Origin of the sequence: Plantibacter sp. RU18 (genome assembly GCF_050613355.1) — a bacterium.
GTDB lineage: Bacteria > Actinomycetota > Actinomycetes > Actinomycetales > Microbacteriaceae > Plantibacter.
Genome location: NZ_CP159618.1, coordinates 230,212 through 287,882 on the forward strand (window position 1 = coordinate 230,212; position 57,671 = coordinate 287,882).

Below are 57,671 nucleotides of genomic sequence, written 5' to 3' on the forward strand. Positions count from 1 at the left end.
CGGGCGATGGTTGTCCCGGTGTAAGTGCGTAGGCTGAGAGATAGGCAAATCCGTCTCTCGTGAAGGCTGAGACACGATACGGACCCGTAAGGGATAGTAGGTGATCCTATGCTGCCAAGAAAAGCATCGACGCGAGGTTCTAGTGGCCCGTACCCCAAACCGACTCAGGTGGTCAGGTAGAGAATACTAAGGAGATCGAGAGAATCGTGGTTAAGGAACTCGGCAAAATGCCCCCGTAACTTCGGGAGAAGGGGGGCCTGAGGCGTATTAGGACTTGCTCCGAAAGCGTTTGAAGGCCGCAGAGACCAGTGGGAAGCGACTGTTTACTAAAAACACAGGTCCGTGCCAAGTCGCAAGACGATGTATACGGACTGACGCCTGCCCGGTGCTGGAAGGTTAAGAGGAACGGTTAGCCGCAAGGCGAAGCTGAGAATTTAAGCCCCAGTAAACGGCGGTGGTAACTATAACCATCCTAAGGTAGCGAAATTCCTTGTCGGGTAAGTTCCGACCTGCACGAATGGCGTAACGACTTCCCAGCTGTCTCAACCGCGAACTCGGCGAAATTGCATTACGAGTAAAGATGCTCGTTACGCGCAGCAGGACGGAAAGACCCCGTGACCTTTACTACAGCTTGGTATTGGTGTTCGGTGTGGCTTGTGTAGGATAGGTGGGAGACTTTGAAGCTTGGACGCTAGTTCAGGTGGAGTCATTGTTGAAATACCACTCTGGTCACTCTGGATATCTAACTTCGAACCGTAATCCGGTTCAGGGACAGTGCCTGGTGGGTAGTTTAACTGGGGCGGTTGCCTCCCAAAAAGTAACGGAGGCGCCCAAAGGTTCCCTCAACCTGGTTGGCAATCAGGTGTCGAGTGTAAGTGCACAAGGGAGCTTGACTGTGAGACTGACAAGTCGAGCAGGGACGAAAGTCGGGACTAGTGATCCGGCAGTGGCTTGTGGAAGCGCTGTCGCTCAACGGATAAAAGGTACCTCGGGGATAACAGGCTGATCTTGCCCAAGAGTCCATATCGACGGCATGGTTTGGCACCTCGATGTCGGCTCGTCGCATCCTGGGGCTGGAGTAGGTCCCAAGGGTTGGGCTGTTCGCCCATTAAAGCGGTACGCGAGCTGGGTTTAGAACGTCGTGAGACAGTTCGGTCCCTATCCGCTGCGCGCGCAGGAAATTTGAAAGGATCTGACCCTAGTACGAGAGGACCGGGTTGGACGAACCTCTGGTGTGTCAGTTGTTCCGCCAGGAGCACCGCTGATTAGCTACGTTCGGGATGGATAACCGCTGAAAGCATCTAAGCGGGAAGCCGGCCTTAAGATGAGATTTCCATGCCTTCGGGCGAGAGGCTCCCAGCCAGACTACTGGGTTGATAGGCCGGATGTGGAAGAGAGGACGAAAGACTCTCGGAGCTGACCGGTACTAATAAGCCGATAATTTGATAACATATTCTTTGTTTGAATACGAAGATGCTACGCGTCCACTGAGTGGTTCTCGATGTACGGTCGAGAACCTGCAAACAACACCTTCGTTGTCTTACGACACACGACGTTGTTAGTTTGCTCGTTCACTTTGATACATCAATAGTGTTTCGGCGGCCATAGCGAGAGGGAAACGCCCGGTTACATTCCGAACCCGGAAGCTAAGACTCTTTGCGCCGATGGTACTGCAGGGGGGACCCTGTGGGAGAGTAGGACACCGCCGGACTTCTTCGTTGAAATGGCCACCCAAGATTCTTGGGTGGCCATTTTGCGTTAAGTCGACACACCGCACTGAGGCCGCACGAGTGCGGTGATTTGCAAAACGCCTGGTCAACGCGTAAGCTTGACCGTTGGTGTGGACGCTCCATGTCCACATCGTGATCACCTTCCCCCACCGCTTCGGCCGACGGGGATCGTGACGCCGACAAGAGATCTTGGGCAGGACAGTCGTCCTGCGGTAATGAAGGAGAAACTACTATGGCAGCAGTGTGCCAGGTGACTGGAGCCGTTCCCGGCTTCGGACACAACATTTCGCACTCGCACCGTCGCACGAAGCGCCGCTTCGACCCGAACGTGCAGAAGAAGACGTACTACGTCCCCTCGCTGCGTCGTAACGTCACCCTCAAGGTGTCCGCCAAGGGCATCAAGGTGATCGACGCACGTGGCATCGAATCCGTGGTCAAGGACATTCTCGCTCGTGGGGTGAAGATCTAATGGCAAAGCAGCAGGACGTACGTCCAATCATCAAGCTCCGTTCGACGGCCGGTACCGGTTACACGTACGTGACCAAGAAGAACCGTCGCAACAACCCAGACCGTCTCGTGCTGAAGAAGTACGACCCCGTAGTGCGCAAGCACGTTGAATTCCGAGAGGAGCGCTAAACATGGCTAAGAAGAGCAAGATCGCCCGCAACGAGCAGCGCAAGGTTATCGTCGACCGCTACGCCACGAAGCGCGCCGAGCTGAAGAAGGCCCTCGTCGACCCCGCCGGGACCGACGAGTCGCGTGAAGCAGCTCGCCTCGGCCTGCAGAAGCTCCCCCGCAACGCATCGCCGGTTCGCCTCCGCAACCGCGACGCGATCGACGGACGCCCGCGAGGCCACCTCTCCAAGTTCGGCATCAGCCGTGTCCGCTTCCGCGACATGGCGCACAAGGGCGAGCTGCCCGGCGTGCGCAAGTCCAGCTGGTAGTCACACTCCGCTGGCAGGGCCTCACCGCCCGCTGACACAGCAGTGCAACATCGGAAGGGCCGTCCGCATCGCGGGCGGCCCTTTCGCGTTTGCGGGCAGAGCTGCGAGGATCGGATACGTCGCCCGGTCCACCGTGCGGAAGAACCATTCCGCCCGAGACAGGCCATGACGCCCGAGACGGGCCTTTCCGCCCGGTACGGGCACTTCCCGCCGCGACCGGGCCTTCACCCGAGACAGGAGACGCCCCTGGACGTCCGCACGCAACGCGCCATCGCCCTGCTCGTCGCCGGGTGCTTCTTCATGGAGAACCTCGACGGCACGATCCTCACGACGGCCGCTCCGAGCATCGCCCGCGATCTCGGCACCTCGTCCACAGCCGTGGGCCTCGCCGTGACAGCGTTCCTCCTCACCGTCGCCGTCTTGATCCCGGTCAGCGGCTGGCTCACCGACCGCTTCGGTGCCAAACGGATCTTCGCGACCGCCATCGCGATCTTCACGATCGCCTCCATCCTGTGTGCCCTGAGCTCGAGCCTCCCGATGCTCGTCGGCTTCCGTGTCCTGCAGGGCGTCGGCGGTGCGCTCATGGTCCCGGTGGGACGACTGGCCGTCCTCCGCGTTACTCCGAAGGAGCGACTGATCCAGGCCATCGCGCTCCTGACCTGGCCGGCGTTGGCGGCGCCCATCATCGCACCGTTCCTGGGCGGCGTCATCACCCAATACGCCTCCTGGCACTGGATCTTCCTCATCAACGTGCCCGTCGGGATCGTCGCCTTCATCGTCGCCGTGCGCATCGTCCCGGATTTCACGGCCGACGACGTCCCGCCCCTCGACTGGTTGGGACTCTCGCTCAGCGGCGTCGGCCTGGCCTCCCTGCTCGTCGCAGCGTCGCTCGTCTCCGGAATCGGTTTCGACGCGTTCTGGTTCACCACCTCGCTCATCGTCGGTGTGGCGCTCCTCGGCGCTGCAGTCAGGCACCTGTTGCGCGCGGAACACCCCTTCGTGGACCTCCGTGCGCTGCGTGTGGAGACGTTCCGGCTCGCGAACGCCGGAGGTTCGGTCTACCGCCTGACCATCAGCGCCGTTCCGTTCCTGCTGCCCCTCCTGTTCCAGGACGCCTTCGGGTGGACGCCCGTCCAGGCCGGTTCGATGGTGCTGTTCCTGTTCGCCGGCAACCTCGCGATCAAGCCGGCGACGACCTGGATGCTGCGTCGGTTCGGCTTCCGGCTCGTCCTCGTCGGCTCCAACGTCATCGGGGTCCTCTGCATGGTGGCGATGGCGTTCCTGACGTCTGACACCTCGATCGTCGTGATGGCAGCACTGCTGTTCCTGAGCGGCGTCGCCCGATCCATCGGATTCACCGCCTACAACACGATCACCTTCGCGGACATCGAACCGCCCGACATGAGCCGGGCGAACACACTGAACTCGACGCTGCAACAGGTCGCCAGCGGGTTCGGGGTCGCCATCGGAGCGATCCTCCTCTCGACGGGGTTCTCGCTCGAGGACGGCTTCGACGGCGGCCTCCTGCTGCCCTACCAGTTCGCCTTCCTCGCGATCGCCGTCCTGACGCTGTTCCCCACGATCGAGGCGTGGTTGCTCTCGCGGGCGGCCGGGCACAGCGTCATCGGTGCCCGCTGAGACGTCACCCGACCCGGTCCTAGCTGGGAAAGGGCCGACACGCTGGGCTGATTGTCCGCGAACAGCGGACAAATCCGCGAAATCTCGCGGATTGCTGCTACATTCGAGGCGGTCACACAGACCAGTTGGTGCCGTAACAGCGACACCTTCGATACCAACAGATCAGCTGTACGTTGCAGCAACGTCCGAGGAGGACCCTCACAATGGCAAATTTGAACAAGACCGAGCTCGTCGCCGCCATCGCCGCTTCGACCGGCCAGAGCCAGGCGACCGTCGGCAGCGTTGTCGACGCGCTGTTCTCGACCGTCGCTGAGACCGTCGCCACGGGCGGCAAGGTCTCGATCCCGGGTTGGATCGCGTTCGAGCAGACCGACACCGCAGCTCGCACGGGCCGCAACCCGCAGACCGGCGCCGAGATCCAGATCCCGGCCGGCAAGCGCGTCAAGGTCACCGCTGGCTCGAAGCTCAAGGCTTCCGTCAAGTAGTTCCTCACGGACCTCGGTCCGTACGGTTCCGGCCTCGCGGCTGGTCCGAACCCTGCAGGGCGTCGCGATCGCGACGCCCTGCAGTCGTTTCCGAGCATGTCGGCGGCTCCGCCTAGCATTGCTCTCATGCGGATCCTCCACACCTCTGACTGGCACCTCGGCCGGTCATTGCACGGCGTGGACCTGCTCCCGCATCAGCGGACGTTCATGGAACACCTCGAGCAGCTCGTGGACGAACACGATGTCGATGTCGTCGTGGTCGCGGGGGACGTCTACGATCGGGCGATCCCACCGGTCGAGGCCGTGACGCTGCTCTCAGAATCGCTCAGCCGTCTCGCCGCCCGCACACGCGTCATCCTCGCGCCTGGCAACCACGACTCAGCCATCCGACTCGGCTTCGGCGCCGCCATGCTGCGCGAGGGCATCGACATCCGTGCCGATGTCGGCGCTGTGGGCGAGCCCGTCATGATCGACGACGAACACGGACCCGTCGCGTTCTACCCGTTGCCCTACCTCGATCCCGACACGGCCAGGGGCCAGCTCGGTTCCGAAGACGCACCCCTCGCGCGTTCGCACGCAGCGGTGATGAGCGCTGCGCTTGGCCTGGTGCGCGCAGACCTCGCGCGGCGACGCGAACAGGGGCCGGTCCGTTCGATCGTCGCTGCGCACGCCTTCGTCGTCGGCGGGGCCGCGAGCGACAGCGAACGCGACATCCGCATCGGCGGGGTCGACGCCGTCCCGTCGCAGTTGTTCGACGGTTTCGACTACGTCGCGCTCGGGCACCTGCACGGAGCGCAGCGCATCGGCACGACGACCGGGCCGGATCGCATGCGCTACTCGGGTTCGCCACTCGCCTACTCGTTCTCCGAACGGAACCAGGTGAAGTCGAGTGTGCTGGTCGAGCTGGACGCGGACGGTTCGGTGCAGCTCGAGCTGCTGCCCGCACCCGTGCCGCGCCGCCTCGTCGACGTGTCCGGCACGCTCGAACAGCTGCTCGGTCCGGCTGGTGACGACGCGAGCTCCGCATGGGTGCGCGCGACAGTGACGGACGACGTCCGCCCACCCGAGCTCTACGCGACGCTGTCTCGCCGGTTCCCGCATCTGCTCGTGTGGTCGCACGCGCCGGCGAACCGCTCGGACGACTCCAGGGCCGCGGCGGTCACGGCGGTCTCCGACCCGGTCGAGGTGTCCTCCGAGTTCGTCGAATACGCGACGGGCGCGTCGGCCACGCCCCGCGAGCGTGAGCTCATCGCCGCCGCGAACGAGGCCGCCCTCTCCGCAGAGGTGAGCGCCTGATGCGACTGCACCGACTCACGCTCCAGGCGATCGGCCCGTACGCGGGCGAGCACACGATCGACTTCGTGGAGCTCGGCCGTGCGGGGCTCTTCCTGCTGGAAGGCCCCACGGGTGCCGGCAAGTCCACGATCATCGACGCCATCGTGTTCGGGCTGTACGGAGAACTCGCCGGGACCGGCGCGAGCAAGGATCGACTGCACTCGCACCACGCCGAGCCCGGTGTCGAGCCGTTCGTGGAGCTGGTGTTCGAAACCGGCTCCGGGGTCTACCGGGTCCGTCGGACACCCGCCTATCAGCGGCCGAAGCAGCGCGGTGACGGCTTCACCCCGCAGCAGGCGAGCGCGACGCTGGTCCGGTTGACGGATCCCGATGCGACCGCCGGCGAGACGATGTCGACCCGCGCCCAGGAGGTCGGTCCGGAGATCAGCCGCATCGTCGGTCTCACTCGCGAGCAGTTCGTCCAGACCATCGTGCTGCCGCAGGGCGAGTTCGCGAAGTTCCTCTCGTCCGACGGTGAGGAGCGCAGCAAGCTGCTGCGCTCGCTGTTCGGCACGGAGCACTACGAACGACTCGCGGCGCATCTCGTCGAGCAGCGACGACAGGCGCATCGCGACGTCGCGGACGCCCAAGAGGCGCTCGGTCGCGCGATCGCCAGGTTCTCGGGCGCGGCGGAACTCGGCGATGCGGCGGCGGATGCTCCATCGCAGATCGATCCGGCCGCCACCGACGGTCCACCCACGGAACCGACGACCGAGCGGGTCACGGGTGGCAGTAGCGACCGCGCCGCCCTGACGGTTCCACTCGAACCCGGATCCGAGACCCTGCTCGAGGACGCCTCTCAGATCGTCGCGGCCCTCGGGCGCATCGCCACCGCCGATGCCGCTGATGCCGACACGAGACGGACGGCCCTCGAACTGGCACGCCGAGAGCACGCCGCTGCGACGACGCTGCATGGACTGCTCCAGCGCCGTGCGGAACTCATCATCGAGCGCGAACTCCTGTCCGTCGACGACGAGCCGGTCGCGCAGCTGGCGAAACGCCTCGCCGCCGCCGTGCGCGCCGACACCGTCGCTTCGGCGCTCGCGGGATCGAACGCCGCCGCCGAAGCGCTGGAGGAAGCCGTCCGCGCCCTCGAACTCCTGAGCACGCACACCTCGGAGTCCGTCGTCGGCCTCGACGATCCTGCGCTGGCTGCGCGTCGGGAGGCGATCACCCTCGAGCGCGCGGGGATGGCGGGCATCCTGGCGCTGGAGGCGGCCGACACCGGACGCGAGACCGCGCTCGCGCTGCTCGTCGACGAGATCGCCGACGTGGAGACGGCGCTCGGCGCGCTCGCTGGCGCACAGGAGCGTCGGGAATCGAGACGCATCGAACTCGGTGACAGCCCCGAGGTCCTGGAGCGCGCGAACCTGGAGGTGGCGCGTGCCCAACGGCTCGTCGAGCAGGCGACGGAGCTGCGCACCGTGCTGGATCGCATCGAGCGCGCTGACGGACGCCTGGAGCGGACGACGACGGCCGTCGCCGCGGCCGTCGTGGCCGCCAAGACGGCCATCGAGGCCGAGACGACCCTCCGACTGCGCCGGATCGACGGCATGGCGGGCGAGCTCGCCGCCGAGCTGGTCGACGAGGAGCCCTGCAGCGTGTGCGGCTCGCTCACACACCCTGCTCCGGCCCCCCTTGCGCTCGACCACCCGGATGCCGACGCCGTGGAGGCGGCATCCTCCGCCCGGGTCGACGCAGAAGCCGCGCTGCAGGCCGCACAGGGAGCCCGCGACACGGCCCGCGCGGAGTACCGACAACTCGTCGAGCGGTTCGCTGAGGCTCGCGACACGGAACCGCGAGAGGACCCGGCAGACGGCTCGGATTCCGAGGAGACGCGTGCCATCACCGTCCGCGACTTCGACCTGGCCGAGGCGCGAGCGGAGATCACTGAGCTGACCGAGACCGCCGAAGCCCGGCGTCGAGACGCGGCAACCGCCGCCGAGGCTGCCGACGCCGCCGTCTCCGAGGCACGCCGCCTCGCCGACGACCACCTGGCAGCGGTGGTCGAACACTCCCGGCTCACCGTGCAGCGGGCGACGCTCGTCGAGCGCGCGGAGGCCGCCCGCTCGACCCATGAGCGTGCCCGTGCCGACGTCCGAAGAGCACTCGGAGACCGTGCAGCCTCGCTTGCAGAGCTCGACGCCCTCCTCTCGGCCGAACTCGCGGAACTGGTCGCGCTCGCCGGGGCCAGGGCAGCGCTCGTCGACAGCCGTCGCCAGGACAGCGCGCGGGCCGAGGAACTGCGCCAAGCGCTCGCTCGCGCGGAGTTCGCCGACCAGGCCGAGGCGGTCGCAGCGGCGATGCACGGCGCGGAGCGGGCGAACGCCGAGGCGCGCGTCGAAGACCACCGCCGGAAGACCACCGCGAACGCCCTCGCCCTGGCGACGGCACCGATCGCCGCGCTCACCGGCACCGAGACGCCAGACCTCGAAGCGACGTCCGCCCGGCTCGAGGCCGCTGAGAGCGCCGCATCGGTGGCGACCTCTGCAGCAGCGGTCTCGGGCAGACGCGCCCGCAACGCCGAGAACGCAGCCGATGCGCTCGCCGGAGCCATCGCCGCAGATGCCGACACCGTCCGTGAGGCCGCCGCCGTCATCCGGCTCGCCGACGTGGTGTCCGCGACCGGCGGCGAGAACACGACTCGTGTGACGCTCGGCACCTACGTGTTGTTGCGCCGGTTCGAGGACGTCGTCGCTGCGGCGAACGCCCGGCTCGAATCGATGTCCGGCGGCCGGTACGAACTCGTCCGCAGCGACACGAAAGAGGGTCCGTCCCGCAGTCAGCGTGTGGGGCTCTCCCTCACCGTGCACGACCATCGGACGGATCGCCGACGCGACCCGAAGTCTCTGTCCGGTGGCGAGACCTTCTATGCCTCGCTCTGTCTCGCGCTCGGCTTGGCCGACGTCGTCACCGGTGAGGCCGGAGGTGTCGAGCTCGGCACGCTGTTCGTGGACGAAGGGTTCGGGAGCCTCGATCCCGAGACGCTCGACACCGTGATGGCCGAGCTGGGTCGACTCTCGGCCGGCGGCCGCGTGGTGGGCGTCGTGAGCCACGTCGAAGAGATGAAGCAGCGGATCGGCGAACGCATCGAGGTGCGTCGGCTCGAGGATGGTTCCTCGACGATGCTCGTCCGAGCGTCAGCGTAGGTCGCTCGCCGGGTGTGTCCGAACGGCCCTTCGACAGGCTCTGGGACCGGGTCGGTCCGGGTTCACAGCAGCGGCGCGTAGGCTTGCAGGGTGAATCGTGTCGTCCGCCTTGCGGGTCCTGCCCTGCTGCTCCTCGTGGCGGTTGTGACCCTGCTCGCGGGCCTCGCCTTCGGTGGCGGAGCAGACGCCCAGCTCCTCGGAGATCCCGGTGCCGTCGTGCGCTACGGCCTCCCGATCGCTCAACTGCTCGTCAACCTCAGCGCAGCCGGCACGATCGGGGCGCTGCTCATCGCCTGCTGGGCGCTCGCTCCGGAGCACCGCGAATACGGCGCAGCACTCGACGTCGCCGCGGCCGCCGCGGCCGTCTTCACCGTCGCGGCGGGCGTCACCGGCTTCTTCACCTTCCTCAACGTCACCCAGGTGCCCCTGACCTTCGACGACGCCTTCGGCGCGAAGCTCAGCCTGTTCTTCACGAGTATCGAGGCCGGCCAGGCCTGGTTACAGACGACGCTCATCGCCGCTGCCGTCACCGTGTTGTGCTTCGCCGTCCGAAACCAGACGGTGCTCGTCTTCGTGTTCGGCCTGTCGCTCGTGTCCCTGCTCCCGATGGCGCAGCAGGGTCACTCAGCCGAGAACAGCGGGCACAACGCGGCGGTCACGGCCCTCGGCCTGCACCTCGTCTTCGCAGCGGTCTGGCTCGGCGGCCTCCTCACGATCGTCTTCGTCCGGAAGACCCTCGACGACGGCCGACTCACGCCGGTGCTGCTGCGGTACTCGACCGTCGCACTGATCTCCTTCATCGTGGTCGCGGTGTCGGGTTACGCGAGTGCGGAGCTCCGGCTCGGCTCGCTCGACCGCCTCGGAACCCCGTACGGGATCCTCGTGCTCGTGAAGGTCTTCGCGCTCCTCGCCCTCGGACTGTTCGGCGCCCTCCAGCGACGGGTGCTCATCCGCCGCATCGAGCGCTCGACGAAGCCCGGCTCCAGCACCTTCTGGTGGCTTGTGGCCCTGGAGCTCGGGTTCATGGGGATCGCCTCCGGAGCTGCCGCCGCGCTGGCGAAGACGGCGCCGCCCGTCGACCAGGCTGCGCCGACGACACCGACGCCGGCCCAACTCCTCACCGGTGAGGTGTTGCCGCCTGAACTGACGTTCGCGCGCTACTTCACCGAGTGGAACATCGACCTCCTCTGGTTGCTGGCGTGCGCCTTCGGCATCTTCTTCTACATCGCCGGGGTCGTGCGGTTGCGTCGCCGCGGCGACTCCTGGCCGATCCTCCGCGCGGTCAGCTGGGTGCTCGGAATGCTCGTGCTGTTCTACCTGACCAGCGGCGGCATCAACGCGTACCAGCCGTATCTGTTCAGCGTGCACATGCTCGGGCACATGGGGCTCACCATGCTCGTGCCGGTGCTGCTCGTCCCCGGCGCACCTGTCACCCTGATCGCCCGTGCAGTCAGGAAGCGGCCCGACGGCTCCCGCGGTGGCCGTGAATGGGTGTTGCTCGCCGTGCACTCGAAGTTCGCAGGCATCATCTCCAACCCCATCGTCGCGGCCGTGCTCTTCGCCGGTTCGCTGTGGGTGTTCTACTACACGCCGCTCTTCCGTTGGTCGATGGAGGACCACATCGGGCACGAGTGGATGGTGATCCACTTCGTCATCACCGGCTACCTCTTCGTGCAGTCGCTCATCGGCATCGACCCGGTGCCGTTCCGCCTGCCGTACGCGATGCGTCTGCTGCTGCTCCTCGCGACCATGGCTTTCCATGCGTTCTTCGGGCTCGCGATCATGTCATCGGCCGGACTGTTCCTCGCCGACTGGTTCGGGGCGATGGGGCGCACCTGGGGTCAGGCGCCGCTCCTCGACCAGCAGACGGGTGGTGGTATCGCCTGGAGCGTCGGCGAGATCCCGACTGTCGCCTTGGCGATCGCCGTCGCGATCCAATGGAGCAAGAGCGACGCCAAGGAGCAGAAGCGCGTCGACCGCAACGCCGATCGCACGAACGACGCCGAGCTGAACGAATACAACGAGCGGCTCGCTCGGATGGCTGCGCGCGACTCCGAGTAGCGGGCCTCAGCGCAGGTCGATGTAGAGCGAGCCGTCGTCCCGGATGGTGACGAACGCCGAGAGGGTGAACGGCACGTCCTGGTCGAGCGTCGAGATCGTCCCATCGAAGAGCGACTTCACGTCCACGAGGAGGTGGGCGGCCCCCGCGGTCGACGGCATCTGCCAGCCGTCCGCACCCGCTTGGACATCGACGACCGGGTAGCCGGCTATCGACCAGACCGGGGCGCCGTTTACCCGGTCGCGGATCAGCATGCCGAACGGGCAGCCCGTCGGCTGGAGCACCTGCTGGGTGGCGCAGCCGTCGAGGTACCCGTTGATCTGGGTCTGGACCTCGGCGATGAAGTCGGAGGTGGCTCCGGCGCTCACGGACGCATCGACGGTGCTCGCGATCTCGGTCGTGGTGGCGGTCTGCACCGACGCCGACAGGTAGGGGGTCTCGATGTCGAAGTCGACGCTGCCCGGAGTGAAGGTGAGCAGCGGGACGGTCGAGGAGAAGGCCGCTTCGGTGCCCTCGACGATGCGGCGTGTATCGAGCACGAAACCGTTCGCGCGGAAGCCCGTGGTGTGTTGGACGGTCAGCTGGACGACGCTCAGCGGGCTCGTCTCGAAGCGCCAGGACGGGAAGAGCCCGAAGGTGCGTTCGCCGCTGACGACGGTGAACATCGTCGTGTGCGGCTGCCCGGCGAGCGTGTAGGAGAACGTGACGTCGTGGGTGCCGACCGTCCTGGTGACGTCGGAGACGAGTTGCACATCGTCGAGTGCGCCGATGGCCTCGCTGCGGAGGAGCGCATCGGAGCTTCCCACCGGGAGCCCCGCCTCGATGAGCTCGGCGGAGCTGAGCGCGACCCCCGGAAGAGCGAGCGCTGCGGCGGCGTCGTGATCCTCGAGGGCCTCCAGGTACTTGTGCACGAACGTGCCCGCGCCGTACACATCGCGGGCGACCGCCGACCAGGCAGCGGTGATCGCCGCGACGAGCAGGGCAGCGACGCACAGCCAGAGCACGACGGCGCGCACGAGCCCGCCCCTCGGCGCCCCCGGGCGTCGCAGCTCCCCGCGTGTCGCGACATGGCTCATCCAGCCATCCTAGGCTGGCGCCTCGCGTAGGATTGAAGGGCGAAACGGGAGGGAACCGAAGCACCATGAGCATCGCCCTCTCCGCCGAGCAGCAAGCGGTCTTCGATCGTATCGAAAGCACCCGTGAACACATGTTCGTCACGGGCCGCGCCGGGACGGGCAAGTCCACCCTGCTCAACCATCTCGCGTGGAACACCTCGAAGCAGCTGGCGATCTGCGCCCCCACCGGAGTCGCGGCTCTGAACGTCGGCGGCCAGACCATCCACTCCCTGTTCCGGCTGCCGATCGGCCTCATCGCCGACCACACCATCGATCAGAACGACCAGACCCGCAAGCTGCTGAACTCCATCGACACCCTCGTCGTCGACGAAGTCTCGATGGTGAGCGCGGACCTCATGGACGCGATGGACCGCAGTCTCCGGCAGGCGAGGCAGCGCCCGCGGGAACCGTTCGGTGGCGTGCAGATCGTGCTCTTCGGCGACCCGTACCAGCTCGCCCCCGTTCCCGGCAGTCTCGAGGAACGCGCCTACATCGCCGACACCTACCGTTCGTTCTGGTTCTTCGACGCCAAGGTGTGGTCCGAGACGCCGCTCCAGCTCATCGAGCTCACCGAGATCCACCGACAGCACGAGGCCGAGTTCAAGTACCTGTTGAACGGCGTCCGGCACGGTCAGGTGACCGCCGAGATGGCCGGACGTCTGAACGGCATGGGGGCGCGCACGCTGCCCGAGGACGGCGTCATCACCCTTGCGAGCCGCAACGACACGGTCGACCGCATCAACAAGGCCGCACTGGCGAAGCTCGACGGGAAGCCGCTCACGGCGAACGCCGAGGTGTCCGGCGACTTCGGAGGACGCGCGTTCCCCGCCGACGAAGCGCTGGACCTCAAGGTCGGCGCGCAGGTCATGTTCCTCCGGAACGACAGCGAACGTCGCTGGGTGAACGGCACGCTCGGCACCGTCGTGAAGATCGACTCGACGGTGTGGGTCGACGTCGACGGCGAGCAGTTCGAGGTCGAGCCGGCGACCTGGGAGAAGTACAAGTACTCCTACTCCTCGCTCACGAAGCAGCTGAAGCGCGACATCGTCGCAGAGTTCACACAGTTCCCGTTACGCCTGGCATGGGCGGTCACCATCCACAAGTCACAGGGCAAGACCTACGACCGTGCGATCGTCGATCTCGGGAGCCGCGCGTTCAGCCCGGGTCAGAGCTATGTGGCACTCAGCCGTATCTCGACGCTCGACGGTCTGTACCTCTCGCGGTCGCTGCGCCCGAGCGACATCATCGTCGACACCGACGTGAAGCGGTTCATGTCGGGGCGATGACGTCTCGCCCCCGTCGCCGAGAGCCCCCGGTCACCGAGCTTGTCGAGGTGCATTCGTCGACAGGCGGCGTGGCGGCTGAAGAACTACGCTTGTGGTTTATGACGCAGATGCAGGGCTGGCCGCAGCCCGGACCGATCACCGCCTGGCGCACGCTCGACCTCCACACCTCGAAACCGCCGTTCGCGGGCTATTGGTCGATGATCCCGCTGGTCGTTCGCATCGACGGGTTCGAGCACCGTCCGGCCTGGGGCTGGTCGCAGTTCACGGTGCCCGCCGACCGTCCGGTGCAGGTGTCGTGCTCGATGGCGTGGCTCTGGGAGTTCGGGCGCGCCGATTACCTCGTCCACCCGGGGGAGGCGCCATCGCTCGACTACATCGCGCCTGCCCAGCAGTGGGTGTCCGGTTCGCTCGCGCCGCGCGGCCGTGCTGTCATCAAGGGTCGGGGTGCGCAGGTGGCCATGTACGTCGTGCTCGGGCTGTTCCTCGTCGTGATGTTCGGGCTGTTGGCACTGTCGCTCACGATGTAGCCCTTCGACAGGCTCAGTGACAAGCGGCCGGGGCCCTCAGGAGCGGTCGACGGCCGCGAGCAAGACGGCGCCGAGTTCAGCGGGCTTCGTGAACTGCGGCCAGTGGCCGGTCGGGAGGTCGACGAACTCGACGTCTGAGAGCCGCGTGAGCTCTGCGACGTACGGGTGTCCCTGCTCCATGAGGCCGCGCAGCATCTCGGAGGAGAACTCGCATGCGATGACCGTGGCAGGCACGGACAGGCGGCGGTCATCGTGCGACAGCTGCTGTTTATCGGCCGCGACACCCTGGGGCTGCGGGATGGCGCGGGCTCGGAACTGCTCACGGAGCTCGTCGTCGAGGTCGATGAGGTCTGCCTCCTCGAAGACGCTCCAATCGGGCAGCGGGACCTCTCCATTGCTCGCCGGGAGCTCGTCGTTGATGGATGCGCCGTCGGCCAGGGGGCCGGAGTTGACGTAGACGCCGCGGACCACACGGTCGGGACGGGCGTCGATCGCACCGTAGATGATCGCGCCACCACCGGAATGCCCGACGAGCACGACCGGCTCCTCGCTCGCGTCGATCTCGGCGACGACGGCGTCGATGTGATCGCGCAGGCCGATGGCCGAGCGGTCGGTGTCGACCGATTCGAGACCGGGGAGTGTGAGCGGCCGGACACGGTGGCCTGCCGCCTCGAGGGGCGGCGTCACCGCACTCCATGAGGACGCGTCGAGCCAGAAGCCGGGTACGAGGATGATGTTCATGCGGCGATGCTACGCCGACCCTCCGACGCGCACCTCGACAAGCTCGGTGACCGGGGCTGGGCGGGGCGGTGACCGGGGCTGGGCTGGGGCAGGGACAGGCCAGGGTCAGGCGACGGCGGTAGCGGTCGCCTTCGCGGTGGCGAGGTCGCGGAAGAGGTCGGTGTTGAAGCGGTACGCCACCATGACCTCCTCGATCACCCGTGCCTGCTCGGCTTCGTCCCAGACGACCGCGTCGAGCTGCTCGCGGTAGGTGTCCTTGAACTCCTTCGGCTTCGCGATGTCGCCGAACAGGTAGAAGCCGACACCGTTCGTGTCGAAGCCGAACTGACGCTGCATGAGCGTCCGGATGATCTGCCCGCCGGACAGGTCGCCGAGGTACCGCGTGTAGTGGTGCGCGACGAAACCGCCGGCCCAGACCGCGCCGACCTCGTTGATCCTGGCGACGTAGCGCTCGGTGGTCGGGAGGGGGGTGATCTGCTCGCGCCAGTCGGGACCGATCAGGAACTGGAGGTCCTGGATGATCGCAGGGAGGCGGGTGAGCTTGTCGCTGATGAACGGCGCGGCCACGGCGTCCTTGCGCATGCGGTCCGCAGCGGCCTCGAGCGCTTCGTAGATGAAGAAGTGCTGCGCGACGAGCGCCACGTAGTCCTCCTTGGATCCCTTGCCGGTCATGAGGTCGCTCATGAAGTCGGCTCCCTCGCTCGACGAGTGGCCGGAGGAGGTCCGCTCTCGCAGGGCCTGGGAGAAGGGGATCACAGTGCTCATGTCGGACTCCACAGTCGGCTTGTTCGGTAAGGGTTGCCTTAGTCTAGCCGGACGGTACTGCTGAGGGGAGGGTGGATCCAGTAGTCCTTCAGGTGTTGCTTGGCCGTCGTTCATGCGGCTCGCACCGCTCAGTCGTGCGGGCGGGGCTCCACACCGAGACGCTCGCACGCGGCGTCGTACAGTGCGACGATCTCCCGACGGATCTCGGCGCGCTCCGTGATCGCCCCGGCCGGCCAGGGCACTCGTCCCGACGAGGCCGTGCCGTCGATGCTCCAGGTCCACTCGCCGCCGTCGGCATCGAGCGCGATCATCGTGGCGGAGGACGCTGCTGGTTCGAGGAACGCGCGCACGATGAGCGAGTTGTCGTCCGGGTGGTCGCCGTTCATGTGGGACAGGACGGCATCGACGGTGGTCTGCGGGAACGGGTTCGAAGTCACCCCTCAAGGGAACACCATCGGCCCGAAGAGCACCACCTCAGGGTCCGAGGTGTGCGCCACGCGCCACCGGCCCGGTCCTCTCAGCATCGCCCGGTTAGAATCGGCATCGGATCTGCAGCCCGGCAGACCACTCATCAGGGGGATGAATTGACTGCACCAGCTACGAGGCGAAGACGGCTCGCCGCGCTCATCACCGCGGCGGCGGTCGCGACGGCGCTCGCCGGCTGCTCTGGCCCCTCGGTCTCCGACACCGATTTCCCCGACCAAGTGAGCGGCGCGCTGTCCGGCGACACGACCGACGCGATCACCGCGGCGGTCGAATCCGCGATCGTCCAGTCCGGGTCCTCGGGCGCGATCGTCGGCGTCTGGGCTCCGTGGGCAGGCAGCTACACGGCGGGTGTCGGCACGACCGAGCCCGGCGGCGAGACGAAGATGGACCCGTCGATGGTCTACCGGATCGGCGACACCACCAGGCCGATGACCTGCACCGTCCTCCTCGAACTCGTCGACGAGGGCAAGCTCAAGCTGTCCGACAAGGTCCAGGAGACGCTGCCGCAGATCCAGGGCATCGAGGGCATCACCTACCAGCAGCTGTGCCAGAACACGGCGGGTCTCGGGAGCTACACCCCGGCGCTCAACACGCAGTTCGTGACGAACCCGACGCGCAACTGGTCGATGGCCGAGATCCTCGCCAACGGCCTCGCGAGCGGCACCCGGACGGCACCCGGCGCGCTGTTCGGCTCGAGCGACACCGGCTACATCCTGCTCGGCATGGCGCTCGAGGAGCTGACCGGTCAATCGTGGCAGTCGCTGTACGACCACTACGTCTACTCGCCGCTCGGTATGTCGAAGTCGTCGTTCCCCGGCGCGACGAACGTCGACCTTCCCGGCGCACACCCGAACGGCTACACGACGCCGCGTCTCCCGGACGGCACCTACCAGTGCGACGTCCCGACAGACGAGACGAAGCTGTCGTCGTCGATGGTCTGGACCGCTGGCGGCGTGGTCTCCTCTGTCGACGACCTCCGCGCCTTCACCCAGTCCTTCGCATCGGGGTCGCTCCTGAACGACAGCACCTACAAGAAGCAGTGGAAGGATCCGGTCTCGCTCGGCGAGGACCAGCCCGCGTGGAAGACCTTCGGCATCGGTGGCATTCAGCTCGGCCCGCTCCGCGGACAGGCCGGCTCGATCCCCGGTTCCCTCTCCGCAGCGTTCTCCGACCCGACGTCGGGCCTCACGGTCGTCGTCATGCTGAACAACTCGACACTCGGGGCCGGCTTCGTCCAGGCGCTCGCGATGCAGCTCGCTTCGATCGGTGCGAAGGCTGCGCCGGCGAGCGGACAGAAGGCGCCGGAGATCCAACTGCCGTGGTCCGAGCAGCAGATGGCCGAGCAGCTTGCAGCGTCCGCGATGGTCTGTGCTGCACCCGTTGCGCCTCCGGCGGAGTAGCGCTCCGCACCGTCGACGTCGGTGCGCGATCCGTCTCCAGCATGGCGGCGGATCGCGGCACGATGACGCTTTCGGGAGGGCGCGGACCGCCCGGCATTCCTAGAGTGAGGGGATGACGACCACAGCAGACGGCGGTGCAGCAGACGAGGCCATCGTCCCCGACACGAAGAACTGGACCTGGGTCCTCGAGCGCAGCTGTCCGGAGTGCGGCCTCGACACCACCGAGGTCCGGTTCGCCGAGCTGCCGATGCTGATCCGGGAGAACGCTGCCGCGTGGCCCGCCGTCCTCGACGGGGTCGACGTGCGCTCCCGCCCCGACGCGCAGACCTGGTCGCCCCTCGAGTACGCCGCCCACGTCCGTGACGTGTACCGCATCTTCGCGCAGCGCCTCGAGCTCATCCTCGACGAGGACGATCCGCTCTTCGAGAACTGGGACCAGGACGCGACGGCGGTGGAGGACCGGTATGCAGACCAGGACCCGCATCTCGTCTCGTCGGAGCTCGTCGACGCTGCCGAGGTGCTCGCCGTGGCCTTCGAACACGTGCCGGCCGACGCCCTCGCTCGGACGGGCCGCCGGAGCGACGGCGCACGGTTCACGACGGAGACGCTCGGACGCTATCTCATCCACGACCCCGTGCACCACCTCTGGGACGTCTCGCACGGCTGATCGGACCGCCCCGCGTCGTGGCGGTCCGCCTCACTGCACGTTGCGCGCGCGGAAGGCGATCGTGTTGACGCGGTTGCTGCAGCGAACGGAGCAGTAGCGTTTCGAGCCGTTGCGGGAGAGGTCGACCAGGAGGCCGTCGCAGTCGGCAGCCGCACAGATCCTGAGTCGGTCCCAGGCGTCCGAGCGGACGACGTCGACGAGCGCCATCGCGATCTCGGTCTGCACCCGGTCAACGAGCGGTGCGTCGAACTCGGTGGCATGCAGGTGCCAGTCGAAGCCGTCGTGACGGCGGAGCTGAGGGAGTGCGGCGGACTCGCGCAACATGGCGTTGATCTCCGAAACGGCACGATCGCGCGTGCCGGGGGTCGCGGCATCCGTCGCCCAGAGCGCCCGGAGCCGGTCACGGAACGCGGTGATCGCGGCCCGCTCCGGCTCGTCACCGTCGACGCGCCCGGAGTACCGGCTGACGCGCAGCAGCTCACCGAGCTGGCTGGTGGTGGCGAGCTCGTCCGAACCACTGCGCGATGCCGTCGGGCGCGTGTTGACGAGGTCGACCGCGAAGCTCAGTGCGTCTTCGGTGTCAGGGGCTAAATGCAAGTTGACTCCTTACTCACTGCGAGAGTAGCTTCATCTCAGCCGGGTGTCCACCCGTTCCTCCGGCCCGCTCGTTGCAGCCGGGAGGCGCGCATGAAGCCCACGTCGTCGACCACTGTCGGACTGCTCGTCGCACTGCTCGCGGCGATCGCCTTCGGAACCTCCGGAGCGTTCATCAAGCCGGTGCTGGCCGCGGGCTGGAGCCCGGCCGCCGCGGTCACCGTGCGCGTGCTCATCGGCGGTCTCGTGCTCGCGCCCTTCGCCCTCCTCGCCCTCCGCGGCCGCTGGGATGCCGTGTGGCGTGGGCGCTGGCGGCTGCTCGGGATGGGACTCATCGGTGTCGCCGCGACGCAGCTCGTGTACTTCGCTGCACTGCAGACGATCGCTGTCGGCACCGCGATCCTCGTCGAGTACATGGCGCCGCTGCTCCTCGTCGCGGTCGCCTGGGTGCTCACCCGGAGACGACCGGCCACGGTGGTGCTCGTCGGTTCGGTCGTGTCGGTCGTCGGTCTCCTGCTCGTCGTGGCACCGAGCGGCGGTGCATCGCTCGACCCACTCGGCCTCGTGTACGCCATCCTCGCGATGGTGGGGTGCGCCGCCTTCTACGTGATCTCCGCGCGACCCGCCGAGGGTCTGCCTCCCGTCGCGTTCGCGTCGATCGGTCTCCTGATCGGCGCTCTGAGCCTCGGGATCGCCGGGCTCGTCGGTGTCCCGTTCACCACGTCGACAGCGGACATCGAAGTGCTCGGCTCCCCGGTCGTCTGGTGGGTGCCGCTGCTGCTCGTCGGGGTGGTGTCCACGGCGATCGCCTACGCTGCGAGCATCACCGCGAGCCAGATGCTCGGCTCCCGCCTCGCGTCGTTCGCGGGCCTGCTGGAAGTGGTCGCGGCGACGGGCTTCGCGTGGGTCCTGCTGGGGGAGCAGCTGTCGCTCGCGCAGCTTCTCGGTGGCGCATGCATCCTCCTCGGCATCGGTTTCGTACGTTCCGAGCGTGCGCCGGTGTTGCCGGCGACCGTCCCCGCGTAGGAGTCAGGCTGAGGAGACGCTCGAGTCGTCGTACCGTGGTGGGGCGGGAGCGAGGCCGGGTGCTCCCCGCGGGCGTTCGGCGAGGATCGCCGCGACGGCAGCACGTCCGGCCCGGTTCGCTCCGACCGTGGAGGCGGAGGGGCCGTAGCCGATGAGGTGCAGACGGGGCTCGTCAGCGGCCCGGGTGCCGTCGATCCGGATGCCGCCACCGGGAAGCCGGATGCCGAGCGGCGCGAGATGGTCGAGGGCGGCGCGGAAGCCCGTCGCCCACAGGATGGCGTCGACCGGCAGGAACGAGCCGTCCTCGAGGATCACCCCGTGCTCCTCGATGCTCCGGAACATGGCGTGCCGGACGAGCACGCCCCTGGCTTCGGCAGCCCGCGCCCAGGGCGTCCAGTGCATGCCCGTCACAGAGATGACGCTGCCGGGTGGCAGCCCCTGCCGCACCCGCTCCTCGACGCCTCTGATCGCCTCCACGCGCGCGGCCGTGTCGAAGTCGTCCTCCACCCACTCCGGTTCGCGTCTCGTCATCCACACGGTCTCAGCGACGTGCGAGATCTCATCCAGCAGCTGGATGGCGGAGATACCAGCCCCGACCACGACGACGCGCTGTCCGCGGAACTCCTCGGCCGAGACGTACTCGGCCGCGTGGAGCTGACGTCCGGCGAACCGCTCACGGCCGGGATAAGCGGGCCAGAAGTGCTTCGTCCAGGTTCCCGTCGCGTTGACGACGGCCAGCGCTGCGAACGTCGTCGGCGGGTGATCGGCGCTCGCCGCAGTCTCCACGAGGAGTCGACCGTGGGGGTCGTCGTCCTCGCGGCGGACGGTGCGCACGTGGACCGGGCGTCGGACCGCGAGCGCGAACCGTTCCTCGAAGGCGGCGAAATAGGGCGGGATGACGTCCACGCTCGGCGACGTCGGATCGAGCTCGGGCTTCGGCATACCGGGGAGGTCGTAGATGCCGTTCACGGTCGCCATCGTGAGCGACCGCCACCGATGCTGCCACGCGCCGCCCGGGGCGCCGTTCGCGTCGAGGACCACGAAGGTGCCGGCATCACCGTGCTCGCCGACGTCCTCCGCACCAGCGGCGCCGAGTGGGATGAACCCGCGCCGATGCAGGTGGTAGGCAGCGGAGAGTCCTGCCTGACCCGCGCCGATGACCACGACGTCGACGGCTTCGGGTTCACTCACACTCGGCACAACGTCGGGCGACGGCCCGGCATTTCCGGTCCGGCGTCCGGCACCTTGATCAGCCGTGCGCGAGGACCTGGACACCGATGACGACCGCACCCAGGAGGACGAGGGCGGCGAGGGCGACGAGCTGCTGCCAGAGCGACAGGCGAGCCCGCCGCACGGCGAACCAGCCGCTGAGTCCGAGGGTGACGAGGTAGACGATCGTCGAGACGCGGAGCGAGGTCTCGACCTGCATCACACCGAACACCGCCAGGATCAGCAGGATCGCAGGGGTCGCGACGGTGAACAGCGAACCCCAGGCGATGCGGAGCATCGTACGCCAGCCGGCTTCGTCGGGGAACGCCCCGTGGGCGGCGAGATGCGCGATCATCTCGGCGACGAGCCCCGCGAGCGTGATGCCTGCGACGCCGATGACGAGCGAGAACAGTGCGTCCGCAGCATCGTGGTGCTCGACGCCAGCAGCGAGGACGAGGACGATCGCCAGGCCCGTGAACGTCGCGTAGACGCGCTCCTTCAGGTACTTCGTGACCGTCTCGACGTCGCCGGGCGGCAGGCCGCGGCGGTTCTCGCGGTCGGGCCCGCGTCGGTCGGTGTCGCGTCGCGGCCCCCGTCGTCGAGACCCGCGATCTCCGCCTGCGCGGCCGTGGGCTGCCAGGCCGTGGGCGGTGTCGTCGTCCGGTCGCGCCTCGTCTGCCATGGTCGAGATCCTAACGAAGTGCGCCTCCTCAGGGTTTCAGGACTCCAGCAGCGATGAGCCCACCCCCGGCCGCCGCGACGACTGTCAGCCCACCGAGCAACCCGAGCAGGGCGATGAACAGGGGGACCGCCTGGGACGCGGGGACGGGCGCGGTGGCGGGCTGGATGAGCGTGATGACCTCCGTCACCTGCCGACCGATTCCGGTTGCCGCCGCAGCCGCAGGCGCACCGGGGGTCCTCAGCGCGAAGGGCGATCGTTTGGCGTTCGGGACGAGGTCGACGACATCGCCCGCGGAGGTGCCAGCGGGCGGGACCGCGACGAAGGTCGAGGCGTCGAAGCCGACCGTCAGCGGCAGGGCGACCTTGCCTGGATCCTGCCGGCCGCCGCTCGAGAACCAGTACGAGAACTGCCCCGTGAGCGACTGGAAGTCGATGAAGCTCTGCGGGAACGAACCCCAGTAGGAGGCGTTCGACGAGTTCGGTGCGACCTGGTCGCCCTGACTGATCTTCACACCGACATAGCTCGGGGACACCGTGAATCCATCGCTGCGCATCGTGACGCCGACGAGGGTGGCCAGCACGATCTCGCGGGGTGGGATCTGCGTCCACTTGGTCTGATCCTGCATGTCGGTGCCGAACCCGCTCGCCGTCGCCGTCAGCGTCCCCACACCGTCGACGACCGTGAGGACGGGGTTCGAGCCGTACCAGTAGGTGAGGCCGCCGTAGAAGGCGACAGAGAAGTCGCCGGTCCAGCGGATCGTGCCGCTGTTCGTGGACGGATCGACGGTCCCGGCGCCGCCGACGATCACGAGCTGCGAATCGGTGAACGAACTGGTCACGTTCGAATCGACCGTGCTCCCCGAACGGTCGAGGCACCGTGTCGCGAAGCTCGCGAGTTCGTACGCCCCAGCAGAGTTCGGCTTCTCGATGCTCACATCGCCCGACTGCGCGCTGTAGCGGCTCTGATCGACGATCGTGCCGGAACCGACGTCGGGGATGTGGCCGGCGGTCAGGAAGTTGCAGCCGCCGAAGAACGCACCGTTGTTCGCCTCATTGCTGAAGCCCCAGCGGAGTACGGCGTCGTCCACCTCCGTCGGGCCCCCGTGGCTCGAGGCCACCGCGAACTCGATCGCCGCAGCCCGACCCACCGTCGGGACGAACGCGAGCGCGTAGTCGCCGTCCTCGAGTTCACCGATCGCGACGGACGCGCGTGCGGTGCCGGCGGTGACGGTGAAGGGCCCCAGGTACACCGGAGCCCGGTCGTCGGCAGCGGAACCGAACAACCACACCTCGCCACCGGTCGCCCTCGCGGAACCCGGCCAGGTGAAGAGCGGCTCGAGTGTGGTCGTGGGCTCCACGGAGGACGCGAGCGCCGCATCCGCTGCGGCGACCTCCGAGACCGACCCGGAACCAACCCCGGCACGCAGGGCGTCCAGCGACTGCCACTCGGGGGCCACGGAGCCGGGCGGTGGTGTCGCGAGAGTGGTCACGATTGCGCTCGCCGCAGACGCCGGCCCGGCACCGACGGCGTTCACCGCCGCAGCGCGCACCGTGTAGGCGGTGTTCAACGACAGGCCGGTGACGGTGGTGGCCTCGTGAGTGAGGCGACTCGGATCGTCGGCCGAGACGACGGCGGGGACCCGCTTCGTCGTCACCGCCTCGGAGGTGCCCGCCCGGTAGACGACGAGGTCGAACGCCGTGATCGGATCGCCGTTCCCGGAGGCCGTCGGGATCGTCGTGCCGGCGATCGTGATGCGGTCGACGCCATCGCTCGTCACGGCGAGCGGACGGTCGGGGCGCTGCGGAACCGAGGCTCCGGTGGTCCCGATCGAGGCGCTGCGCAACGAGCTCGTGCGGTATGTCCTGGGGATGAGACCCACAAACGACTCGGACTCGTAGGCGGTGATCTGCACCGACACGCGCCGTCCGGGTGCGGGGTTCTCGATCGTCGTCTCGAGTGCACCCGTGCGGGCGAAGTCGCCACCGAGATCGATGACCGCAGCGGTCATCGCCGTCGACAGCCCGTCCGCAGCTGCGACGCGCACGAGGTAGCCGGTCCGTTCGGTCGTGCCGCCCGGGGCGGTCCACGTGATCCGGAGCGACCCGGTCGGTGAGCCCTCCGAGACGGTCGGTGTCCCGACGCGGGTCGTCACGGGGGCCGTCGCAGCCAGTCTGTGGGCCGCGCTCAGTGACGACGACGCCTCGCCGGCGCCGTTCGAGGCCGTGACCCTGATCGAGAGCGATGACCCGACGATGCCGATACGTGGCAGTTCGATGGAGGTCCGGGCGGCGTCGACCTCGGTGCGGCTCACGAGGTTCGCCAGACTCACCGTGCTCCCTGTGAAGAGTTCGACGGTGTACCCGGTGATCGCGTAGCCGCCGTCCGACGACGGAGCGCTCCAGGAGGCGACGAGGCCGAGTGGGTCGCCGGGCAGAGGTGCGAGCCGCGCCTGCGTCGGCGCGGTCGCAGCACCCTTCGCGGTCGTCACGGGGGAGGACGCGCTGGACGGACGGCTCGACCCCTCGGCGCCGACGGCGGTCACGGTGAAGGTGTACGAGGTGTTCGCGAGGAGACCGGTGATGAGGGTGGTCGTGCCTGCGGTGAGCGGGTCGATGCCGGGAATGCTGCGGACGAGGGCGCCGTCGCGGAGCACCGTCACCGTATAGGTCCTGACGGGTGCCCCTGCGGCGACGGCCGGCCAGGACAGTTCGATCGCGCCGGCGCCGGCGGACTTGCCCTTCGGAGCTTCCGGGGTGCCGGGCGCGTCGGTCGTCGCGTCGCGGGCGGGGGCACCGGACGGCGGGATCGCCGTATCGACTCCGGAGTCATGGGGCGATGCGGATGCGGTGGGTTCGGTCGGCGCCGGGCCGGCCGGCGCGGGCGTCGCAACCGGGTCCTCGGTGTCAGCGACGGGTTCCGCGGCCGCGGGCAAGGTGGTCGTCGTCGCACTCGCGGGCGACTCGGCGGCTGGACTGGTCGCGATGGCGAGGACCGAGGGATCGGTGGGCACGCTCCGCAGGGCGAAGCGGTACGTGCTCGCCGCCTGCAGTCCCGCGATCCGAGCGACGGTCGTCTCGTCCTCCGGGACGGCGTCGTCACCCGCCGTGAGGACCGGGAGGCCGGCAGCGAGGGAAGCGGCGTCGGCCGCCGGATCGGGCTCCGCCGACGGCTGGAGCGCGACGACGGGTGTGCTGCCCGCCGGGCTGTCCTCGCTGGCCAGGACCAGCAGCACGAGCGCCGTGGATATCGGGGCGGACGCCTCGAGTGCCGTCGGCCAGGTGATCGTGACGCTGTCGGCTTCGACCGTCGTGACCAGCGGTGCGGTCGGAAGGACCTCGACCCCGACGGACGGGAACGGCGCGAGAGCGGCGATCGACTGGGTGGGCGTTCCGGCGCCATCGGTGGCCGCGTTCGCGATGCCGCTGTCCAGACCGATGCTGCCGAAGACGAGCGCGAGGCTCAGGCCGCCGCCGAGCACAGCCGAGCGGGTGCGGAGCGAGTCGCCGAGCCTGGCGATCACGAGGCGTCGGATCCGGATGCATGGACGGCGTCGGATTCGCCACCCGGGGCGGGACCGGCGGCCGTCACCGCTGCACGGGCCGCGCGTCGTCGCCCGCTGAGCACCGCCCACACGAGGAAGCCGACCGCGCCGAGAGCCAGCGCGCCGACGCCGATGATCGCACCGGTCAGGAGCGGCACGAGGTCGTCGGTCGCGGACGCGGCTGCGGCCGGATCGGGCTCGGCGACGATCGTGCTCGAGATGACGGTCGGTTCAGGCGTGCTCACGGGAGCGGCGGCTGCCGGAGCAGGAGCTGCTGCACCGTCACCGTAGAGGTCGGTGAAGGTGATCGGGGTGAAGCTCTCGTTGTTGGCGTTCTTCACGCCGTGCGCGCCGATCGTGATGATGCCGCACTGCACGGTCAGGCAGTCGACGGTCTGTGGATCGCCGTCGCGGTCGAGCGCTTCGAAGCTCGCCCCGGGGATGCTGATCACACCGGACCAGGTGCCATCCGCTGCGAGCTCGCCACCGTTCGCGGCGTAGGCGGTGTCACTTCCCGGGAAGGTCACGAAGAGGATGTACCCGGTCGGGTTCGCCTCGTCGTCCGGGACATAGGCGTAGTTCGCGCCGGTCGTCCCACCGTTGCTCGGCTGCCAGGTGCCCGGTCCGTCGATCCACCCGAACGCCACGTAGATCCCGCCGTGTCCGTTCTTGATGGATTGGAATCCGGAGCCCTGGACCTGCAGCTCGGTGAGGTACTGCGGGTCGGCGACGTTCGTCAGATCGGGCCGGTCGACCACGTGTGCGGTGACCGATGAAGCGGCATATGCCGGATCCGGCATGGAGCCGATGCCGGCGAGGCCGACGAGGAGGGCGCCGGCGGCCAGACCGGCTGCGATCCGCCGACGGCTGCGGATCACTGTCGTGGAGCGGATCGTGGGCGCGAGGAAGAGAACGGTGCGGTGCGGCATGCCCGCAGCCTAGTCGCAGTTAATAAGGTTTGCATAACCTTACTTAGTTAAGGCTATGCTAACTCTGCCTGCGTCCTGCTCTGTGCGGATTCAGCGCTCCCATCCAGTGCACACGCCTCGTCGAACAACCGGAGATCGCCTTGTCAGCTCGGCCAACAGCCCCACCATCCCTCTGGCGGCGGAGACCGTTCCGGTCCGCCGTCACCGCCCTCGTCACGACGTCCGTCGTCGCTCTCGGCTCGATCATCGCCGCACCCGCAGCGATGGCCGCGGAGTCGACCGTCGACGACGCCGTCTTCACCTGGGGGCTCAACAACGAGGCGGGGAACTCCGCCTACGACGGTAGCTTCAACCTGCTCTCCGCCGGCGCGCTCGGTAAGGCGACAGCCGCTGCCAAGGTGTCGCAGAGCCAGTGGCTCCAGAGCGAGGGCAACGTCTCGATCGAGAAGAAGCAGACGAGCGGCGACTGGGCCGCCGCGACCTGGGCCGGTCTCAGCACCTCGGTGAGCGGCGGAAGCATCAAGCCGCCCACGAGCGCCGTGTACAGCGAGAACCGCGTGAACATCGCGAACGGCACCGGAACGGTCGACGTGGAGGGCGGCACCGCCGAGATCCAGTGGACCGGCACGTTCACGGCCGCGTACTACCAGGGCCTCACGCAGTTCTGGGTCCAGGACCCGAAGCTCACCGTCGAGTCCGACGGCACGGGCACGGTCACCGCGACCCTCGGCGGGTACGGCACGAGCATGGACGACCCTGAGCTCTTCGAGACGCTGACCCCACAGCCGGACGTCGTCATCGCGTCGCTCTCCGGAGTCGAGGTGACGGACAGCGGGTTCACCGTCACGCCCGACTACCTCGGCGCCGCCGTCGAGATACCCGAGACCGGCGTGCCGCAGTCGACCGCAGGCGCCAACTGGGGTTCGTTCCCGCAGGCGTTCGTCGACTTCCAGCAGCTGACCGGCGCGGCGTCCTACTGGTACTCCTCCGGTGGCGCGGCCGACAACGCGAAGCCGGCCACCGCAGTCGGTGTCTCCTACACGGCCGCACCTGTCGTGCCCGAGATCGTCCCCGCGTCGATCACGACGCAGCCCGTCGCGGTGAGCGCCACCGACGGCGACGAGGTCACCCTCTCCGTCACCGCAGCCGGTGACGGTCCGCTGAGCTACCTCTGGCAGCGTTCGCCCGACGGGACCACCTGGACGGACACCTCTTACACGGGTGCGACGGCCACCTTCGTCGCGGCACTGGCCGACAACGGTGCGTCGTACCGCGTCGTCGTCGACAACGCGGCGGCGGCCCCGGTGACCTCGGACGCGGTCGCGCTCAAGGTCATCCCGAAGCTCGGCGAAACCACTCCCGTCACGGGCGCCTCGCTCGAGTGGTCCTACAGCCGCTACGCGCAGTACGGCGTCTTCGGCGCCTGGTCGCAGAGCGTCTCGGGGCAGAACGTCGAACTCGTCACCCGCGACGGTCGGGCCGTCAGCGGCGTCGAAGCGGATGCGGGGAAGACCTTCACCCTCGCGAACTTCACCGGCGGCGTCGGCGAGGTCGACCTCGTGACCGGAGCCGGCCAGATCTCCTGGGACACCGGCGACTGGGTGCTCAACGCCTACCAGGGTCAGTTCGGGGCGCCCGACGAGACCTTCCGCGACCCGATCCTCACGACGTCGACAGACGGGACCGGCACCCTGAGCTTCGAGGTGTTCATCCCCGCGGGCAAGGACATGTCCGGCAACGACGTCGCAGCGGTCGGGCCGACGCGCATCGACATGGCCACCTTCTCCAGCGTCTCCGTCGTCGACGGCGTCCTCGTCGCAGTGCCCGATTACGCTGGGCGCGACTACCTCGTGGACGGCGTCGCGAAGAACGTCGCCTGCGAGACGCCCGGTGTCAGCGGTTCCTGGCCGAGCGAGTACATCGACTTCGTCCCGGCATCGGTGCGCCCGCACTACTACACGAGCTCCTGCAGTGGCCTGAACCTCATGAAGCCGCCGGCGTCGTTCACGGCGGAGTTCCAGCCGATCGTCAAGGTCGCTCCTGCGGTCACGTCGCACCCCTCGGACGTCGTCGCACCGGTCACGCCCGCGTCGGGTTCCGCTGTCGCTTCGTTCACAGTCGCGGCGACGGGTTCACCCGAGCCGACCATCGTCTGGGAGCGCCGCGCGGCCGGCGGCGAGTGGACCGTCGTCGACGGCGCCACGTCCGCCACGCTCGCCCTGCCCTACACGGCCGATGATGACGCCACCGAGGTGCGCGCCGTCGTCACCAACATCGCGGGCACCGCGACCTCTGATTCCGCGACACTGACGGTCGGCACGCCGGCGAGCATCACCTCGCAGCCGGTCGCCGCAGCCGTGAAGGTCGGGGAGACGGCGACGTTCACCGTCGGTGTCGCAGGCGACGACGCAGCCGTGCAGTGGCAGCGCCTCGAAGCCGGCGCGAGCAGCTGGAAGAACCTGTCCGGTGCGACCGACGCCACGCTCGAGGTCGTCACAACCGCTGGTGACGCCGGCGCGCAGTACCGTGCCGTCGTCACCGGAAGCATCTCGACCGAGGTCGCCGGATCGGTGTTCTCGGTCACGAGTGCACCTGCAGGCCTCACGGTCGACAGCACCGTGCCGGTTGCCGCGGTGATCGTCTCGCAGCCTGTCTCTGTCGTCGCGCCCGTCGGCGCCGCGTCCCCGTCGGTCTTCTTCTCCGTCGGCGTGACGGGTACCCCAGCACCCGCGGTGCAGTGGTTCGAGCGGGCAGCGGGCGTCGACGGTTGGACGCCGATCGCAGGCGCCACGGCGACGACCCTCGACGTCGTCTACGCGGACGGCGACAGCGGCAAGCAGTTCCGTGCCGTGGTCGGCAACGGCGTTGGCGACGCGGTCACGTCCGATGCGGCGACGCTGACGCTCGGGGCTCCCGCCTCGATCGTCACGCAGCCGGCGTCGGTGTCGGTGGTACCTGGTGCGGACGCGGTCTTCTCCGTGGACGTCGCCGGTGACGACACGGTCCTCCAGTGGCAGCACCTCGCGCTCGGTGCCTCCGCGTGGACCGACATCGACGGTGCGGCGAACGCCGAGCTGACGATCCCAGCGGCAGACGTCCGCAACGGCGAGCAGGTCCGGGTCGTCGTCTCGAACGGGATCCCCGTCACACCGGGCGCCGCGGGCGGCAGTGAGGTCACGAGCACTGCGGCGTCGATCACGCTCACCGCACCCGGCTCGGTCCCGGCGGCACCGAGCGATGATGGTCTCGCAGCAGCACCGGCGCTCGACATCGTCGGCATCGACGGCGACTTGATCACCGTCGCGGTCGGCACCGGGTACGCCGGACAGTACGTCGGCGGGTACGTGTTCTCCGAGCCGCAGTGGCTCGGCTGGGCGCTCGTCGCGGCAGACGGCACCGTCAGCTTCACGGTCCCGTCCGACCTCGAAGCCGGAGACCACACGCTCGCCATCGTCGACGCCAACGGGAACGTCATCGGCACGGCGACGTTCACGGTGACCGTCACGGTCGTCACGAACCCCGACGGCAGCACGACGACGACCACCGATGTGCTCGCCTCGACCGGTGCGGACACGTCGCTGGCGTTGTTCGCCGGCGGTCTGCTGCTCGCGGCAGGCCTCGCGCTGGCGCTCGTGGCCCGTCGCCGGAAGGCGCTCGTCACCACGGTCTAGTCGCCATCATCGGTTGGGCCGTCCCGGTGTCGGGACGGCCCTTCCGTGTGCGTGGCGCGGCGCGGTGTGGCGCGGCGTCGAGCGCTCCGCGTCCCCTTGTGCACAACTCCTGCGGATGTGCGGTGCAGGTGGCTGGTTGGAGCTGAATCCGGTGTTCATACGACGGACTGCAGGAGTTGTGGACGCCGGTGGGCATCGGTGCTGGCCGTGGCCTGGCTGGTCGAGTCCGGACCGGCCCGAACCGGCCCGAACCGGGTCGGACTGGGGTCGGACCGGATCTGTGCACAACTCCTGCCGGTTGCCCTGTACCTGCTGTTCTGAGCGGGTTTCGGGGTGCTTGGGACAGGATTGCAGGAGTTGTGGACGCCGGTAGGCATCGGGTCTGTGCAGAACTCCTGCCGGTTGCCCTGAAACGGGAGTTCTCGGCCGGTTTCGGGGCGCTTGGGACAGGAACTGCAGGAGTTGTGGGCGAGGGCAGCGTCAGCGGACCGGGAGGATGACCAGCGCGCCGGTCGTCGGGTGGGCGATGATGTCGACCGGGTAGCGGTACACCTCGGAGACGCGCTCGGCGGTGAGCACCTCGGTCGGGCTGCCGGTCGTGACGAGCCGGCCCTGCTGGAGGAGCGAGATGCGATCCGCGTAGGCCGCCGCGAGGTTGAGGTCGTGGAGCACGACGATGACGGCGTCGCCTGCCGCGGCCGCCTCGCGGGCGAGGCGGAGGACGTCCTCCTGGTGCCGGAGGTCGAGGGCCGCGGTCGGTTCGTCGAGCAGGAGGATGCCGGTGCGCTGGGCGAGCACCCGCGCGAGGGCGGCACGAGCCCGTTCGCCGCCGGACAGCGACGGCACCTGCCGACGGGTGAACCTCGCGATGTCCGTCGCGGCGATCGCCTCGGCGACGGCCTCATCGTCATCGTCCTCACGGGTGGTCCGTCGCCACGGCGCGCGGCCCATCTCGACGATCTGCTGGACGGTGAACGGGAAGAACACGTCGTTGTGCTGCAGCAGCACCGCGCGGCGTCTCGAGAGTTCGCGGGTCGACCACTCGGCAAGCGGCCGCCCGGCGATCGTGATGCGTCCGGTGGCCACCGGCTGGTCGCCGGTGATCGCCGCGAGGAGCGTGGACTTGCCGGCACCGTTCGGCCCGATCAGGGCATGGACCTCGCCGGCACGGACGTCCATCGAGACGTCCTGAAGGATGCGCTTCCCGTCGATCGTGACGCCGACGTCGGCCGCCTCGATGGCGATCTCGCCGCGTGCGAGTGATCTCGGAACGGCGAAACGACGGGCGCGGCGCGAGGTGGGATCGGTCGTGCCCCGTGGGCTCTGCTGTGCGCTCATCCCCAGCCGCCCGAAGAACGGCGGGTGCGTCGCAGCAGCCAGAAGAAGAACGGACCGCCGACGAGCGAGGTGAGCATGCCGATCGGGAGGTCGGCGAGCGGTACGGCCGTGCGGGCGACGAGGTCGGCACAGAGCAGCAGCACCGCCCCGCCGAGCGTGCTGACGATCAGCAGCGGTAGGTGGGCCGGTCCGATGATCATGCGCATGAGGTGCGGGATCACGAGCCCGACGAACGCGATGATCCCTGCGAACGCGACGCTCGCGCCGACGAGGAGCGCGACGACGAAGATCACGAGGATCCGCAGACCCTCGACGTTCACCCCGAGGTGCCTCGCGCTCTTCTCGCCGAGCGACAGCAGGTCGAGTTGCTTCGCGACGATGAACGCGACGACGAGACCGGCGAGGATGAGCGGCAGGATGATGCCGAACTGCGACCAGCGCGATCCGTTGAGGCTGCCGAGCTGCCAGAAGACGATCTGCTCGCGTGCCGAGGTGTCACCGAGGAAGGTGAGGAAGGCGAGCCCGGCACCCGTGAACGCGTTGACCGCGATACCGGTGAGGACGAGGGTGATGACCTCGGTACGCCCGTTCGCCCGGCTCATCGCGTACACGATCAGGGTCGCAGCGAGCCCGCCGACGAACGCCGTGACGGCGACGGTCCATTCGCCGAGGAACACCCAGCCGAAGACGATCGTCGCGGAGGCGCCGAGCGCTGCGCCGCCCGAGACGCCGACGACTCCCGGCTCGGCGAGAGGGTTGCCGAAGATCGCCTGCATGAGGAGGCCGGCGGCTGCGAGGGCCGCGCCGATGACGAGTGCCATCGCGACGCGGGGGAACCGGATGTTCCAGAGTGCCGCTTCGCCGTTCGCGTGGCTCGGGAGCGGCCCGACGTCGAGTCCGAGCTTGTGCATGATCGAGCCGAACACCTCGAGCGGCGGTACGTGCAGCTGCCCGGTTCCCGCCGAGACGAGGGACAGCACGACGAGTGCGACGAGGAGGATCGCCGTGAGGGTGCCGGCTCGCAGCGAGCGTGTTCCGGGCAGACGGACGTCCAGGTCGATGGGGGGCGTCGTCGCGGGTGGTGCCGATGGTGTGGCGGGACACGGCTACTCGGCCGCCGGTTCGCCTGTGGTCGGTGCGTAGAGGGCTCGGGCCAGGGCGTCGAGCACGGCGGCCGTGCGCGGTCCGAAGCTCATCACCTCGGTGTCGCTCATGTCGATGATCCGGCGGTGCTGACCCGCTGGCGTCTCGGCGACCGCCGGGATGCGTTCGAGGAGGCCGTCGACGCCGTCCACCGATTCGAGGCCCTTCGTCATCATGATCAGCACGTCCGGAGCGGCGTCGATGAGGGCTTCGGCGGTCATCGGGCGCATGCCCTGCCAGTCGATCTCCTTCGCGACGTCCACGGCGCCGAGGCTCTCGATCAATGCGTCCGCCCCGGAGCCCTCACCGAAGATGTAGTAGATGCCGGCGTTACCGCGGACGTAGAAGAACATGACGCGTGGTCGGTCCGCCGGGTTGCTGGGGGTGAGCGCCTGGATGTCGGTGATCGTCGAGGAGATCTCGGAGGCGATCTGTGCGTTCAAGGCCTCCCCGGCCTCCGGGACGCCGAGGGCCGCGGCGACCTGCGTGACGAGGTCGTCGATGTTGTCGAGGTTGCGCTGCGGCGAGAGGACGACGACGGGGATGCCGGAATCGCGCATCTGCAGCACGACGTCCCAGGGGCCGATCGAGCTGTCGGTGAGGATGACCGTCGGTTCGAGTGCCAGGATCGCCTCGCCGTTCAGCTCGTGGCCGTTCTGGGTGACGAGTGGGAGTTCCGCCGCCTCCGGGAAGCCCGTGGAGGTGTCGCGGCCGACGACGGAGTCGCCGAGTCCGAGGCCGAAGACGGTTGCTGCGAGCGAGCCGTAGAGGTCCAGCGCGAGGATCCGGCTGGTGTCGGTGATCGTGACCTCGGTGTCCTGGTTGTCGACGACGGTGACGGGCAGCGTCGGCTGCGGGTCGTCGACGACCGCCTCGATACCCGGGTCCGCCATGCAGGCGGTGCTCGGTCCGGTCCAGGTGCGCGGGTTCTCGACCGGCGTCACTGAGCTGAGCGGCTCGGTGGAGGCCTGGCAGTCCTCGGCGCTGCTCGTCGTCCCGGCGCCGGAAGCGGTGCAGCCGGCGAGGCCGATCGCGAGGATGGCGAGGGCCGAGACGAGGGTGCGGCGGAGTCGGCGGCGATTGCTCATGATTAAGGCAAGCCTAACCTATGTAGTACGACGGCGCCCGATTTCGCCCTGCCTCCGTTCCCGGGCGCCGAGCGTGTCGGGGCGCAGCCCGCGGTCGGACGTCAGCCCGGTGCGATCGTCGGTTCAGCCTCGGGCTCGTGGCCTCGGCGAGCGGTGCGCACGGCCCCGATCCCGGCGCCCACGACGCACGCGATGCCCGCCCACTGCGGCAGCGACAACTGTTGGGACAGGAGGACGAGTCCGGCGATCGCAGCGATGGCGGGAGCCGAAGCGAGGATGATCGCGAAGGTCGCGGAGCTGAGTCGGCGGAGCGCGATGAACTCGAGCGCGTAGGGGATCGCCGAGGAGAGGACCGCCACGCCGAGCCCGAGGAGCAGGATGACCGGGGCGAACAACGCCGGTCCTGCGGTGAGGGCGGCGAGCGGGATGGTCGCGAGAGCGGCGACGGCCACGGCGATCGCGAGTCCGCTGAGCCCGGGGAACGCCCTGCCGGTGCGCGAGGAGAGCAGGATGTAGCCGACCCAGAGCGCTCCGGCGACGAGCGCGTACACCGTCCCGATCGGGTCGAGGGCCGCCGCCTCGCCACTGTGGAGGAGGACGCCGCCGAGGAGCAGGACACCGAGCAATGCGATGCCGGCCCAGAGGACGCTGATCCACCGACGTCCGGCGATCACACTGAGGGTGAGGGGTCCGAGGATCTCGAGTGTCACCGCCGGGCCGAGCGGGATGCGGTCGAGCGACAGATAGAAGCAGGTGTTCATGCCCGCGAGGACGAGGCCGAACCCGATCGCGCTGCCCCACGAGCTCCCGGTGTGGCCACGCAGGACGGGGCGCGCGACGGCGAGGAGGATGATCGCCGAGAAGACGAGGCGCAGCGCGACCATACCGATCGGGCCGATCTGCGGGAACAGCGTCACCGAGATCGATGCGCCGACCTCTTGGAAGACGAGACCGGCGACCACCAGGAGTGCCCCGCTCGCTGTCGCGTCGGGTCGGGCTGCAGCGGTCACCGGGCAACGCTACCGCGCGGGCGAGGCTCCTCGGCAGAGACGGCCCCTCGACCGGCTCGGGGAGCGGAGGCCCGGGTCCGGCCGCCGAGCTGGGAGCGGGAGCCGGAGGACCGGTCACCGAGCCTGTCGAGGTGCGCGCGTGTCGGCCAACTGCGGCATCATGAGGACATGAGGATCGACGAACTCGCGTACCTCCGGGCGCTCGCCGAAGACGGCCACGTGCCGTACGCAGCCGAAGCACTCGGCATCTCGCAGTCGACCCTGACGAGGGCGATCGGTCGGCTCGAAGCGGACGCCGGTGTCGAGCTGTTCGATCGACACAAGAACCGACTGGAACTCAACCGCTTCGGCGAGATCCTGCTCGTCCATGCGCTCCGGGCGCAGACCGAGCTGGACAACGCGCAGTCCCGCATCGACGAGCTCCGCGACCCTTCGGCCGGGCTCGTCTCCATCTCGTACGTCTCATCACTCGGCAGCTGGCTCATCCCGCGCATCGTGAGCGAATACCGGCAGCTGCTTCCTGACATCCAGTTCGTGCTCGACGGCGGCAAGGCCGACAGTGTGCTGGATGCGCTGCGCTCGGGTTCGGCCGACGTCGCGTTCCTGAGCCCGGAACCGCGCGACCCGGAGATCGAATGGCGTCCGCTCACCTCGGAACGGCTGGTGCTCGGTGTGCCGGCCGGCCATCCCCTCGCGTCGCGGACCTCGCTCTCCGCGGCCGATCTGGAGCAGGCGGAGTTCCTTGCGATGACGACGGACTCCGGGCTCCGGCAGATCGCCGACGCCTACTTCGCCCGGCACGGGATCGTGCCCCGCGTGACGATGGAGGTGTCCGAGCTGTCGACGCTCCGAGGTCTCGTGCGCTCCGGTGTCGGTATCGCCGTGCTGCCGGACTCGACGAGCATGGACGGAGTGGTCCTGGTGCCGCTCGACGACGAGGCCGTCCGGGTCATCGGTGTCGCGACGAGTCGTTCCCGCGCCGTGTCGCCGGCGGTCGAGCAGTTCGTGCGCTTCGTCCGTGAGGAGTGGGCGTCCCCGGCTCGATGACCGGGGACGGGAGCAGGGGCCGGACGAGGGTGATCAGCTCCGTGCGAGTCCGACGACGATGGCGACGATGCCGATCGCGGCGATCGGGTACGGCCAGAAGCGGACCGGGATGAAGAACAGCGACGAGCGCGGTCGGTAATAGACCTGCTCGCCCGTCTGCGGGTGCCGGACGGGGACCGCCTCCTGCTTGACGGTGAGGCCGTGTTCGTTCACGTAGGGCTGGGCGAGCTGCTGCCAGATGACCGCGGGCTTCGGTGCATCGAGCTTCGCCAGGGCGAAGCGGTCGAAGGCCCAGCACCCGACCGCACCGAGGAGGAAGCCGATCCCGACGAAGACGCCGGTCTGCGGTGCGCTGTCGTCGAGGCCTGGTGCGGCGATCGCCTTGATGAGGAATCCCGCCCCGACGGAGAGTCCGAAGATCACGAAGACGATGATGCCCCAACGGGTCCAGATGATCATGTGTACTCCCTGCCGTGCGGCGATGGACGCCCCTCGTCCGCAGTCCACGCTAGCGAGCGGCTCGGGGCTCCCGCGATGGGCAGCGGTCCCCATCGCCGCGTGTTATCGCTCACAACACTGTCAGCATGCGGATGTCGCGCTCGACCCTGCGTGACCGTTTCGTGACAATTCGCGCTTGTGTGATAAGAATTGTGAGCGCTAACATCAACCAGGCCAGAACGAACTGGTCCCCGGCACCCGCACCACAGCACCCTGGAGCACGCCGGTTCGCTGAACAAGGAGGTTCACTGTGAACAAGAAGATTCTGGGCGTTGCTGCAGCCAGTGCCATGCTGCTCGCGCTGGCCGGCTGCGCATCGGGCGGCGACGACTCCGCCGGTGGCGCGAAGGACCCGTCGGACATCATCGTCGGCTTCGCGCAGGTCGGCGCGGAGAGCGGCTGGCGCACCGCGAACACCAAGGACATCCAGTCCGCGTTCAAGGACGCCGGCATCGAGCTGAAGTTCTCCGACGCGCAGCAGAAGCAGGAGAACCAGATCAAGGCGATCCGGTCCTACATCTCGCAGCAGGTCGATGTCATCGCGTTCTCGCCGGTGGTCGAGTCCGGGTGGGACGCCGTGCTCAAGGAGGCGAAGGACGCGGGCATCCCCGTCGTCCTCACCGACCGTGCCGTCGATTCGAAGGACGACACCCTCTACGAGAGCTTCCTCGGCTCCGACTTCGTGGTCGAGGGCCAGAAGGCGGGTGAGTGGCTCGTCAACGAGTACAAGGACTCCACCGACCCGGTGAAGATCATCCAGCTCGAGGGCACCACCGGTGCGGCTCCCGCGATCGACCGTGCCGAGGGCTTCGCCGACGTCATCAAGGACGATGGCAAGTTCGAGATCGTCGCCTCGCAGACGGGTGACTTCACCCGTGCAGGAGGCAAGCAGGTCACGGAGGCGCTGCTGAAGTCCAACCCTGACGTCGACGTGATCTACGCGCACAACGACGACATGGGTCTCGGCGCGATCGAGGCCATCGAGGCAGCAGGTCTGAAGCCCGGCGTCGACATCAAGATCATCACGGTCGACGCGGTCAAGGACGGCATGCAGGCGCTCGCCGACGGCAAGATCAACTTCATCGTCGAATGCTCGCCCCTCCTGGGCAAGCAGCTCGTCGACGTCGTGACCGCTGTGGTCGCCGGTGACCCGGTCGAGAAGCGTATCCTCACCGAGGAGACGACCTTCGACCAGGAGCAGGCGAAGGCCGCCCTGCCCGACCGCAAGTACTAGGGCTGCACGCCCCGGCATCGATCCGCGGGCCGGCCGCTCATCCGGCCGGCCCGCGCAGCACCCGAGTCCCGCCTCGACGAAGAGAGCGCACCATGACCACTGTGCCGAGCACGCAGTCGACCCAGCAGGTGTCCACGATGACGCCCGTCGTCGACATGTCGGCGATCACCATCACCTTCCCCGGTGTGAAGGCGCTCGACAGCGTCGACTTCCGGATGTACCCGGGCGAAGTGCACTCGCTCATGGGTGAGAACGGCGCCGGCAAGTCGACGCTGATCAAAGCGTTGACGGGCGTCTACCAGATCGATTCCGGGACGATCCTCGTCGCGGGGGAGTCGGTCTCGTTCAGCGGCACCGCGCAGGCGCAGGCCGCCGGCATCAGCACCGTCTACCAGGAGGTCAACCTCCTCACGAACCTCAGCGTCGCCGAGAACATCATGCTCGGACGCGAACCCCGTCGCTTCGGTGGCATCGACTGGCGGGCGATGCGTCGTCGCTCCGCAGAACTGCTCACGCGCGTGAACCTCGACATCGACCCGGGCTCGCTCCTCGGTTCGCACTCGCTCGCCGTGCAGCAGCTCGTCGCGATCGCCCGGGCCATCGACATCAACGCACGCGTCCTCATCCTCGACGAACCGACCTCGAGCCTCGATGTCGACGAGGTGCAGGAACTGTTCCGCATCATCCAGAGTCTCAAGGAGGACGGTGTCGCCATCCTCTTCGTCTCCCATTTCCTCGACCAGGTGTACGAGATCTCCGACCGCCTGACGGTGCTGCGCAACGGCAAACTCGTCGGCGAGTACCGCACGGAGGAGATCCTGCGCATCGAGCTGGTGCAGAAGATGATCGGCAAGGAGCTGACGATCCTCGACGACCTGGAGCAGCGCACGAAGTCCGCCGCATCCGGTGAGGACGAGGAGGACGCCGAGACGCCGTTCGTGCTCGCGACCGGGCTCGGCCGCAAGGGCTCCATCGAACCCGTCGACCTGCGCGTGTACGAGGGCGAGGTGGTCGGCCTCGCCGGTCTGCTCGGCTCGGGTCGCACCGAGCTGGCCCGACTCCTCGCGGGCGTCGACCGGTCCGACACCGGTGAGCTGCAGGTGACCGGTAAGCCCGCGCGGTTCCGCACCCCTCGCCAGGCGCTCCGCCAACGAGTCGTCTACTCCAGCGAGAACCGCCGCACCGAGGGCATCGTCGACGAGCTCTCGATCCGCGACAACATCGCCCTCGCCCTGCAGGCGGATCGTGGGTGGTTCCGTCCGATCCCCAAGCGTCGCCTCGACGAGCTCGCGGAGAGTTACATCACCGCCCTCAACATCCGTCCGGCGAACCCTGACGCGCTCGTCAAGAACCTCTCCGGCGGCAATCAGCAGAAGGTGCTGCTCGCACGCTGGCTCGCGATCGCCCCGCGCCTGCTCATCCTCGACGAACCGACCCGCGGCATCGACGTCGGTGCGAAGGCGGAGATCCAGAAGCTCGTCGCCAACCTCGCCGACAACGGCATGAGCGTCGTCTACATCTCCGCTGAGCTCGAGGAGGTGTTGCGGCTGAGTCACCGCATCGCGGTCATGCGCGACCGCAGACTCGTCGCGGACCTGCCGAACGAGGGCCTGACCACCGACAACCTGCTCGCCATCATCGCCGATGGCTCGCAGGAGGATCAGGCGATCGAGGTTCCTGCGCCGCAGCGGGACGACACCGTGCGAGACGCCGGGCGGACCACGCTGACACCTCCGACCACCCCCGACCAGGAGCCGACCCGATGAACCTCCTCGCCAACCGCCTGTTCTGGCCCATCGCCATGCTCGTCGCGCTCCTGCTCGTGAACCTCATCGCGTTCCCCGGGTTCTTCGCCTTGCAAGTCCGCGACGGCCACCTGTTCGGGAGCCTCATCGACATCCTCCGCAACGGTTCGCCGACGATGATCATCGCCGTCGGTATGACGCTCGTGATCGCGACCCGAGGCATCGACCTCTCCGTCGGTGCCGTCTGCGCGATCTCCGGGGCGGTCGCCTGCTCGATCATCCTCGGCGCACCGGACCCGGACAACGTCGGCACCGTCGTGGTCGCCGTCGTCGTCGCGGTCCTCGTCTCGCTCGTGCTGGGCGTGTGGAACGGCTTCCTCATCGCGGTGCTCGGCATCCAACCCATCATCGGCACGCTCATCCTCATGACTGCCGGACGCGGCGTCGCGATGCTCATCACCGAGGGTCAGATCCTCACGATCCGCAGCGACCCGTTCAAGTGGCTCGGCTCGGGCTTCTTCCTGGGGCTCCCCGTGTCGGTCGTGATCGCCGCGGTGATCCTCGTGCTCGCGGCGGTCATCACCAGGCGGACGGCGCTCGGCCTGTTCATCGAGTCGGTGGGCATCAACCCCGAGGCCAGTCGTCTGGCCGGGGTGCGGTCGAAGAGCCTGCTCATCGGCGTCTACGTGTTCACGGCGTTCTGCGCTGCGATCGCCGGGCTCATCATGACGAGCAACCAGACCTCGGCCGACGCGAACAACACGGGCCTCTTCATCGAGCTCGATGCGATCCTCGCCGTGGTGATCGGTGGCACCTCGCTCGCCGGTGGGCGGTACTCGCTCTTCGGGACACTCATCGGGGCACTCGTCATCCAGACCCTCGTCACGACCGTGTACACGGTGGGTATCTCGCCCATCGCGACCATGGTGTTCAAGGCCGCGGTCGTGACCGCCGTCTGCCTCCTGCAGTCGCCGCGCACCTCGCAGGCGATCGCGAACTGGCGACGACGATCCAGCCGCTCGACCAAGCAGGAGGTGGTGGCGTCATGACCGCGACCCGCCAGGACAAGCAGGCGACGGCGCGGGCCGCCGCGAAGCCGACGACCGTGCGGCCGCCAGCGCGTCAACGCCCCTCCAACGGCGCGACCGGTCTCCTCACGGCGGTCCGGAACCTGTTCACGAACCCGAAGTACGGGCCGGTGCTCGTCACTGCGATCCTGCTGGTGCTCATGTTCGTGATCGGTGCCTCGCGCTACCGCGGCTTCACGAATCCGCAGATCGTCTTCAACCTCTTCATCGACAACGCGTACCTCATCGTGCTCGCCGTCGGGATGACCTTCGTCATCCTCACCGGCGGCATCGACCTCTCGGTCGGTGCGGTGCTCGCGATGTCGACGATGATCACGGCGAAACTCCTGGAGGCCGGATGGTCGCCGGGGGTGATCATCCCGCTCATCCTCGTGATCACCTCGACGCTCGGCCTGCTCGTCGGACTGATGATCCATCTGTTCAAGATTCAACCCTTCATCGCGACGCTCGCCGCGATGTTCCTGGCGCGCGGGCTCTGCTACGTGATCAGCAACACGACGATCACGATCACCGATCCGTTCTTCGTCGACCTCGCGAACACCCGCATCCCGCTCGGTGGGCGGCTGAGCATCACGTGGAGCGTCGTCGTGGCGGTCATCGTGGTCATCGCCGCGGTGCTCGTGCTCCAGTTCACCCGCCTTGGCCGCACCGTCTATGCGATCGGCGGCAGCGAACAGTCCGGCAACCTCATGGGTCTGCCGGTCGCCCGGACGAAGGTGCTCGTGTACGTGATCAGCGGCTTCTGCTCGGGCCTCGCGGGCATCCTCTTCACCTTCTACACACTGTCCGGGTATGCGCTGACGGCGATCGGCACCGAGCTGGATGCGATCGCGGCGGTGGTCATCGGTGGCACGCTGCTCACCGGCGGCTACGGGTACGTCCTGGGTTCGGTGCTCGGCGTGCTCGTGCTCGGCACCATCCAGACGCTCATCACCTTCGACGGCAACCTGACCTCCTGGTGGACGAGGATCTTCATCGGCGCTCTGCTGCTGGTGTTCATCATCCTGCAGAAGGTGCTCACGTCGAGACGGACCTGACCGCCGGGAGGTCGTCGTCCGATGTGCGGCGACCTCCAGGCCAGCCAGATAATCTTCTCTGAGAGCGACGTGCGGAAGCCGTCAGGCGGGAGCCGGCAGGACTGGTGGGTAACGACGACGAGAAGGCACGGGTCGCGAACATCTTCGATGTGGCGCGGCTCGCAGGGGTCTCGCACCAGACGGTGTCCCGGGTGCTCAACGAACTCCCGAACGTGCGTCCGGCGACGCGGCAGCGCGTCGAGCAGGCCATCAAGCAGCTGCGGTACACGCCGTCGCAGGCGGCTCGCGCGCTCGTCACCCGCCGCTCTCGGACCATCGGCCTCATCACGACCGGTGGACCCGACTACGGCCCCTCCAGCACCGCCCTCGGCTTCAACGAGGCCGCGCGCGACGCCCGGTACGCGGTGAGTATGGCGAGCATGCTCGAGTCGGATCCGACCTCGCTCCGGCAGGCCGTCGAGCTGTTGCTGCGGCAGAACGTCGAGGCGATCGTCCTCATCGCCGCGCACCGGGGGGCGCTCGACGCGGTACGCGGCATCGAGCTCGGCGTGCCGCTCGTCGCGGTGGAGTCGAGTCGGCGAGACGGCTTCCACAGTGTCTCGATCGACCAGTACCAGGGCACCCGGATCCTGATCGACCATCTCGTGGGGCTCGGACACCGCCGGATCGCCCACCTTGCCGGTCCGACCGATTCGGTGGACGCACTCGAACGGATGCGCGGTTGGCGCGACGCGCTGTCGGAGCACGGTCTCGTTGCGCGCGAGCCGCTCATCGGCGACTGGACGCCCGCCAGCGGGTTCCGGCTCGGGCGTGAGCTCGTCGCGGACCGCGTCGGCGGGGCTGGCCAGGGCGATGGCGGTTTCACAGCGGTGTTCGCTGCGAACGACCAGATGGCGCTCGGCGTGATCCATGCGTTGGCGGAGCACGGCCTGCGCGTCCCGGACGACGTCAGCGTCGTGGGTTTCGACGACATCCCGGAGGCGGAGCACTTCGCGCCGCCGCTGACGACGATGCGTCAGGACTTCCCCGAACTCGGCCGCACCATCATGTCGACCCTGCTCGAGGTGCTCACGGATGCCACCTCGGTCGGCGATGTGCGTTCCGTCCCCGAACTCGTCGTCCGTGAGTCGTCCGCCCCGCCGCCCCACTGACCGGCTACCCCGCCCCGTTCCCTACCCGCCGCGCCCTGCCCCGATCCCCGGGCCCTGTTCCCCGGCCCCCGCACCGTTCCTTGAGCTTGTCGAAGGACGCACTTCGACAGGCTCAGCGACCGATTCCCTGTTCCCTGAGCCCCGCCGCGTTCTCGGGCGCGAGCTCGGCACGGAGCTGCGTCATGCCGTTTGGGAGTTCGCGGATGGTGCACCGCTCGGACATCCGCAGCAGGTCGTCGCGGGGTTCGATGCCGTCCTGGTCGAGGCGGGTCCGGACGAGCTTGGCGATGCGGGTGACGTCGTGGAGTGGGGCTCCGGCGGCGTGCTCGACGGCGAGTCCGGCCGCCGCCTGCAAGGCCTGCGTGCCGCAGATCCTCTCCGTGTTCCGCAGTTCGTGGACGATGATGGCTGCGGCATCGACCGAGAGGGCGGCTCGTGGCAACGTGAACCCGTCGGGATGACCCGTGGTGTCGGTGGACGGCTCGAAAGCGGCGGCGATGGCCGGCAGTGCGCACTCCTCCGGCTGGCCGAGCAGTGACCGGCCAGGGGTGATCGCCGCACCGACCTCGGCGATGGCGGCGCCACGGGCGCGGGACACCCGCCACCGTTCGGACACCATGACGCCGGCGTTCGCGTACCCCGCACGGCGCGTGAGCCGGTCGTCGCCTCGGTTCGGCGCCGAGCGCCCCGCGCCCCGCGCCACACCGCGCCGAAGCCGGCCGCAACGGCGGCGAGCGGGTTCGGGGCGGTGCTGGTCATGGTGCAATCCAAACACGGACCACCGACATCGGAAGGGACTCGAAAATCAGCCGCTGATCTGGACTATTTGGCCACCAGATGGTGGCTAGGGGGAGCGGTGATGACCGCCGTGATCGCACGGCCGACCGATCTGGCCTCACGGTGTCACGGCAGGATGAGGACACCTCCCGTGGTGTCGGTCAGCAGGGCGGACAGGCCGGCACGGAACGCATCGTCTGCGTGCGCTGCAAGATCTGACATCCCGTTCGGCACCGAGCGCGGTTCGTCGATCCGACGCGCGTCGGCGCCCGCCCACACGACGGCGGTGACGTTCGCCGTCGGTTCCGGCAGCTGGGCGCCGATGACGAGGTACTGCTGGCCGAGGTTCGACGCCGAGGATCGGTCGGTCGCGTCGAGCAACTCCGGACCGAGCACGATGACGAGGTCCGGTGTGTCGGCGAGGACCCCGGCGAAGGAGTCGCCGGATGCGGTCGCCGTGGCGCCCAGGGTCGCTCGGGTCACCCGTGCGCCCGCTCCAGCACGCGCCGTGACGGCGGCGACGGCCGCATCGACCTCCGGGTCCACGCCGGCTTCAGCGACGGTGACGACCGTTGCGGTGAACCCGGCGGGCGCCACCACGGCGTCCCACGAGGAGGGATCCGGCGTGCTCGTCGCCCCTGGTGCTGGCTGCGGTGCGATGACGGCCTGCGTCGGCGAGGTGGCGACGAGTGGCGTCGTCGCTTCTGAACCGGTCGCAGAGCAGCCGCCCACGAGGAGGGCGAGCCCGGCGGCGAGTGAGATGCAGCCCAGGCGGACCGCGGCGAAGGCGCGGGACATGCGGAGTCCGATCGTCGAGCGGCGGAGTGAGCAGAGCGCTGACAGCGAGGAGAGATGCGAGCTGGCAGGCTGCGCGAGGAGCGCGAGGCGGGAGTGGCGCACGCGTCCCGCCGCCCGAGAGGTCCGGACGACGGGACGCGTGCAGTGCGCTACGCCTCCGTGCGGGCGTCGCGGCGGCCGCGTGAGCGACGCTGGACCAGCACGAGTGCGCCGCCGAGCAGCAGCATGACGGCGATCGCGACGATGCCGCCGATCTCAGCCCCCGTGTTCGCGAGCGGGTCGGATCCCGAGGCGACCGGCGCAGGGCCACCCGAGCCCGTGCCGCCACCGGTGCCGCCGCCCGGCGTGCCAGGCTCGACGACCGCGGTCACGGTGACCGAACGGTTCGCTGTCGCGGTGTTGCCCGCTGCGTCCGACACCGAGTAGGCGAGCGCGTACGTTCCAGGCGTTGCAGTGTCGACCGTGCCAGCGACCGTGATGGCCGCGGTCAGGTCGCCGTCGCGCACGTCGGTCGCGGTGACGCCGGCACGGGCATCGAAGGCGGCGCCCTGTTCGACGGTGGTCTCCGTCTCCGGCAGCACCAGCTCGGGCGCCAGTGTGTCCTCGCGCTGCAGGGTGACCTCGTCGACGACGCTGTTCACCGGACCACGCGCGGCATCGTTCGCCTCGCTGCGCAGAGTCGTGATCGTGATCGAGTCGTCGGTCACGGCGATGTTCGAGTAGTTGCGCGTGTACTCCTGGTTGATCACCGAGGCGAACCACGCATCCGGCGCCTTCACGTCGTAGTACTTCGACCCGCTCGCGGAGTTGGCCGTGACATAGAGGACCTCGCCCTCGCCGGCGGTGACGGTGCCCTGGGCTGCCGTCTCGTCGGGGTTCGCGAGCTGCCCGTCCTTGATGAGGTAGCTGCGCGTGTAGCTGTGGTCGTGCCCCTGGAGGACGAGGTCGACGCCGAGATCGGAGATGATCGACGGCAGCGCCGCGCGCATGTCGACGATCTGAGTGTCGTTCGTGTGCGCTGCGACCGAGTAGATCGAGTGGTGGAAGGCGAGGACCTTCCACTTCGCGCTCGCGCCCTGCTCGGCGACGACCTGCTCGAGGAACGCGGCGTGCGACGCGTAGTCGCTGCTGTTCGAGTTGATGACCATGAACAGGACGTCCTTGTAGGAGAACCAGTAGTCACCGCCGGACGAGGTACCCGAGGTCGCTGCACCTGCCGAAGCGTCGAGGTTCGGCACGTTGTAGTGCTGCTCGTATGCCTTCGAGCCGACGTCGTGGTTGCCGTTCACCGGCACGAGGGGCAGCGTCCGCAGCTGTTCCGGGGCGAGGAACGCCTGGTAGTGGTCCTCGTTGCCGGCGCGCTCCACCTGGTCACCGGCGGAGAACAACATCTCCGCGTCGGGGTAGGTGGACTGAGCGACGTCCAGCGTGTCCGTCCAACCCGCCTGGTCGCTCGCGACGTCGCCTGACGCACCGATCTGAGGGTCACCGACGAACAGGAAGTCGTAGTCGCCCGAGAACGAACGGGTCGTGAACGTGGAGGTCGCCGACCACCCGTTCTCGTCGCTGCCGACGCGGTACACGTACGCCGTGTCCTCCGCCAGGCCGCTGACGGTCGCGAAGCGGTTGAACTCGCCGCTCGTCGTGCCGGCGCCCACACCGGGCACGCTCGTCGCAGCTCCCGACGGGAACGTCTCGCCGGTCATCGCGGACGCCGGAGCGACCTGAGCGGCCTGCGCGACATCGCGGTCGGTGTACCAGGAGATGCCGCGCTCGCTCTCATCGGAGCCGATGGTGAGCACGAGGTCCGAGATGGACACGGGCTCGTCCGCCGCGACGGGAGCGAGGGATGCGAGGTCGAGGTAGATGTCGGAGCTCGTCGCGCGGTCCTGGTAGAGCGCGATCGCGACGGTGTTCTCGCCCGCGACCAGGGCGCTCGCCGGAACGCTGAATGTGGACGACGCCGGGTCCCCGGCGCTCGCGCCCGCGTACATCTGGTTCCGCGACGCCTCGTCTGCCGCCTCGACCTGTTCGTCGACGAATCCCGCGACCTTGGTGCCGTTGACGAAGACCTGCACGGCGTCGTCGTAGACGATGCTGCCCTGGAGGCCGTCGAGGCCGGCGAGCTGCTCGTCGCTCAACTCGAAGTCCGAACGGAAGTGGTAGGTCGGCACATCGGGTGCGGCCGAGCCGTCGATGTACTGGTTGAGCAGGGTGTTCGCCGTGTACGGGCCGATGCCCGTCGCCTTGCCGTTCTTCGCGCCGAAGCTGCCGGTCGCGGTCTTCCAAGCGCTGTCGTCGAACGCCTGCTGCGTCCAGCCAAGACGGTCGGCGGCTCCGGCGGACGGGTCGCTCGCGTCGTCGGAATAGCTCCAGACGGTGGACGCCGTGTCGAGGAAGGTGGCGGGGTACTCGACCGCTTGCGCAGGGGCGGCGGCAGTCGTGCCGACGCCCGCGAGGAGCACGAGTGCCCCCAGGGTGCCGCCGGCGAGACGTGTCGCTCGATGGCGTGGACGGTGGCGCGAGGTGGTCGCGCCGCTCAGGTGGTTCACTCAGATCTCCAGTGCTCTTCCCAGGCGCGGGGATCGCCCGCGCCGCCGCTCGATGACATCGCTCGGCAGCCATCGACGCTAGGGAAGCCGGGTGAACCGGGAGTGGCGCGGGGCTGGCGGCGCGGTGTCCAACCGGTGACCCGCGTCGCGCAGGTGACAGCGTCGTGTACAAGGCAATCGTCGTCCAACCGGTGGGACGGTGCTGATATTCGGTACGCTGATCCCATAGCATCCCGTCGAAGGAGAACCCGCATGCCTGTGCCCTCTAGCAACCCGCCAGTCGAACGCCGCTCCCTCCGCGAGGTCGCGGTCGAGCGTATCCGCACCGCGATCTTCGACGGCACCCTCGAGCCCGGCGAACACCTGAACGATGGCGAACTCCAGTCGTGGCTCGGTATCTCCCGCACGCCCATCCGCGAGGCGCTCAACGACCTCGCCCGCGTGGGCCTCATCGAGATGGCCGCGCAGCGCTTCACCCGCGTCGCCCTGCCGGACCCCGAGCTCCGCACCGAGGTCATGCAGACGCTCGGCGCGATGCTCGGCGGCATCGTGCGCGTCACCGTCCCCGGCCTCGGCGCCACACAGAAGAAGGCCCTGGTGCGTTCCATCAACCAGGTGACCGTCGTCATCGAGCAGCGGGACGTCGCCGAATACGAACGTCTCAGCTGGGCGCTGTTCAACTCGTTCATCGGCGCGTGCCCCAACGCCACTCTCGTCAACGCGACGAAGGACGTCATCGACGGTCTCACCTATCGCCTCTCGGCGACGAGCACAGCCGACACCATCGACTGGGTCACCAAGGCGAGCGCCTACCCGGAGCTTCGCGACGCCGTCGAGTCCGGCAGCGCCGTCGCCGCCGAGCTCGCAGTGGAGAACGTCTTCCGACTCTCGAAGTCGCTGTAGGTCCTCCGCCGCTCCGGGGCGGCCTACCGCCCGGAGCGGCGGACGACGGTCTGGCGCAGGACGCGCAGCAGCCCGAGGAAGCCGAGGAAGCCGACGAACGCGGCGAACAGGTCGAAGACGCGCAGGCCTCCGGGGAGCGTCGGGCCCGCATCCGTCACGACGAGGACCACGGCGATCACCATGGCTGCGATCGAGATCAGGGTGCCGACGATCTCGGCCGTGACGCCCTGGACGAGTCCCTTCGCCGGTTCGTCGGCGAGGCCCTTGAGGGTCACCCCGACGGTTCCGTTCTCGATGCCGGAGAGCAGCGAGTCGAGTCGGCGGGGCAGGCTGCGGGCCATCGCCGCCGACACCGCTGCCTGAGCGTGCAGGGTGACTGCGGTCTGTTTGATCGACTGTGAGCGGCGCAGCAGACGCGGCACCATCGGCAGCGCCTGCTCGAACATGTCGAACCCGGGGTCGAGGACCTTCAAGCACCCCTCGAGGGTTGCGAAACTGCGGAATGCTGCGGCGAGGTCGCCGGGGAGGGCGATGTGGTGCTGCCGGATGACGTCGAGCAGGCGGGTGAAGATCGAGCCGTCTCCGCCCGGACGATGGCGTTCGGTGGTGATCACGATGCCCACGTCGTGTCGGAGGGCGTCGAGGTCTGCGCCGTCCGGCAGGTCGACGATGAGGAGCAGGGCGTCGGTCGCGGCGATGTCGTCCTCGCTCACGGTGGCGAGCATGAGTGCCGTCAGTCGTTGACGTTGGCTGCGTTCGATGACGCCGACCGCACCGAAGTCGATCAGTCCGAGGGATCCGTCGGTCCGCAGGATGACGTTGCCGGGGTGCAGGTCGGCATGGAAGACGCCGTGCACGAGGATCTGTTCGAGTACGGCATCCATCAGTCCGGTCGCGAGCGCTTCGCGTTCCTCCTGCGCGATGGTCGCGATCCGCTCCCTGGCGCGACTGAGCGGGAGGCCGTCGACGAGGTCCATGGTGAGGAGACGTGCGCTCGACGCTTCGGGGTAGACGTGCGGCACCGCGATCCGGATGCCGTCGCCCCGGTCAGCCCTCCGCTTGAGCGTGCTGCGGATCATCTCCACGTTGCGAGCCTCGATCCGGTAGTCGAGTTCCTCGAGCAGCGTCGAGGTGAAGGCCCGAGCCACTGAGGCGAGGCGGAGGTCCTGCCCGAACTTGGTGTGCGTCTCGGCCCGCTCCGCGAGCCGGACGACGATGTCGGTGTCGGCTTCGACCTGGACGCGGGCCGCCGGGCGCTGGACCTTCACGACGACGGGCGTCCCGTCGAGCAACTCGGCGGTGTGCACTTGGGCGACGGAGGCGGCTGCCAACGGTTCGGAGTCGATCGACGCGAACACCGTGTCGATCGGCGCATTGAGTTCCGTCTCGATGGCGACCTCGACCTCGTGCCACGGTAGCGTCGTCGCCTCGGACTGCAGCGTGGCGAGGGCGCTGAGGTAGGGCTCCGGCACCAGGTCGCGTCTCGTCGACAGCACCTGGCCGAGTTTCACGAAGGTGACGCCGGAGTCGTTGATCGTCGCGATGATCGCGTTGGCGCGCTGTTCGCTGGTGGTGAGTTCGAGTTGGACACGGGATCGCCCGTGCACGAGCCAGCCCGCGCCGTGCCGCGAGGCGATGGTGAGGATCTGCAGATAGCGCCGCGTGCGTCGGCGTCGCCTGATCGCCGATCTGACGACGTCGATCGGGTTCATCAGTGGTCGGGTGGGGATGATCACCTCGATGGCGACGAGCACGCCGAGACCGAGTGCGAAGATCCACCCGATGGCGAGGAGGGCGACGGCGATCGCGGCGAACGCTGCCCGTGCGTCGTCCGCCCGGCCGTCGTGGAGGAGTCCCGTCTGCTCGACCAGCCAACTCGCGAACGGCGGGCCGGTGACGAACACGATGAGCCCCACGACGATGCTGCGCGGCCAGCCCACCGGGGCGTCGAGCACCCGACGAGCGGCGAAGCCCAGGAGGAGTGCGGACACGACCGCCAGGACGAGGGTGAGTGCATCAGTCAGCATTCGAGGTCCCCTCGTCGGTCGAGCGGCCGGTTGCCACGTCCGCCAGCGTATCCTCCGTGCACGATCCCGCGCGAGCGGTCGCGCACCATCCGGGGCGGGATGGGGCAGCGTGCCGCCGCTGGGACGGTGAACCGGTGCGCTGACGCCGCTGGGACGAACGTCTCCGGTACGTTCGTCGACGACGCTCAGGTGTCGATGCGGTGGTCCTGGATCGAGTCGTATGTGACGCGGAGGGATTCGGCAGCGGCGTCGTAGCGGCGCTGGGCGACCCGGATGAAGAGCAGGTCGACGAGGGCGAGCTGTGCGATGCGTGACGACATCGCTCCGGAGCGGTATCGGCTCTCCCTCGCCTGCGTCACGAGCACGAGGTCGCAGCGGCTGGCGATGGGGGAGTCGGGGAAGTTCGTGATGCAGACCGTCGTCGCGCCGGCCGCACGGGCGAGCTGCAGCGCCTGCTCCGTCTCGACCGTGAGTCCGGAGTGCGAGATGCCGATCGCCACCCCGCCCGGCCCGAGGAGGGCGGCAGACGGGAGCGCGAGGTGCGCGTCCACGAAGGTGTTCGCCGGCATGCCGATCCGGTACAGCTTCTGGTGGAGGTCCTGCGCGGTGAGGTTCGAGGAGCCGAAGCCGATGATGTCGATGCGCGGGGCGTCGAGCAACGCGTCGACCACCGCGTCGAGGGCGACCCGGTCGAGTGATCGGGCGGTCAGCTCGATGGCCTGCACCTCCTGGTACGCGACCTTCGCGACGACGACCTCGACGGAGTCGTCGGGGTCGATGTCGGCGTCGTCCACGTCGAACCGGTCGCGTTCCGCCTGCTCACGGCTCGTCGATGTCGCGACGGCCACTCGGAACTCGCGGTATCCCGTGTAACCGATGGTCTGGCAGAACCTCGCGACGGTCGCCTGGGACGTGCCGCACGCTTTCGCGAGTTCGGTGATGGTCAGCTCGACGACGAGTGACGGGGTGCCGATGATGGTCTCGGCGACGCGCGTCTCCGCGGCGCTCAGGCGAGGGATCGCCTGGCGCAGCACGAGCAGCGCGTCAGTGGACATCGTCGGCGGCTCCCGTCGTGCCATGGGCCGCGATGGTCGCGCTGAGGGATCCGTCGCCGCTGCGGAGGCGGGCGACGGCTTCACCTGCGTCGAGGCCGGTCACGAGGTCGTGGGTACCCAGCGCGGCCTCCTCCGGGACATGGGCCGCGATGGCCGCGCTGAGGGAACCGTCGCCGCTGCGGAGGCGGGCGACGGCTTCACCTGCGTCGAGGCCGGTCACGAGGACGAGGATAGCTGCCTTCACCCAGCCGTCGACCGACTCGAGGGTGCGTGCCGCGGTCGCCGCGTCGACATCGGTCGCGAGCATGACGGTGCGTTCGGATCGCGCGCGGAGTTTCTCGTTCGTCGCACGCAGGTCGACCATGAGGTTCCGGTAGGTCTTGCCGAGCCGCACCATCGAGATCGTCGACAGCATGTTGAGGACGAGCTTCTGCGCCGTGCCGGCCTTCAGACGCGTGGAACCGGTGAGGAGTTCCGGGCCGACGACGGTCTCGATACCGATGTCCGCGTCGCGACCGAGTGGCGAACCGGCGTTGCAGGACAACCCGATCGTGACCGCTCCGAGCGAGCGAGCGTGCTCGAGCGCGCCGAGCACGTAGGGCGTCCGGCCGGAGGCGGAGACACCCACGACGGCGTCGTCAGCGGTGATCGCGAGCGAGGCGAGGTCTGCGCGGCCGGCATGGTCGTCGTCCTCTGCGTCCTCGACGGCCTGCTGGATGGCTCCAGGACCCCCGGCGATGAGTCCGACGATGAGCCCGGGGTCGGTGCCGAAGGTGGGCGGCGCCTCGCTCGCGTCGAGGATGCCCATGCGCCCTGCGGTGCCGGCACCCAGGTAGATGAGTCGTCCGCCGCGACGCAGGCGCTCCACGATCGCGTCGACCGCCTCCGTGATGAGCGGTTCGACGACCGCGATGGCGTCGGGCACGGAACGGTTGTCGTCGTTCATGGCGCCGACGAGTTCGCGGGTGCTGAGCGCGTCGAGGTCGGGGAAACGGTCGCCGACCTGCTCGGTGGAGAGGGTCGCGAGCTCGGCACGGAGGGTGTCGCGGCCGGAGGCGTGTCCCTCGACAGGCTCGGTGAGCGGGGCTTCGGTCGAGGGTGGGATCTCAGACTGCGTGGACATCGTCGCGGACGACCCTTCCGTCATAGGTGATCGTGGTGTCGAGCGCGACGAGTCTGGCCCCGTCGAGCGCGTCACCGCGTGGAGCGACGAGCTCGACGCCGAGTTCGTGCATGGCCGTCGCCAGGTGCGCGGCGAAGTACGGCTGCGACGCGATGCCGCCGACGACGCACACGGAACCCGTGCCGGCAGCGGCAGCACTCGTCGCGAGGTGTGCGCAGGCGGTGTCCACGATGCCGACCGCGACGGCGTCGCCCTCCTCGGCACGAGCGATCACCGTCGGTGCGAAGGTGCCGAGCTGGCGTGCCGGCGCACCATGACGCGAGACCCACAACGGCAGGGCCGCGACGCCGTCCGCGAGGGCTTCGGCATCGGCGAGCAGCGTAGTGGACGGGCCACGGCCGTCGGATGCGCGCAACGCGGCTTCAAGACCCTGCTGCCCGATCCACCGGCCGCTGCCCTCATCGCCGAGCCAGGGGCCCCAGCCGTCGATCTGTTTCACCGCTCCGGACGCGTCGACGTCGAAGACGACTGCACCGGTCCCGGCGATGAGCACGGTGCCCGGTCCGCCGGCGAATGCTCCGGCATGGGCTGCGAGGGCGTCGTTCACGACCGCGATCGTCGCGCCCAGTGCGAGCCGCAGCTCAGCCGTGAACGCGGCGACCTCGTGCGGTGCGGCTTCGACGCCGGCGGCGCCGATGCCGACGTGCTGCACCTCTGCGAGCACGTCCGTCGGCAACCCTGCGACGGTGTCGAGGACGGCGCGAGCGGACAGCTCCGCGCCTTCGTGGTCGGCGAGGCCGGGGGCGCCTCGACCGTGCGACTCGGCGAGGACGACGAGCCCGTCGCCGGATCCCCTCGTGACCCGGGCTCGGCAGGAGGTCTTGCCGAGGTCGATGGCGAGTACCGATCGTTCGTGGTGGGTCATGATCCGTTCCGTTGGTGCTGGTCGTGCTGGTGGTGCGCGTGGAGCGAGGGTACTGCCGCGGGGGCCGTCGTGCACAGGAGTTCCGTCACACGGTCCGCCGAGGCCCTGGAAGCCGCGAGGCAGTCGATGAAGGGCAGCGGCAGGGCGACGTCGTCCGCGAGGGGCAGGCCGACGCCGACGACGACCGCCTCCGCACGGAACCGCGCGATGGTCTCGACCGCGAGCCGCTGCGGAGTGCCGTCGCCGAGGCGGTCGGCCAGGAGGACGACCGCGTGGTCCGCGGGGATGGCTTCGATGAGCGCTGCGAGTGCGTTCGTGGGCACCTCGACGGGCTCGGGGGGCTGGGTCGGGTCGGGAGCTGGAGTCGGAGCTGATGCTGCCGCATGGACGACGGCGCCCGCCGCGACCCGTGTCACCTCGTAGTGCGCCGCGAGTGCCTCCGCGAAGGGGTCGAGTGCTGAGGCGACGGCGAAGGTCGGGCGGTCGCGCAGTTCGACGAGGGTGAGGCGCTCGGCCGGCAACTCGACGTCGCCACGCACGCGGACGACCTTCCGGATGGCGGCGGCGAAGTCGTCACGCACCTCGAAAAGCTCGGTGACCGGGCTCGGTTCGGCGGCCGGGGCCGGGGTCGGGGCGAACGGCGCGACAGAAGCGGCGAGTGTCGCCACGCGAGCGGCCGCACGTTCGACGATCGAGCGGTCGAGCGATCCGTCGGCGATGGCGGCGCAGATCGCGTCGAACACCTCGAGGTAGTCGTCCTCGTCGGTCGTCGCGCCCTGCTTCGGGCCGAGGTTCGACGGATTACCGATGCAGAGCAGGTCCACACCGGCTTCGAGTGCGAGCACCGCTCCACGGCCGGAACCGGTGGTGGAGCGGATCGCGGCCATGTCGAGCGCGTCGGAGATGATGACGCCGTCGAAGCCACTCTCGCGTAGACGACGCAGGGGCACCGGGTTGAGCGTCGCCGGAGCGTCGCCGAAAGCCGGGACGACGATGTGCGCCGTCATGACACTCGCGACACCTGCCTCGATGGCGGCAGTGAACGGCGGCAGGTGCTCGCGCTCGATCTCCGCGAGGTCCAGGTCGATGCGCGGCAGATCGAGGTGCGAGTCGCTCGCGGTGTCGCCGTGACCCGGGTAGTGCTTGACGCACGCGGCGACACCGCCGGCCTGCAGTCCGTCGATGAGCGCAGCGGTGTGACGCGCCACGAGCGCAGACGTCGGGCCGAAGGAACGGACACCGATGACGGGGTTCGCGGGGTTGGTGTTCACATCCGCGACGGGAGCGAGCGCGACGTTGGCGCCCGCTGCCCGCAGCCGCTCCGCGAGTGCTGCGCCGACGGCCCGGGTGGTCGCGATGTCATCGAGCGCGCCCAACTGCGCGTGCCCGGGCAATGTGGATCCCGTCAGCGCCTCGAGGCGGGAGACGTTGCCGCCCTCCTCGTCGATGCCGATGAGGATCTCCGGCCGGTGCGCGTGGAGCGTCGTCGACAGCGCGACGACGTCCGCGGGGTCCGGCGAGATGTTCTGCCCGAAGTACACGACGCCCGCGAGGCCGCCGTCCAACTCGCGCAGCAGCCACTCCGGGGCGTCCCTGCCGAGGAACCCGGGCCAGAGGACGCCCCGGACGAGCCGTGCGATGTCGGTGTCGGCCGAGGAACCCGAGCTCATCCCTTCACCGCGCCGGAGACGAGGCCGCCGGAGAGACGACGCTGCACGAGGATGAAGAAGATCATGACCGGGATCGTGATGATGGTCGACGCCGCCATGACGGAGCCCCAGTCGTTGGAGTTCAGCCCGAAGAACTGCTTGAGGCCGATGGCCACCGTGTAGTTCTCGGTCGACCCGCCGAGCAGGGTCATCGCGAAGATGAACTCGTTCCAGGCCGTGATGAAGCTGAACACACTCGTCGCGACGAGCCCGGGGGCCACGAGCGGGAGCATGATCGAACGGAACATCCGCCACCAGCTGGCGCCGTCGAGGAACGCGGCCTCTTCGAGTTCCACCGGAACTGCCGCGACGAAGCCGCGGAGCATCCAGATGCCGAACGGCAGCGCGAGCGCCACGTAGACGATGATGAGGCCGAGCAGCGTGTTGAGCAGCTGCAGGTCGCGGATCTGGACGAACAGCGGGATCACGAGCGCCTCGAGCGGCACCATCTGCACGACGAGGATCATGAGCAGCACGGCGGTGCGGAACTTGAAGCGGAACCGCGCGACGGCGACCGACGCCAGCAGTGCGACGACCGCGGAGATGAGCACCGTCGCGCCCGCGACGATCGCGGAGTTGCGCAGGAAGACGCCGAAGCCGCCGTCCGTGAGCACCGACTCGAAGTTCGAGAAGGAGAGCTCCTTCGGGAAGAACGACTGGCCGCCGCTGGATGCTTGGGCGTCGAAGGCGCTGGAGAGCATCCAGTACGCCGGGAACAGGGTGAAGACGAGCAGGAGCGTGACGAGGATCGCCTTGCCGGTGTTCGACCGGATCTTGCGGGCGCTCGCCTTGCGATGCATCGGGACCTGTGACCCCTGTGGCGGTTCCTGAGACCGTCGAACGGCAAGGGGCGGGGCCTCGCTCGCCGCGCTTGTCGGGGTGCCGGAGATGGTACTCACAGTTCGTCCTCCTTCATGAGGGCGCGGATGTAGACGATCGTGATGCCGAGCAGCACGAGGGTCAGGAGCACCGCGATGGCCGAGCCGAAGCCGTACCGGTTCTGCCCGAACGACTCCACGTACGACCAGACACCGAGGTTGAGCACCTCGCGGTTGGAGCCCGAACCACCGGGCATGAGGTAGATCTGCGCGAACACCTTGAAGTCCCAGATCGTCGACAGGATGATCACGACCGAGAACACCTGGCGCAGCGACGGGAAGATGATCTGGAAGAAGCGGCGGAACGGTCCGGCTCCGTCCATCTCGGCGGCTTCGAGCATCTCCTTCGAGACGCCGAGGAGCCCGGCGAGCACGGTGATCGCCACGAACGGGAAGCCGTGGTGGATGACGTTCAGCAGTGCGATGCCGTAGAAGGTGAACTGGTTCGTGAACCAGTTGAAGGGCTCGTCCATGAGCCCGAGTCCCATGAGCGTCTGGTTGACGATGCCTCGGTCGGCGTCGAAGATCCAGACCCAGACGTACGTGCCGGTGACGGCGGGCATCGCCCAGGCGACCATGATCGCGCTGCCGACGATGGTGCGCCAGAACCCACCGAGGGACGCCATGAGGAGCGCGACGAGCGTGCCGAGGACGACCGTGCCGATGACGGCGGCTGCGGCGAAGAAGACCGTGTTCGGGAGGACGACGGTCCAGAGCGTCGGGTCGGAGAAGACCTCGAGGTAGTTGGCGCCGCCGTTGAAGTTGGTGTCGCCGCTGACGATCTCGCGGAGGCCGTAGTCCTGGAGGGAGAAGAGGACGACGCGGATGAGCGGCCAGAGCAGGAGCACGGCGAGGATGAGGAGCGCCGGAGTGAGCAGCAGCCAGGGGCGGGTGCGCATCAGGAGGCGGAGCCGTTTGGGGGAGGGGCCCCCGGCCACCCGCGAAGCGGGGGCTTCGCGGGTGACCGTGGGCGGGGTGAGGGTCGACACGATCGGCTACTTGCCGTTCATGATGTCGTCCATCTCCTTGGCGGCGTCGGTCGTCGCCTCGTCGACCGACTTCGCTCCGGAGAGGATGGCCTGGATCATCGCGTTGGTGGTCTTCTTCGCCTGCACGGCACCGAACTTCGGTGTCACCGGGAGGGAGGCGCCGCCGTCGACGAACTGCTCGGCGAAGGGCTTGACCAGTGGGTCGTCGCTCTCGGTCGAGTCGGCGAGGAGCGAGGTCTGGCCGGGGAAGTACCCGGTCTGTTCGGCCCACTCGGCCGCGTACTTGCCGGTCGTCATCATCTCGATGAACTGGAACGCGAGGTCCTTGTTCTTCGAGGTGTTGAACATGCTGAGGTGCGAACCACCGAGCACGGAGGGCGAGATGCCGCCGTCCTCACCCGGGATCGGGATGGCGGCGAACTTGCCCTCGAGCTCCGGGTTCTTCTCGACGATGGTCGCCGGGGTCCAGGAGCCCATGATGGCCATGGCGACCTTGTCCTGCACGAAGTTGTCGAGGACGTCGGTCTCCTTCCAGGTGGTGGCGCCGGAGGAGGACAGGTCGTACTTGGTGGCGAGGTCGGTCCAGAACTGGATGCCGGCGCGCGACTCGTCGCTCGCGAGGCCCGACTTCCACGTCTTGCCGTCGAGCTCTGACACCTCGCCGCCAGCGCCCCAGACCCAGGGGTAGGCCGTGAACTCGGCGTCACCGGGGACGGGGAAGGGGATCATGTCGGGCTTGGCCGCCTTGATGGCGGTTCCGGCGTCGACGATCTCCTGCCAGGTGGTCGGGGCCTTCAGGCCGAGCTCCTCGAACACGTCGGTGCGGTAGACGATGGAGCGGACGCCCGCGTACCACGGCATGCCGTAGAGCTCGCCGTCGTAGGTGCCGGATCCGACGAGACCCTCGACGAGGTCGTCGCTCAGTCCGGCCTTCTCGACGTAGTCGCCGATGGGGGCGAGTGCTCCGGCGTCGGCGAACTCGGCGGTCCAGGTGGTGCCGGTCTCGGCGACGTCGGGCGTGGTGTTGCCGGCGATGGAGGTCACGAAGCGGTCGTGGGCGTCGGCCCACTGCACGTATTCGACCTTCAGGGTGGCGCCGGTCTCCTTCTTGAAGGCCGAGCCGACCTCATCGAAGAAGGCCTCGGAGTCCGGGTTCGTGCCCTGCATGATCCAGACGGTGAGCGTCTGGCCGCTGGCATCGACATCGCCGCTGCCGGAACCGCCACCGGCACAGGCCGTGAGGCCGAGCGCTGCGGTGGCGAGGACGGCGAGCGGAAGGGTGCGCTTGCGCATGGTGCTTCTCCTCGATTCGGGGATCGTGGTCCGAGCCGTCGTTGGCTCGGGTCCTGGGTCGTGGGAAACCGTGTTCGATCCCTGCTGTTTTCAGTGGGTGTGGAAACAGTATTCAATAAGTACAGGATGCTTGCAAATATTTTCCAGCACTGCAACACGCTCGTTACCTGGGTGACGGACATGTTTCGCGAAGCTGCAAGAACCGTGAGCGCACTTCGGCAGGCTCAGCGGCCGAGGTTCAGGCGGTGCGGGTGATGATCTCGCGCAGGAGGTCCGCCGCTCGA

47 protein-coding genes and 2 rRNA genes (2 of these 49 only partly in view) are annotated in these 57,671 nt (G+C 68.5%); 23 read left to right on the top strand and 26 right to left on the bottom strand.

Annotated features, from left to right (window positions below; translation table 11 throughout):
* The 10 genes from ABMA10_RS01080 to ABMA10_RS01125 all read left to right on the top strand — a co-directional run.
* A 23S ribosomal RNA gene (locus tag ABMA10_RS01080) occupies positions 1-1,450 on the top strand; it begins 1,667 nt to the left of the window's first position.
* 144 nt (positions 1,451-1,594) lie between these two features.
* Positions 1,595-1,711: ribosomal RNA gene (gene rrf / locus ABMA10_RS01085) — 5S ribosomal RNA — on the top strand.
* A gap of 251 nt (positions 1,712-1,962) precedes the next feature.
* Complete coding sequence (gene rpmB, locus ABMA10_RS01090; RefSeq protein WP_056010522.1) at positions 1,963-2,199, top strand: 50S ribosomal protein L28; 237 nt, start codon at positions 1,963-1,965, stop codon at positions 2,197-2,199.
* Complete coding sequence (rpmG, locus tag ABMA10_RS01095; RefSeq protein WP_056010525.1) at positions 2,199-2,366, top strand: 50S ribosomal protein L33; 168 nt, start codon at positions 2,199-2,201, stop codon at positions 2,364-2,366. Before rpmB ends, rpmG begins: the two co-directional genes overlap by 1 nt.
* 2 nt (positions 2,367-2,368) lie before the next feature.
* Positions 2,369-2,674: a 30S ribosomal protein S14 gene (gene rpsN / locus ABMA10_RS01100; protein ID WP_347869940.1), complete on the top strand. Its 306-nt coding sequence runs from the start codon at positions 2,369-2,371 to the stop codon at positions 2,672-2,674.
* Positions 2,675-2,839: 165 nt separating this feature from the next.
* Positions 2,840-4,312 carry a DHA2 family efflux MFS transporter permease subunit gene (locus ABMA10_RS01105; RefSeq protein WP_347869941.1) on the top strand — a complete coding sequence of 491 codons (1,473 nt, stop codon included), beginning with the start codon at positions 2,840-2,842 and terminating at the stop codon, positions 4,310-4,312.
* A 203-nt stretch (positions 4,313-4,515) separates the two neighbouring features.
* On the top strand, positions 4,516-4,797 hold the full coding sequence (locus ABMA10_RS01110; protein ID WP_347869942.1) for an HU family DNA-binding protein: 282 nt from the start codon (positions 4,516-4,518) through the stop codon (positions 4,795-4,797).
* Positions 4,798-4,923: 126 nt separating this feature from the next.
* Entirely contained in the window at positions 4,924-6,093 is a 1,170-nt protein-coding gene (locus ABMA10_RS01115; RefSeq protein WP_347869943.1) for an exonuclease SbcCD subunit D, read from the top strand.
* Positions 6,093-9,281 (top strand): AAA family ATPase, encoded by a 3,189-nt coding sequence (locus ABMA10_RS01120; RefSeq protein ID WP_431031108.1) that lies wholly within the window; start codon positions 6,093-6,095, stop codon positions 9,279-9,281. The genes ABMA10_RS01115 and ABMA10_RS01120 overlap by 1 nt, the downstream gene beginning before the upstream one ends.
* A 90-nt stretch (positions 9,282-9,371) precedes the next feature.
* A complete protein-coding gene (locus tag ABMA10_RS01125; protein WP_347869946.1) occupies positions 9,372-11,342 on the top strand; it encodes a cytochrome c oxidase assembly protein in 1,971 nt (656 codons plus the stop codon).
* Positions 11,343-11,348: 6 nt separating this feature from the next.
* Here ABMA10_RS01125 and ABMA10_RS01130 read toward each other — a convergent pair whose 3' ends face one another.
* Complete coding sequence (locus ABMA10_RS01130) at positions 11,349-12,416, bottom strand: hypothetical protein (protein ID WP_347869947.1); 1,068 nt, start codon at positions 12,414-12,416, stop codon at positions 11,349-11,351.
* 65 nt (positions 12,417-12,481) lie between these two features.
* Here ABMA10_RS01130 and ABMA10_RS01135 point away from each other — a divergent pair, with 65 nt between their 5' ends.
* Complete coding sequence (locus ABMA10_RS01135; RefSeq protein WP_347869948.1) at positions 12,482-13,741, top strand: ATP-dependent DNA helicase; 1,260 nt, start codon at positions 12,482-12,484, stop codon at positions 13,739-13,741.
* 98 nt (positions 13,742-13,839) lie between these two features.
* The gene (locus tag ABMA10_RS01140; RefSeq protein ID WP_347869949.1) at positions 13,840-14,268 is read left to right on the top strand and encodes a hypothetical protein; all 429 of its coding nucleotides are present in this window, start codon (positions 13,840-13,842) and stop codon (positions 14,266-14,268) included.
* Positions 14,269-14,304: 36 nt separating this feature from the next.
* Here ABMA10_RS01140 and ABMA10_RS01145 read toward each other — a convergent pair whose 3' ends face one another.
* The 3 genes from ABMA10_RS01145 to ABMA10_RS01155 form a co-directional block, all read right to left on the bottom strand.
* Entirely contained in the window at positions 14,305-15,009 is a 705-nt protein-coding gene (locus tag ABMA10_RS01145; RefSeq protein WP_431031109.1) for an alpha/beta fold hydrolase, read from the bottom strand.
* 105 nt (positions 15,010-15,114) lie between these two features.
* Positions 15,115-15,774 carry a heme oxygenase (biliverdin-producing) gene (locus ABMA10_RS01150; RefSeq protein ID WP_347869951.1) on the bottom strand — a complete coding sequence of 220 codons (660 nt, stop codon included), beginning with the start codon at positions 15,772-15,774 and terminating at the stop codon, positions 15,115-15,117.
* A 128-nt stretch (positions 15,775-15,902) separates the two neighbouring features.
* Entirely contained in the window at positions 15,903-16,211 is a 309-nt protein-coding gene (locus ABMA10_RS01155; RefSeq protein ID WP_347869952.1) for a DUF2470 domain-containing protein, read from the bottom strand.
* Between the two features lie 147 nt (positions 16,212-16,358).
* Here ABMA10_RS01155 and ABMA10_RS01160 point away from each other — a divergent pair, with 147 nt between their 5' ends.
* A complete protein-coding gene (locus tag ABMA10_RS01160) occupies positions 16,359-17,660 on the top strand; it encodes a serine hydrolase domain-containing protein (protein ID WP_347869953.1) in 1,302 nt (433 codons plus the stop codon).
* A 112-nt stretch (positions 17,661-17,772) separates the two neighbouring features.
* Positions 17,773-18,327 (top strand): DinB family protein, encoded by a 555-nt coding sequence (locus tag ABMA10_RS01165; RefSeq protein ID WP_347869954.1) that lies wholly within the window; start codon positions 17,773-17,775, stop codon positions 18,325-18,327.
* A gap of 30 nt (positions 18,328-18,357) precedes the next feature.
* Here ABMA10_RS01165 and ABMA10_RS01170 read toward each other — a convergent pair whose 3' ends face one another.
* Entirely contained in the window at positions 18,358-18,924 is a 567-nt protein-coding gene (locus ABMA10_RS01170; RefSeq protein WP_347869955.1) for a CGNR zinc finger domain-containing protein, read from the bottom strand.
* Between the two features lie 90 nt (positions 18,925-19,014).
* On the opposite strand from ABMA10_RS01170, the gene ABMA10_RS01175 reads away from it, so the two are divergent.
* On the top strand, positions 19,015-19,947 hold the full coding sequence (locus tag ABMA10_RS01175; RefSeq protein WP_347869956.1) for an EamA family transporter: 933 nt from the start codon (positions 19,015-19,017) through the stop codon (positions 19,945-19,947).
* A gap of 3 nt (positions 19,948-19,950) precedes the next feature.
* Here the strand turns inward: ABMA10_RS01175 and ABMA10_RS01180 are convergent, their stop codons facing one another.
* From ABMA10_RS01180 to ABMA10_RS01195, 4 genes are read right to left on the bottom strand one after another with little or no spacing between them, the layout of a single operon-like run.
* Positions 19,951-21,147 (bottom strand): NAD(P)-binding domain-containing protein, encoded by a 1,197-nt coding sequence (locus ABMA10_RS01180; RefSeq protein WP_414693705.1) that lies wholly within the window; start codon positions 21,145-21,147, stop codon positions 19,951-19,953.
* Positions 21,148-21,196: 49 nt separating this feature from the next.
* Complete coding sequence (locus ABMA10_RS01185; RefSeq protein WP_347869958.1) at positions 21,197-21,838, bottom strand: hypothetical protein; 642 nt, start codon at positions 21,836-21,838, stop codon at positions 21,197-21,199.
* 28 nt (positions 21,839-21,866) lie between these two features.
* Positions 21,867-25,358, bottom strand: coding sequence for a fibronectin type III domain-containing protein (locus tag ABMA10_RS01190; RefSeq protein WP_347869959.1), 3,492 nt, complete (start codon positions 25,356-25,358; stop codon positions 21,867-21,869).
* A complete protein-coding gene (locus ABMA10_RS01195) occupies positions 25,355-26,308 on the bottom strand; it encodes a hypothetical protein (RefSeq protein WP_431031110.1) in 954 nt (317 codons plus the stop codon). Before ABMA10_RS01195 ends, ABMA10_RS01190 begins: the two co-directional genes overlap by 4 nt.
* A 140-nt stretch (positions 26,309-26,448) precedes the next feature.
* On the opposite strand from ABMA10_RS01195, the gene ABMA10_RS01200 reads away from it, so the two are divergent.
* Positions 26,449-29,979 carry an immunoglobulin domain-containing protein gene (locus tag ABMA10_RS01200; RefSeq protein ID WP_347869961.1) on the top strand — a complete coding sequence of 1,177 codons (3,531 nt, stop codon included), beginning with the start codon at positions 26,449-26,451 and terminating at the stop codon, positions 29,977-29,979.
* 480 nt (positions 29,980-30,459) lie between these two features.
* Here the strand turns inward: ABMA10_RS01200 and ABMA10_RS01205 are convergent, their stop codons facing one another.
* The 4 genes from ABMA10_RS01205 to ABMA10_RS01220 all read right to left on the bottom strand — a co-directional run bounded on the left by ABMA10_RS01205 (position 30,460) and on the right by ABMA10_RS01220 (position 34,558).
* Entirely contained in the window at positions 30,460-31,317 is an 858-nt protein-coding gene (locus ABMA10_RS01205; RefSeq protein ID WP_347869962.1) for a heme ABC transporter ATP-binding protein, read from the bottom strand.
* Entirely contained in the window at positions 31,314-32,372 is a 1,059-nt protein-coding gene (locus ABMA10_RS01210) for a FecCD family ABC transporter permease (RefSeq protein ID WP_414693710.1), read from the bottom strand. Before ABMA10_RS01210 ends, ABMA10_RS01205 begins: the two co-directional genes overlap by 4 nt.
* A 51-nt stretch (positions 32,373-32,423) precedes the next feature.
* Positions 32,424-33,548 (bottom strand): heme/hemin ABC transporter substrate-binding protein, encoded by a 1,125-nt coding sequence (locus ABMA10_RS01215; RefSeq protein ID WP_347869963.1) that lies wholly within the window; start codon positions 33,546-33,548, stop codon positions 32,424-32,426.
* A 101-nt stretch (positions 33,549-33,649) separates the two neighbouring features.
* Positions 33,650-34,558 carry an EamA family transporter gene (locus ABMA10_RS01220; RefSeq protein ID WP_347869964.1) on the bottom strand — a complete coding sequence of 303 codons (909 nt, stop codon included), beginning with the start codon at positions 34,556-34,558 and terminating at the stop codon, positions 33,650-33,652.
* Between the two features lie 168 nt (positions 34,559-34,726).
* Between ABMA10_RS01220 and ABMA10_RS01225 the strand changes: the two genes are divergently transcribed.
* Complete coding sequence (locus ABMA10_RS01225) at positions 34,727-35,605, top strand: LysR family transcriptional regulator (protein WP_347869965.1); 879 nt, start codon at positions 34,727-34,729, stop codon at positions 35,603-35,605.
* Between the two features lie 33 nt (positions 35,606-35,638).
* Here the strand turns inward: ABMA10_RS01225 and ABMA10_RS01230 are convergent, their stop codons facing one another.
* A complete protein-coding gene (locus tag ABMA10_RS01230; protein WP_347869966.1) occupies positions 35,639-36,064 on the bottom strand; it encodes a hypothetical protein in 426 nt (141 codons plus the stop codon).
* Positions 36,065-36,353: 289 nt separating this feature from the next.
* Between ABMA10_RS01230 and ABMA10_RS01235 the strand changes: the two genes are divergently transcribed.
* The 5 genes from ABMA10_RS01235 to ABMA10_RS01255 all read left to right on the top strand — a co-directional run bounded on the left by ABMA10_RS01235 (position 36,354) and on the right by ABMA10_RS01255 (position 42,358).
* Positions 36,354-37,337, top strand: coding sequence for an ABC transporter substrate-binding protein (locus tag ABMA10_RS01235; RefSeq protein ID WP_347869967.1), 984 nt, complete (start codon positions 36,354-36,356; stop codon positions 37,335-37,337).
* A 92-nt stretch (positions 37,338-37,429) separates the two neighbouring features.
* The gene (locus ABMA10_RS01240) at positions 37,430-39,103 is read left to right on the top strand and encodes a sugar ABC transporter ATP-binding protein (protein ID WP_347869968.1); all 1,674 of its coding nucleotides are present in this window, start codon (positions 37,430-37,432) and stop codon (positions 39,101-39,103) included.
* Complete coding sequence (locus ABMA10_RS01245; protein ID WP_347869969.1) at positions 39,100-40,131, top strand: ABC transporter permease; 1,032 nt, start codon at positions 39,100-39,102, stop codon at positions 40,129-40,131. The genes ABMA10_RS01240 and ABMA10_RS01245 overlap by 4 nt, the downstream gene beginning before the upstream one ends.
* Entirely contained in the window at positions 40,128-41,207 is a 1,080-nt protein-coding gene (gene yjfF / locus ABMA10_RS01250; RefSeq protein ID WP_347869970.1) for a galactofuranose ABC transporter, permease protein YjfF, read from the top strand. The genes ABMA10_RS01245 and yjfF overlap by 4 nt, the downstream gene beginning before the upstream one ends.
* Before the next feature lie 104 nt (positions 41,208-41,311).
* Entirely contained in the window at positions 41,312-42,358 is a 1,047-nt protein-coding gene (locus ABMA10_RS01255) for a LacI family DNA-binding transcriptional regulator (RefSeq protein ID WP_347869971.1), read from the top strand.
* Positions 42,359-42,470: 112 nt separating this feature from the next.
* Here the strand turns inward: ABMA10_RS01255 and ABMA10_RS01260 are convergent, their stop codons facing one another.
* The 3 genes from ABMA10_RS01260 to ABMA10_RS01270 form a co-directional block, all read right to left on the bottom strand.
* Positions 42,471-42,977, bottom strand: coding sequence for a hypothetical protein (locus ABMA10_RS01260; protein ID WP_431031111.1), 507 nt, complete (start codon positions 42,975-42,977; stop codon positions 42,471-42,473).
* A 284-nt stretch (positions 42,978-43,261) separates the two neighbouring features.
* Positions 43,262-44,035, bottom strand: coding sequence for a hypothetical protein (locus ABMA10_RS01265; RefSeq protein WP_347869973.1), 774 nt, complete (start codon positions 44,033-44,035; stop codon positions 43,262-43,264).
* A gap of 47 nt (positions 44,036-44,082) precedes the next feature.
* Complete coding sequence (locus ABMA10_RS01270) at positions 44,083-46,485, bottom strand: immunoglobulin-like domain-containing protein (RefSeq protein WP_347869974.1); 2,403 nt, start codon at positions 46,483-46,485, stop codon at positions 44,083-44,085.
* A gap of 252 nt (positions 46,486-46,737) precedes the next feature.
* Between ABMA10_RS01270 and ABMA10_RS01275 the strand changes: the two genes are divergently transcribed.
* Positions 46,738-47,388, top strand: coding sequence for a GntR family transcriptional regulator (locus ABMA10_RS01275; RefSeq protein WP_347869975.1), 651 nt, complete (start codon positions 46,738-46,740; stop codon positions 47,386-47,388).
* A 23-nt stretch (positions 47,389-47,411) separates the two neighbouring features.
* Here ABMA10_RS01275 and ABMA10_RS01280 read toward each other — a convergent pair whose 3' ends face one another.
* From ABMA10_RS01280 to ABMA10_RS01320, 9 genes are all read right to left on the bottom strand, one after another.
* Entirely contained in the window at positions 47,412-49,415 is a 2,004-nt protein-coding gene (locus tag ABMA10_RS01280; RefSeq protein ID WP_347869976.1) for an ABC1 kinase family protein, read from the bottom strand.
* 185 nt (positions 49,416-49,600) lie between these two features.
* A complete protein-coding gene (locus ABMA10_RS01285; protein ID WP_347869977.1) occupies positions 49,601-50,470 on the bottom strand; it encodes a MurR/RpiR family transcriptional regulator in 870 nt (289 codons plus the stop codon).
* Positions 50,460-51,593, bottom strand: coding sequence for an N-acetylmuramic acid 6-phosphate etherase (gene murQ, locus ABMA10_RS01290; RefSeq protein ID WP_347869978.1), 1,134 nt, complete (start codon positions 51,591-51,593; stop codon positions 50,460-50,462). Before murQ ends, ABMA10_RS01285 begins: the two co-directional genes overlap by 11 nt.
* Positions 51,577-52,518, bottom strand: coding sequence for an N-acetylglucosamine kinase (locus tag ABMA10_RS01295; RefSeq protein WP_347869979.1), 942 nt, complete (start codon positions 52,516-52,518; stop codon positions 51,577-51,579). Before ABMA10_RS01295 ends, murQ begins: the two co-directional genes overlap by 17 nt.
* Positions 52,515-54,188 (bottom strand): glycoside hydrolase family 3 N-terminal domain-containing protein, encoded by a 1,674-nt coding sequence (locus ABMA10_RS01300; RefSeq protein WP_347869980.1) that lies wholly within the window; start codon positions 54,186-54,188, stop codon positions 52,515-52,517. The genes ABMA10_RS01295 and ABMA10_RS01300 overlap by 4 nt, the downstream gene beginning before the upstream one ends.
* Positions 54,185-55,027, bottom strand: a complete 843-nt coding sequence (locus tag ABMA10_RS01305) for a carbohydrate ABC transporter permease (RefSeq protein WP_347870152.1) — start codon at positions 55,025-55,027, stop codon at positions 54,185-54,187. The genes ABMA10_RS01300 and ABMA10_RS01305 overlap by 4 nt, the downstream gene beginning before the upstream one ends.
* Before the next feature lie 95 nt (positions 55,028-55,122).
* Complete coding sequence (locus tag ABMA10_RS01310; protein ID WP_414693707.1) at positions 55,123-56,094, bottom strand: carbohydrate ABC transporter permease; 972 nt, start codon at positions 56,092-56,094, stop codon at positions 55,123-55,125.
* Positions 56,095-56,100: 6 nt separating this feature from the next.
* The gene (locus ABMA10_RS01315) at positions 56,101-57,387 is read right to left on the bottom strand and encodes a sugar ABC transporter substrate-binding protein (RefSeq protein ID WP_347869981.1); all 1,287 of its coding nucleotides are present in this window, start codon (positions 57,385-57,387) and stop codon (positions 56,101-56,103) included.
* Positions 57,388-57,625: 238 nt separating this feature from the next.
* Positions 57,626-57,671: the 3' end of a FadR/GntR family transcriptional regulator gene (locus ABMA10_RS01320; protein WP_347869982.1), read on the bottom strand. Its footprint extends 647 nt past the window's final position; 46 of the gene's 693 nt are visible here — the last part of the coding sequence; its start codon lies beyond the right edge, outside the window; it ends in the stop codon at positions 57,626-57,628.

Bases quoted from the DNA above. Each gene is read 5' to 3' on its own strand.
- rpmB (WP_056010522.1), top strand. From the start codon at position 1,963: ATGGCAGCAGTGTGCCAGGTGACTGGAGCCGTTCCCGGCTTCGGACAC.
- rpmG (WP_056010525.1), top strand. From the start codon at position 2,199: ATGGCAAAGCAGCAGGACGTACGTCCAATCATCAAGCTCCGTTCGACG.
- rpsN (WP_347869940.1), top strand. From the start codon at position 2,369: ATGGCTAAGAAGAGCAAGATCGCCCGCAACGAGCAGCGCAAGGTTATC.
- ABMA10_RS01105 (WP_347869941.1), top strand. From the start codon at position 2,840: ATGACGCCCGAGACGGGCCTTTCCGCCCGGTACGGGCACTTCCCGCCG.
- ABMA10_RS01110 (WP_347869942.1), top strand. From the start codon at position 4,516: ATGGCAAATTTGAACAAGACCGAGCTCGTCGCCGCCATCGCCGCTTCG.
- ABMA10_RS01115 (WP_347869943.1), top strand. From the start codon at position 4,924: ATGCGGATCCTCCACACCTCTGACTGGCACCTCGGCCGGTCATTGCAC.
- ABMA10_RS01120 (WP_431031108.1), top strand. From the start codon at position 6,093: ATGCGACTGCACCGACTCACGCTCCAGGCGATCGGCCCGTACGCGGGC.
- ABMA10_RS01130 (WP_347869947.1), bottom strand. From the start codon at position 12,416: ATGAGCCATGTCGCGACACGCGGGGAGCTGCGACGCCCGGGGGCGCCG.
- ABMA10_RS01135 (WP_347869948.1), top strand. From the start codon at position 12,482: ATGAGCATCGCCCTCTCCGCCGAGCAGCAAGCGGTCTTCGATCGTATC.
- ABMA10_RS01140 (WP_347869949.1), top strand. From the start codon at position 13,840: ATGACGCAGATGCAGGGCTGGCCGCAGCCCGGACCGATCACCGCCTGG.
- ABMA10_RS01145 (WP_431031109.1), bottom strand. From the start codon at position 15,009: ATGAACATCATCCTCGTACCCGGCTTCTGGCTCGACGCGTCCTCATGG.
- ABMA10_RS01150 (WP_347869951.1), bottom strand. From the start codon at position 15,774: ATGAGCACTGTGATCCCCTTCTCCCAGGCCCTGCGAGAGCGGACCTCC.
- ABMA10_RS01165 (WP_347869954.1), top strand. From the start codon at position 17,773: ATGACGACCACAGCAGACGGCGGTGCAGCAGACGAGGCCATCGTCCCC.
- ABMA10_RS01175 (WP_347869956.1), top strand. From the start codon at position 19,015: ATGAAGCCCACGTCGTCGACCACTGTCGGACTGCTCGTCGCACTGCTC.
- ABMA10_RS01185 (WP_347869958.1), bottom strand. From the start codon at position 21,838: ATGGCAGACGAGGCGCGACCGGACGACGACACCGCCCACGGCCTGGCA.
- ABMA10_RS01195 (WP_431031110.1), bottom strand. From the start codon at position 26,308: ATGCCGCACCGCACCGTTCTCTTCCTCGCGCCCACGATCCGCTCCACG.
- ABMA10_RS01205 (WP_347869962.1), bottom strand. From the start codon at position 31,317: ATGAGCGCACAGCAGAGCCCACGGGGCACGACCGATCCCACCTCGCGC.
- ABMA10_RS01215 (WP_347869963.1), bottom strand. From the start codon at position 33,548: ATGAGCAATCGCCGCCGACTCCGCCGCACCCTCGTCTCGGCCCTCGCC.
- ABMA10_RS01225 (WP_347869965.1), top strand. From the start codon at position 34,727: ATGAGGATCGACGAACTCGCGTACCTCCGGGCGCTCGCCGAAGACGGC.
- ABMA10_RS01230 (WP_347869966.1), bottom strand. From the start codon at position 36,064: ATGATCATCTGGACCCGTTGGGGCATCATCGTCTTCGTGATCTTCGGA.
- ABMA10_RS01240 (WP_347869968.1), top strand. From the start codon at position 37,430: ATGACCACTGTGCCGAGCACGCAGTCGACCCAGCAGGTGTCCACGATG.
- ABMA10_RS01245 (WP_347869969.1), top strand. From the start codon at position 39,100: ATGAACCTCCTCGCCAACCGCCTGTTCTGGCCCATCGCCATGCTCGTC.
- yjfF (WP_347869970.1), top strand. From the start codon at position 40,128: ATGACCGCGACCCGCCAGGACAAGCAGGCGACGGCGCGGGCCGCCGCG.
- ABMA10_RS01260 (WP_431031111.1), bottom strand. From the start codon at position 42,977: ATGGTGTCCGAACGGTGGCGGGTGTCCCGCGCCCGTGGCGCCGCCATC.
- ABMA10_RS01275 (WP_347869975.1), top strand. From the start codon at position 46,738: ATGCCTGTGCCCTCTAGCAACCCGCCAGTCGAACGCCGCTCCCTCCGC.
- ABMA10_RS01280 (WP_347869976.1), bottom strand. From the start codon at position 49,415: ATGCTGACTGATGCACTCACCCTCGTCCTGGCGGTCGTGTCCGCACTC.
- ABMA10_RS01285 (WP_347869977.1), bottom strand. From the start codon at position 50,470: ATGTCCACTGACGCGCTGCTCGTGCTGCGCCAGGCGATCCCTCGCCTG.
- murQ (WP_347869978.1), bottom strand. From the start codon at position 51,593: ATGTCCACGCAGTCTGAGATCCCACCCTCGACCGAAGCCCCGCTCACC.
- ABMA10_RS01295 (WP_347869979.1), bottom strand. From the start codon at position 52,518: ATGACCCACCACGAACGATCGGTACTCGCCATCGACCTCGGCAAGACC.
- ABMA10_RS01300 (WP_347869980.1), bottom strand. From the start codon at position 54,188: ATGAGCTCGGGTTCCTCGGCCGACACCGACATCGCACGGCTCGTCCGG.
- ABMA10_RS01305 (WP_347870152.1), bottom strand. From the start codon at position 55,027: ATGCATCGCAAGGCGAGCGCCCGCAAGATCCGGTCGAACACCGGCAAG.
- ABMA10_RS01315 (WP_347869981.1), bottom strand. From the start codon at position 57,387: ATGCGCAAGCGCACCCTTCCGCTCGCCGTCCTCGCCACCGCAGCGCTC.